Origin of the sequence: Oceaniglobus roseus (genome assembly GCF_002869745.1) — a bacterium.
In the GTDB taxonomy this organism is placed as follows: Bacteria; Pseudomonadota; Alphaproteobacteria; order Rhodobacterales; family Rhodobacteraceae; genus Oceaniglobus; species Oceaniglobus roseus.
Map to the genome: position 1 here is coordinate 1 of NZ_PNOS01000036.1, position 51,979 is coordinate 51,979.

The 51,979-nt window shown below is 70.0% G+C and carries 52 protein-coding genes; 17 read left to right on the plus strand and 35 right to left on the minus strand.

What is annotated here, in order from left to right; translation table 11 throughout:
* Positions 1-1,060 (plus strand): phytoene desaturase family protein (locus A7B20_RS16415; RefSeq protein ID WP_157937711.1); only part of this gene is annotated, 1,060 nt, incomplete at its 5' end.
* A complete protein-coding gene (crtC, locus tag A7B20_RS16420; protein WP_102109719.1) occupies positions 1,057-1,929 on the plus strand; it encodes a carotenoid 1,2-hydratase in 873 nt (290 codons plus the stop codon). The genes A7B20_RS16415 and crtC, both read left to right, overlap by 4 nt.
* Before the next feature lie 145 nt (positions 1,930-2,074).
* Here the strand turns inward: crtC and tspO are convergent, their stop codons facing one another.
* From tspO to A7B20_RS16435, 3 genes are all read right to left on the minus strand, one after another.
* Positions 2,075-2,536 carry a tryptophan-rich sensory protein TspO gene (tspO, locus tag A7B20_RS16425; RefSeq protein ID WP_102109670.1) on the minus strand — a complete coding sequence of 154 codons (462 nt, stop codon included), beginning with the start codon at positions 2,534-2,536 and terminating at the stop codon, positions 2,075-2,077.
* Positions 2,537-2,597: 61 nt separating this feature from the next.
* A complete protein-coding gene (gene crtB, locus A7B20_RS16430) occupies positions 2,598-3,620 on the minus strand; it encodes a 15-cis-phytoene synthase (RefSeq protein ID WP_102109671.1) in 1,023 nt (340 codons plus the stop codon).
* A gap of 5 nt (positions 3,621-3,625) precedes the next feature.
* Complete coding sequence (locus A7B20_RS16435; RefSeq protein WP_102109672.1) at positions 3,626-5,194, minus strand: phytoene desaturase; 1,569 nt, start codon at positions 5,192-5,194, stop codon at positions 3,626-3,628.
* Between the two features lie 135 nt (positions 5,195-5,329).
* Between A7B20_RS16435 and crtA the strand changes: the two genes are divergently transcribed.
* Genes crtA through bchO form a run of 4 tightly spaced genes read left to right on the plus strand, consistent with a single transcriptional unit; the run spans position 5,330 to position 9,599 of the window.
* Positions 5,330-6,049 (plus strand): spheroidene monooxygenase, encoded by a 720-nt coding sequence (gene crtA / locus A7B20_RS16440; RefSeq protein WP_102109673.1) that lies wholly within the window; start codon positions 5,330-5,332, stop codon positions 6,047-6,049.
* On the plus strand, positions 6,046-7,065 hold the full coding sequence (gene bchI / locus A7B20_RS16445) for a magnesium chelatase ATPase subunit I (RefSeq protein WP_102109674.1): 1,020 nt from the start codon (positions 6,046-6,048) through the stop codon (positions 7,063-7,065). Before crtA ends, bchI begins: the two co-directional genes overlap by 4 nt.
* Positions 7,062-8,729, plus strand: coding sequence for a magnesium chelatase subunit D (locus A7B20_RS16450; protein ID WP_102109675.1), 1,668 nt, complete (start codon positions 7,062-7,064; stop codon positions 8,727-8,729). The genes bchI and A7B20_RS16450 overlap by 4 nt, the downstream gene beginning before the upstream one ends.
* Before the next feature lie 3 nt (positions 8,730-8,732).
* Positions 8,733-9,599 (plus strand): alpha/beta fold hydrolase BchO, encoded by an 867-nt coding sequence (bchO, locus tag A7B20_RS16455; protein WP_102109676.1) that lies wholly within the window; start codon positions 8,733-8,735, stop codon positions 9,597-9,599.
* Positions 9,600-9,624: 25 nt separating this feature from the next.
* Here bchO and A7B20_RS16460 read toward each other — a convergent pair whose 3' ends face one another.
* Both A7B20_RS16460 and A7B20_RS16465 read right to left on the minus strand, forming a co-directional pair.
* A complete protein-coding gene (locus A7B20_RS16460) occupies positions 9,625-10,698 on the minus strand; it encodes a ParB N-terminal domain-containing protein (protein WP_102109677.1) in 1,074 nt (357 codons plus the stop codon).
* On the minus strand, positions 10,695-11,999 hold the full coding sequence (locus A7B20_RS16465) for an AAA family ATPase (RefSeq protein ID WP_102109678.1): 1,305 nt from the start codon (positions 11,997-11,999) through the stop codon (positions 10,695-10,697). Before A7B20_RS16465 ends, A7B20_RS16460 begins: the two co-directional genes overlap by 4 nt.
* Positions 12,000-12,479: 480 nt before the next feature.
* Between A7B20_RS16465 and A7B20_RS16470 the strand changes: the two genes are divergently transcribed.
* Positions 12,480-13,157, plus strand: a complete 678-nt coding sequence (locus A7B20_RS16470) for a hypothetical protein (protein ID WP_102109679.1) — start codon at positions 12,480-12,482, stop codon at positions 13,155-13,157.
* A 19-nt stretch (positions 13,158-13,176) separates the two neighbouring features.
* On the opposite strand, the gene A7B20_RS16475 is transcribed toward A7B20_RS16470, so the two are convergent.
* From A7B20_RS16475 to bchF, 16 genes are all read right to left on the minus strand, one after another.
* Positions 13,177-14,088 (minus strand): DMT family transporter, encoded by a 912-nt coding sequence (locus A7B20_RS16475; protein WP_102109680.1) that lies wholly within the window; start codon positions 14,086-14,088, stop codon positions 13,177-13,179.
* A gap of 69 nt (positions 14,089-14,157) precedes the next feature.
* Complete coding sequence (locus tag A7B20_RS16480; RefSeq protein WP_102109681.1) at positions 14,158-14,598, minus strand: c-type cytochrome; 441 nt, start codon at positions 14,596-14,598, stop codon at positions 14,158-14,160.
* 93 nt (positions 14,599-14,691) lie between these two features.
* Positions 14,692-15,906 (minus strand): 5-aminolevulinate synthase, encoded by a 1,215-nt coding sequence (gene hemA / locus A7B20_RS16485; RefSeq protein WP_102109682.1) that lies wholly within the window; start codon positions 15,904-15,906, stop codon positions 14,692-14,694.
* Positions 15,896-16,714, minus strand: coding sequence for a putative photosynthetic complex assembly protein PuhE (puhE, locus tag A7B20_RS16490; RefSeq protein ID WP_102109683.1), 819 nt, complete (start codon positions 16,712-16,714; stop codon positions 15,896-15,898). The genes hemA and puhE overlap by 11 nt, the downstream gene beginning before the upstream one ends.
* 82 nt (positions 16,715-16,796) lie before the next feature.
* Entirely contained in the window at positions 16,797-17,867 is a 1,071-nt protein-coding gene (gene acsF, locus A7B20_RS16495) for a magnesium-protoporphyrin IX monomethyl ester (oxidative) cyclase (RefSeq protein WP_245867034.1), read from the minus strand.
* 53 nt (positions 17,868-17,920) lie between these two features.
* Positions 17,921-18,217, minus strand: coding sequence for a hypothetical protein (locus A7B20_RS16500; RefSeq protein WP_102109685.1), 297 nt, complete (start codon positions 18,215-18,217; stop codon positions 17,921-17,923).
* Between the two features lie 12 nt (positions 18,218-18,229).
* Positions 18,230-18,715 (minus strand): photosynthetic complex assembly protein PuhC, encoded by a 486-nt coding sequence (gene puhC, locus A7B20_RS16505; protein WP_102109686.1) that lies wholly within the window; start codon positions 18,713-18,715, stop codon positions 18,230-18,232.
* A gap of 15 nt (positions 18,716-18,730) precedes the next feature.
* On the minus strand, positions 18,731-19,366 hold the full coding sequence (puhB, locus tag A7B20_RS16510) for a photosynthetic complex putative assembly protein PuhB (RefSeq protein WP_102109687.1): 636 nt from the start codon (positions 19,364-19,366) through the stop codon (positions 18,731-18,733).
* A 69-nt stretch (positions 19,367-19,435) separates the two neighbouring features.
* Complete coding sequence (puhA, locus tag A7B20_RS16515; protein WP_102109688.1) at positions 19,436-20,194, minus strand: photosynthetic reaction center subunit H; 759 nt, start codon at positions 20,192-20,194, stop codon at positions 19,436-19,438.
* A 32-nt stretch (positions 20,195-20,226) separates the two neighbouring features.
* Positions 20,227-21,633, minus strand: coding sequence for a PucC family protein (locus A7B20_RS16520; protein ID WP_245867037.1), 1,407 nt, complete (start codon positions 21,631-21,633; stop codon positions 20,227-20,229).
* 29 nt (positions 21,634-21,662) lie between these two features.
* The gene (gene bchM / locus A7B20_RS16525) at positions 21,663-22,376 is read right to left on the minus strand and encodes a magnesium protoporphyrin IX methyltransferase (RefSeq protein WP_102109690.1); all 714 of its coding nucleotides are present in this window, start codon (positions 22,374-22,376) and stop codon (positions 21,663-21,665) included.
* The gene (bchL, locus tag A7B20_RS16530) at positions 22,376-23,302 is read right to left on the minus strand and encodes a ferredoxin:protochlorophyllide reductase (ATP-dependent) iron-sulfur ATP-binding protein (protein WP_102109691.1); all 927 of its coding nucleotides are present in this window, start codon (positions 23,300-23,302) and stop codon (positions 22,376-22,378) included. Before bchL ends, bchM begins: the two co-directional genes overlap by 1 nt.
* A gap of 163 nt (positions 23,303-23,465) precedes the next feature.
* The gene (locus A7B20_RS16535; RefSeq protein ID WP_102109692.1) at positions 23,466-27,011 is read right to left on the minus strand and encodes a magnesium chelatase subunit H; all 3,546 of its coding nucleotides are present in this window, start codon (positions 27,009-27,011) and stop codon (positions 23,466-23,468) included.
* Positions 27,001-28,569, minus strand: coding sequence for a ferredoxin:protochlorophyllide reductase (ATP-dependent) subunit B (gene bchB / locus A7B20_RS16540; RefSeq protein ID WP_102109693.1), 1,569 nt, complete (start codon positions 28,567-28,569; stop codon positions 27,001-27,003). Before bchB ends, A7B20_RS16535 begins: the two co-directional genes overlap by 11 nt.
* Before the next feature lie 61 nt (positions 28,570-28,630).
* On the minus strand, positions 28,631-29,911 hold the full coding sequence (locus A7B20_RS16545) for a ferredoxin:protochlorophyllide reductase (ATP-dependent) subunit N (RefSeq protein ID WP_102109694.1): 1,281 nt from the start codon (positions 29,909-29,911) through the stop codon (positions 28,631-28,633).
* The gene (gene bchF / locus A7B20_RS16550) at positions 29,908-30,423 is read right to left on the minus strand and encodes a 2-vinyl bacteriochlorophyllide hydratase (protein WP_102109695.1); all 516 of its coding nucleotides are present in this window, start codon (positions 30,421-30,423) and stop codon (positions 29,908-29,910) included. Before bchF ends, A7B20_RS16545 begins: the two co-directional genes overlap by 4 nt.
* Positions 30,424-30,731: 308 nt before the next feature.
* On the opposite strand from bchF, the gene A7B20_RS16555 reads away from it, so the two are divergent.
* From A7B20_RS16555 to A7B20_RS16595, 9 genes are all read left to right on the plus strand, one after another.
* Positions 30,732-31,532 (plus strand): cobalamin B12-binding domain-containing protein, encoded by an 801-nt coding sequence (locus A7B20_RS16555; protein WP_157937712.1) that lies wholly within the window; start codon positions 30,732-30,734, stop codon positions 31,530-31,532.
* Positions 31,533-31,561: 29 nt separating this feature from the next.
* The gene (ppsR, locus tag A7B20_RS16560; protein WP_102109697.1) at positions 31,562-32,974 is read left to right on the plus strand and encodes a transcriptional regulator PpsR; all 1,413 of its coding nucleotides are present in this window, start codon (positions 31,562-31,564) and stop codon (positions 32,972-32,974) included.
* Between the two features lie 141 nt (positions 32,975-33,115).
* Entirely contained in the window at positions 33,116-34,024 is a 909-nt protein-coding gene (chlG, locus tag A7B20_RS16565; RefSeq protein WP_102109698.1) for a chlorophyll synthase ChlG, read from the plus strand.
* Positions 34,021-35,304 carry a BCD family MFS transporter gene (locus A7B20_RS16570; RefSeq protein ID WP_102109699.1) on the plus strand — a complete coding sequence of 428 codons (1,284 nt, stop codon included), beginning with the start codon at positions 34,021-34,023 and terminating at the stop codon, positions 35,302-35,304. The genes chlG and A7B20_RS16570 overlap by 4 nt, the downstream gene beginning before the upstream one ends.
* A 3-nt stretch (positions 35,305-35,307) precedes the next feature.
* Positions 35,308-36,504, plus strand: a complete 1,197-nt coding sequence (locus A7B20_RS16575; protein WP_102109700.1) for a geranylgeranyl diphosphate reductase — start codon at positions 35,308-35,310, stop codon at positions 36,502-36,504.
* Entirely contained in the window at positions 36,501-37,031 is a 531-nt protein-coding gene (idi, locus tag A7B20_RS16580) for an isopentenyl-diphosphate Delta-isomerase (RefSeq protein ID WP_102109701.1), read from the plus strand. Before A7B20_RS16575 ends, idi begins: the two co-directional genes overlap by 4 nt.
* Positions 37,032-37,161: 130 nt before the next feature.
* Positions 37,162-37,725, plus strand: a complete 564-nt coding sequence (locus A7B20_RS16585; protein ID WP_102109702.1) for a L,D-transpeptidase — start codon at positions 37,162-37,164, stop codon at positions 37,723-37,725.
* Positions 37,726-37,780: 55 nt separating this feature from the next.
* Positions 37,781-38,023 (plus strand): type II toxin-antitoxin system ParD family antitoxin, encoded by a 243-nt coding sequence (locus A7B20_RS16590; RefSeq protein WP_102109703.1) that lies wholly within the window; start codon positions 37,781-37,783, stop codon positions 38,021-38,023.
* A complete protein-coding gene (locus A7B20_RS16595; protein WP_102109704.1) occupies positions 38,013-38,315 on the plus strand; it encodes a type II toxin-antitoxin system RelE/ParE family toxin in 303 nt (100 codons plus the stop codon). The genes A7B20_RS16590 and A7B20_RS16595 overlap by 11 nt, the downstream gene beginning before the upstream one ends.
* A 68-nt stretch (positions 38,316-38,383) precedes the next feature.
* Here the strand turns inward: A7B20_RS16595 and dxs are convergent, their stop codons facing one another.
* The 14 genes from dxs to A7B20_RS16665 all read right to left on the minus strand — a co-directional run bounded on the left by dxs (position 38,384) and on the right by A7B20_RS16665 (position 51,349).
* Complete coding sequence (gene dxs / locus A7B20_RS16600; protein WP_102109705.1) at positions 38,384-40,294, minus strand: 1-deoxy-D-xylulose-5-phosphate synthase; 1,911 nt, start codon at positions 40,292-40,294, stop codon at positions 38,384-38,386.
* 191 nt (positions 40,295-40,485) lie between these two features.
* Positions 40,486-40,710, minus strand: a complete 225-nt coding sequence (gene pufX / locus A7B20_RS16605; protein ID WP_102109706.1) for an RC-LH1 core complex protein PufX — start codon at positions 40,708-40,710, stop codon at positions 40,486-40,488.
* Between the two features lie 6 nt (positions 40,711-40,716).
* Complete coding sequence (pufM, locus tag A7B20_RS16610) at positions 40,717-41,703, minus strand: photosynthetic reaction center subunit M (RefSeq protein ID WP_102109707.1); 987 nt, start codon at positions 41,701-41,703, stop codon at positions 40,717-40,719.
* 13 nt (positions 41,704-41,716) lie between these two features.
* Positions 41,717-42,547, minus strand: coding sequence for a photosynthetic reaction center subunit L (pufL, locus tag A7B20_RS16615; protein WP_102109708.1), 831 nt, complete (start codon positions 42,545-42,547; stop codon positions 41,717-41,719).
* 152 nt (positions 42,548-42,699) lie between these two features.
* Positions 42,700-42,873: a light-harvesting antenna LH1, alpha subunit gene (pufA, locus tag A7B20_RS16620; protein WP_102109709.1), complete on the minus strand. Its 174-nt coding sequence runs from the start codon at positions 42,871-42,873 to the stop codon at positions 42,700-42,702.
* A 14-nt stretch (positions 42,874-42,887) separates the two neighbouring features.
* Positions 42,888-43,037 (minus strand): light-harvesting antenna LH1, beta subunit, encoded by a 150-nt coding sequence (gene pufB, locus A7B20_RS16625; protein ID WP_102109710.1) that lies wholly within the window; start codon positions 43,035-43,037, stop codon positions 42,888-42,890.
* A gap of 122 nt (positions 43,038-43,159) precedes the next feature.
* The gene (gene pufQ, locus A7B20_RS16630; RefSeq protein ID WP_102109711.1) at positions 43,160-43,390 is read right to left on the minus strand and encodes a cytochrome PufQ; all 231 of its coding nucleotides are present in this window, start codon (positions 43,388-43,390) and stop codon (positions 43,160-43,162) included.
* A complete protein-coding gene (gene bchZ / locus A7B20_RS16635; protein WP_102109712.1) occupies positions 43,387-44,886 on the minus strand; it encodes a chlorophyllide a reductase subunit Z in 1,500 nt (499 codons plus the stop codon). Before bchZ ends, pufQ begins: the two co-directional genes overlap by 4 nt.
* Before the next feature lie 211 nt (positions 44,887-45,097).
* Positions 45,098-46,654 (minus strand): chlorophyllide a reductase subunit Y, encoded by a 1,557-nt coding sequence (gene bchY, locus A7B20_RS16640; protein ID WP_102109713.1) that lies wholly within the window; start codon positions 46,652-46,654, stop codon positions 45,098-45,100.
* Positions 46,655-46,792: 138 nt separating this feature from the next.
* The gene (locus tag A7B20_RS16645; RefSeq protein WP_102109714.1) at positions 46,793-47,806 is read right to left on the minus strand and encodes a chlorophyllide a reductase iron protein subunit X; all 1,014 of its coding nucleotides are present in this window, start codon (positions 47,804-47,806) and stop codon (positions 46,793-46,795) included.
* On the minus strand, positions 47,803-48,744 hold the full coding sequence (gene bchC, locus A7B20_RS16650) for a chlorophyll synthesis pathway protein BchC (RefSeq protein ID WP_102109715.1): 942 nt from the start codon (positions 48,742-48,744) through the stop codon (positions 47,803-47,805). The genes A7B20_RS16645 and bchC overlap by 4 nt, the downstream gene beginning before the upstream one ends.
* Before the next feature lie 123 nt (positions 48,745-48,867).
* Positions 48,868-50,019: a methyltransferase gene (locus A7B20_RS16655; RefSeq protein WP_102109716.1), complete on the minus strand. Its 1,152-nt coding sequence runs from the start codon at positions 50,017-50,019 to the stop codon at positions 48,868-48,870.
* Between the two features lie 84 nt (positions 50,020-50,103).
* The gene (locus A7B20_RS16660; protein ID WP_102109717.1) at positions 50,104-50,418 is read right to left on the minus strand and encodes a polyhydroxyalkanoic acid system family protein; all 315 of its coding nucleotides are present in this window, start codon (positions 50,416-50,418) and stop codon (positions 50,104-50,106) included.
* Between the two features lie 49 nt (positions 50,419-50,467).
* Positions 50,468-51,349, minus strand: a complete 882-nt coding sequence (locus tag A7B20_RS16665; RefSeq protein ID WP_102109718.1) for a polyprenyl synthetase family protein — start codon at positions 51,347-51,349, stop codon at positions 50,468-50,470.
* 101 nt (positions 51,350-51,450) lie between these two features.
* Between A7B20_RS16665 and A7B20_RS16670 the strand changes: the two genes are divergently transcribed.
* On the plus strand, positions 51,451-51,979 hold a 529-nt coding region (locus tag A7B20_RS16670), incomplete at its 3' end, for a phytoene desaturase family protein (RefSeq protein WP_157937713.1).

Consider the following 51,979-nt stretch of genomic DNA (forward strand, 5'->3'; position numbering starts at 1 on the left):
CGCCCCCCCCCCCCTCTCCCCCCCCCCCCCCCCCCGGGTCCCGCTGTGGGCCCCCCCCCCCCCCTGGCCCGGCGCCCCCCCCCGCCGCTTCTCGGACCCCCGCCTGCGCCAGCTCTCCGGCCGCTCCGCCACCTATGTCGGCGGCAATCCGCGTCTCTCCCCCGCCCTCCTGAACCTCGTGTCCCACGCCGAGGCGCGGGGCGTCTGGCGGGTCCGCGGCGGCATGCACCGCCTGGCCGAGGCGCTCGCCGCGCTCTTCACCGCGCGGGGCGGCACCCTCCGCCTCTCGACCCACGCACGGCGGATCGAACGGCAGTCCGGCCGCGTCCGCGCCGTCGTCACCGCCGACGGCACCCGCCTGCCCTGCCGCGCCGCGCTCTTCGCGGGCGACCCCCGCGCGCTCTCGCAGGGCCTGCTCGGCCAGGGCCTCGCCCTGCCCGACGCGGCGACCGAGCCGCGCAGCCTCTCCGCCCTCGTCTGGGCCTTCGCCGCGACGCCGCAGGGCCCCGGGCTCGCCCACCACAACGTCTTCTTCGGCGCCGACCCGGCGACCGAGTTCAAGCCCCTCGCGCAGGGCCACCTGCCCGGGGATCCCACCGTCTACCTCTGCGCCCAGGACCGCGGCACGCATCTCGCGCCCCCCGCCCTCGAGCGCTTCGAGACCATCGTCAACGCGCCGCCCCTCCGCGGCCCCGGCCCGGAGCCCGACACATGCCGACAGCTCACCTTCCAGTCCCTGGCGCGCCACGGCCTGACCTTCTCGCCCGCCCCGCCCGACAGCGCCCTGACGACGCCGCAGCACTTCGACGCGCTGTTCCCGGCGAGCCTCGGCTCCCTCTACGGGCGCTCCCCGCACGGGCTGACGGCGGCGCTGAAACGGCCCCAGGCGCGGACGGCGGTCCCGGGCCTCTACCTCGCGGGGGGCGGGGCCCATCCGGGGGCGGGGGTGCCGATGGCGACCCTCTCCGGAGCGCACGCGGCCGCGGCGATGCGGAAGGACCTTGCTTCCACCTCGACGTCCCCCCGGACGGCTACGCGTGGTGGTATGTCGACGGCATAAGCGACGACGGCACGCAGGCGGTCTCGGTCATCGCCTTCATCGGCTCGGTCTTCTCGCCCTGGTACCGCTGGAGCGGGCGCAGGAACCCCGCCAACCATTGCTGCATCAACGTCGCCACCTACGGCCGCGGCGGCCGCTTCACGATGACCGACCGCGGCGCCCCCGCCCTGCGCACCACGCGCGACAGCTTCACCGTCGGCCCCTCCTCCCTGCACTGGACCGGGGAGAAGCTGCTGATCGACATCGACGAGGTCTCGTCCCTCCCCCTCGTCTCCCGCGTGCGGGGCCGCATCGCCCTGACCCCTTCGGCCATCACCGACCGCGAACTCCTGCTCGACCCGAAGGGCACCCATGTCTGGCGCCCCTTCGCCCCCGTCTCGTCGATCGAGGTCGATCTCGGGGAAGGCTGGCAATGGACGGGCCACGGCTATTTCGACGCCAATTTCGGCACCCGCGCGCTCGAGGACGATTTCCGCTTCTGGACCTGGGGCCGCTTCCCGCTGAAGACCGGGGCCGCCTGCTTCTACGACGCGATCCGCCGCGACGGCTCCACGCTGGAAGCCGCCCTGCACTTCTCCCCCGACGGCCGGGTGACCGGGATCGCGCCGCCGCCGCTCACCCGCTTCCGCCGCTCGCTCTGGCAGGTGCGGCGGGAAACCCGGGCCGATCCGGGCTTCGCCCCGCACCAGGTCAAGGCGATGCTCGACGCGCCCTTCTACAGCCGTTCGGTGGTGCGCACGCGCATCGACGGCGAAACCACCGAGGGCGTGCACGAGGCGCTGGACCTCGACCGCTTCGCCTCGCCCCTGCTCAAGCCGATGCTCGCCCTGCGCGTCCCCCGCCGCCGCAACTGGCGCTTCGACGACTGAGCCACAGGACAGACGGCAGCCATCTCCCCCCGGACCCCCCTCATCTTTGCTTCAAAAATATCCCGGGGGAGTCGCTGAAGGCGACGGGGGCAGAGCCCCCGAAAAGGCCCGCAAGAGTCACCGACATCGCAGGGGCGAAGCCCCCTCAGCGCGCCTCGTCGGGGTTCATCCGCCAGACCGACCAGTTCAGCGCCCCCGCGATCGTCACCCAGACGAGGTAGGGAACGAAGAGGATCCCGGCCAGCGGATCCACCGACCAGAAGGCCAGCAGGGTCAGCGCCACGGCGATCCACAGGAACACGATCACCACGAAGGCCGCGCGCATCCGGTTCAGCCCGAAGAACACCGGCGTCCAGAGCGTGTTCAGCCCGATCTGCAACCCCCAGAGCGCCAGCGCCGTGTCGTTGCCATAGCCCATGGCGACCCGCGTCGCCGCCCAGGACATCAGGATGTAGAGCGTGGTCCAGGTGACGGGGAACACCCAGTCGGGCGGGGTCCAGCGGGGCTTGTTCAGGCTCTCGTACCAGGCCCCCGGCTGGAACATGGCGCCGGTCGCGGCGGCGGCGCCGCAGCTGGCGAAGAAGATGGCGAAGAGGGTCCAGTCCATGGGAAGCCTTTAGCGTAAGTCCTGCCCGGGGCAAAGGCGCGAGGGCGGCAATTGTTCCCGCTCAGCCCGCACGCATCCGGTCCTGTGCCTCCAGCGCCGCGAAGACCCCGACGAGAGATCCCGCCCGCCCCTCGCCCCAGGTGCCCGGCGCGCTCCCGGCGCGCGCCGCGGCGTCCACAAGGAACCCGGTCTCGGCCAGCGGCCGGGCATAAAGGACGGCCGAGCGCGGCATCATCACCGAGACCCCGGCCCGCAGCATCGACAGGCCCAGCCAGCCGGCCTTCTGCCGCCGGCTGGTGCGCCCCCGCCACGAGACGGAATCGAACCCGTTCCGCCGGACCGCCTGGCCGATCCCGGCATAGATGTGGCGCGCGGCATAGATGCCGGGCCGCGCCGCCATCGGCAGCGCGGGGATCCCCGCCTCGGCCCTGAGGTACAGCAGGTCCGCCTCGCGCAGCAGGCGGCGCACCATGGCGCGCACCGGATCGGTCGGCAGCGGCTCGGCGAAGAAGGCGTCGGGGTCGATCCCCGCGGCCGAGAGCCAGTCGAGCGGCAGGTACATCCGCCGCGCCCGCGCGTCCTCGCCCACGTCGCGGGCGATGTTGGTCAGCTGCATCGCCACGCCCAGGTCGCAGGCCCGCGCCAGCGCATGGGCGTCGCGCACCCCCATCAGCACGCACATCATCGCGCCCACCGCCGCAGCCACCCGCGCGGAATAGTCGTAGAGGCCCGAGAGGTCGGCATAGCGCCGCTCCATCGCGTCCCAGGCCAGCCCCTCCAGCAGCGCCTCGGGCAGGGTGCGCGGCATCTCGAACCCCTGCACCACCGCGGCGAAGGCGCGGTCGGCCGGCGCGTTGCGGGGGCGGCCGCAATAGACGAGGTCCAGCCGGTCCCTCAGCCGCAGCACCGCGCCGGCCTTGTCGTCCTGCAGGTCCACCGCGTCGTCCGCCAGCCGGCAGAAGGCATAGAGCGCCAGCGCCGGGTCGCGCACCCGCTCGGGCAGCAGCCGCGAGGCGGCATGGAAGGAGAGAGAGCCGTGGCGGATCGCCTCGCGGCAGTGTTCCATGTCCTTCGGGTCGATCATCGGCCTCACTCCGCCGCCAGTTTCCGGGGCTGTTCCAGCGGCCGCGCGGCATCGGGAACGAGCTGCGTCAGCACCTCCGACGAGGCCACGACCGAGGGGATCCCCGCCCCCGGATGGGTGCCAGCCCCGACCAGGTACAGCCCCGAAAGCTCCTCGCTCACGTTGTGCGGCCGGAAGAAGGCCGACTGGAAGATCCGCGGTTCGAGGGAGAAGCCGGCGCCGTGGGGGCTGAGATAGCGCGAGACGAAGGTCTCCGGCGTGAAGACCTCGGAGGCCGCCAGATGCGCCTCGAACCCCGGGATCAGCTTCCGGTCCAGCACCTCGGCCAGCCTGTGGCGATAGGGCTCGGCCTCCGCCGCCCAGTCCACCGGAGTGTCGCCGGTCAGGTTCGGCACCGGGGCGAGGGCATAGAAGGTGTCGTCGCCCTTCGGCGCCACGCTCGGGTCCGTGACCGAGGGGCGGTGGAGGTAGATCGACATGTCCCCGGCCAGGTGCTTCCGGATGAAGATGTCCTTCAGCAGCCCGCGATAGCGCGGCGCGTTCAGGATCGTGTGGTGGCCCACGTCGCCCCATTTTCCCGCCGTGCCCTTCGTGCCGAAATACCAGACGAACAGCCCCATGGACCAGCGCGCCCGCTTCAGCCTCGCATCGCTCCAGCGCCGCTTCGCCCGGCTGCGCAGCAGCCGCCCATAGGTGTGGCCCGGATCGGCGTTGCTCACCACCACGTCGGCCGCCAGCGTCTCGCCATCCGCCATCCGCACGCCGGTGGCGCGGTCGCCCCGGTGGGTGATCTCGTCCACCTCGACGCCGAGGCGCACCGCGCCCCCCTGGTCGCGGATGACGGCGACCATGGCATCGGCCATCGCCTGCACCCCGCCCATGGCGTAATGCACGCCGAACGCCTTCTCGAGGTGGCTGACGAGGATGTACATCGAGGTCACGTTCACCGGATCGCCGCCGATGAACAGCGGATGGAACGACAGCGCCATCCGAAGCCGCGGATCCTTCACCCTGCTCGCCACATGGGCATAGACCGACCGGTCCGCCCTCAGCCGCACGAAGCCCGGCAGCTCGCGCAACAGGTCCTTCAGCCGGTGCATCGGCTTGCGCCCCAGCCCCTCGAACCCGAAGCGATAGCGCGCCTCGCTGTCCGCGAGGAACCGCTCGTATCCCGCCACGTCGCCAGGGCTGAGCCGCGCCACCTCGGCCAGCATCGCGGCCTCGTCCTGCCGCACGGTATAGGTCGAGCCGTCGTCCCAGCGGATCTCGTAGTAGGGATCGACCGGGCGCAGGTCCACGTCCTTGCGGAAGTCGCGCCCGCACTCCTCCCACAGCCGCTCGAACACCTGCGGCACGGTCACGATGGTCGGCCCCAGGTCGAACCGGTGCCCCGCCTTCGTGATCGACGACCCGCGCCCCCCGGCCCGGTCCAGCCGGTCCAGAACCGTGACGCGATAGCCCTTGGCGCCCAGCCGCATCGCCGCCGAAAGCCCCCCGAGTCCCGCCCCGATCACGATGGCCTCCGAGGGCCCGGATCCGGTCTTCTGCCGCAGGGGATCGACTCTTGTCACCATGGACTTACGCTAGATGTGTCTAGTCAGGTTGACAACTCCTATCTGCCGGCTGCGGCGTTTTTGCGGACACCCTTCACAGGGGCGAAAAACGGTGTCAAACTAACTTGACACTTCGACAAGAACGGGAGTCGCGCCATCCAAACCGTCACCCTCTCCGTGCACCGCTTCGACAGCGCCGCCGCGCGCCTCTGGGTCCTCTCCCAGATGGCACTCGCACGGCTGTCCTTCCGCGCGATGCCGGACTGCGGGTTCTGGAAGCTCTGCGGCTCGGGCACCGGCGAAGGCTTCACGCCGCGCCCGAACACCGCGGTCTGGGCGATCCTCGCCGCCTGGCCCGACGCCGCGACCGCAGAGCGCCGCCTCGACACCGCCCCGGTGTTCCGCCGCTGGCGCGCGAAGGCGTCCGAGGCCTACACCCTGTTCCTCGCCCCCACCGCCGCCCGCGGGGCATGGTCGGCGCAAGCGCCGTTCCGGCCCACCGGCACCATCACCGGCACCACTACCGGCCCCGTCGCCGCCCTCACCCGCGCGACGATCCGCCCCCGCTTCCTGCGCGACTTCTGGCGGCACGAACCGAAGATTTCGGCCGCCATCGGCAGCGATCCGAACGTCGCCTTCAAGATCGGCATCGGCGAACTGCCCTGGCTGCACCAGGTCACCTTCTCGGTCTGGCCCGACACCGCGTCGATGGCCCATTTCGCCCGGGCCGACGGCCCCCACGCCCGCGCCATCAGGGCGGTGCGCGAGGGCGGCTGGTTCGCCGAGGAACTCTATGCCCGTTTCCGCGTCACCGGCACGCGGGGCACCTGGGGCGGCTCCGACCCGCTCGCCAAACTCGAAAGGCTGGCCGCATGACCTTCCCCTTCTCCGCCATCGTCGGTCAGGACGAGATGAAACTGGCCATGGTGCTGACCGCCATCGACCCCGCTATCGGCGGCGTGCTGGTCTTCGGCGACCGCGGCACCGGCAAGTCCACCGCCGTCCGGGCACTGGCCGGTCTCCTGCCGCCGATCACCCAGGTCGAAGGCTGCCCGGTGAACTCGGCCGACGTCAAGGATTGCCCCGATTGGGCCGAGATCGGGTCGAAAAGGACGGTCAAGCGGCCGACGCCCGTCGTCGACCTGCCCCTCGGCGTGTCGGAGGACCGCGTGACCGGCGCGCTTGACATCGAACGCGCGCTGACGCGCGGCGAGAAGGCGTTCCAGCCGGGGCTGCTGGCCCGGGCGAACCGCGGCTATCTCTACATCGACGAGGTGAACCTGCTGGAGGACCACATCGTCGACCTCTTGCTCGACGTCGCCCAGTCCGGCGAGAATGTCGTGGAAAGAGAAGGGCTTAGCATCCGCCACCCGGCGCGCTTCGTCCTCGTCGGCTCGGGCAACCCGGAAGAGGGAGAGCTGCGGCCGCAGCTTCTGGACCGCTTCGGGCTGTCGGTCGAGGTCGCCTCGCCCACCGACATCGGCCAACGGGTCGAGGTCATCCGCCGCCGCGACGCATATGAAAGCGACCGCGCCGCCTTCCTGAAGACCTGGGGCGCCGAGGATGCCGCCCTGAGGAAGCGCATCCTCGCGGCGCGCAAGGCGGTGAAGGCGCTGGAGACGCCGGAACAGACCCTGCACGACTGTGCCGAACTCTGCGTCGCGCTCGGCTCGGACGGGCTCCGGGGGGAGCTGACGCTGCTGAAGGCCGCCCGCGCGCTGGCCGCTTTCGAGGGCGATACCGAGGTCGCGCGGCGCCATGTCCGCAAGATCGCCCCCATGGCGCTCCGTCACCGCCTGCGCCGCGATCCGCTGGACGAGGCGGGCTCGTCCTCGCGCGTCAACCGCGCCCTGTCCGAGCTGTTCGGAGCCTTCCAGACCGCCGCGGAATGACCGGGCCCCTCGCCCCCTGGCCCCGTGCCCTGCTGGCGCTGCGGCTCTTGGCCGTCGATCCCGTGGGCCTCGGCGGACTCTGGCTGCGCGCCCGCCCCTCCCCGGCCCGCGACGCGCTGCTGGCCGGGCTTGGCGCGCTGCACCTGCCGGTGCGGCGGATCCATCCGGGGATCGGCGCGGGCGAACTCCACGGCGGGCTCGACCTGACGGCGGCGCTGGCCGAAGGGCGCATGGTACGGCGCGAGGGGCTGCTGTACCGCCCCGCTGCCCTGCTTCTCGCCATGGCCGAACGCTGCCCGCCCTCCCTTGCCGTGCAGCTTGGCCAGGCGCTCGACGCCCGAAGCGCCGCGCTCGTCGCGCTCGAGGGGGGGGGGGGGGAGGACGAGGCGCTGCCTCCCGCCCTCGCCGACCGCCTCGCCCTGTTCCTCGACCTCTCCGAGGTGCCGCTTTCCGCCGTGACAGAGCCTGTGGCAGAGGATTTTACCGCCGCCCGCGCACGCCTGCCGAAGGTCCGCGTCCCGGCCCCGGCCATCGCCGACCTCGCCCACACCGCGGCGGCGCTCGGCATCGCGTCCCTGCGCGCGCCGCTGCACGCGCTCGCCGCCGCCCGCGCACTGGCGGCGCTCGGCGGTCACGACGAGGTCACCCAAGACGACCTGCAACGGGCGGTCGAGCTGGTCTATCCCCACCGCGCCACCGTCCTTCCCGCCCCGGAAGAGCCGGATCAGGCCGAAACAGAGCCTGAATCGCAACAGGATCCGGCCCCGCAGGGACAGACCGAACAGGCCGAGATCCCGCAGGACGTCCTGCTGGAAGCGGCCCTGACCGCCCTGCCCCGCGACCTGCTGGCCCGCCTCGCCGCCGGGCACGCCGCCCGTTCGGCCTCCGGCGCGCCCGGCAGCGGCGCGGGGAGGAGGGGCAACCGCCGCGGCCGCCCCCTGCCCTCGCGCCCCGGCCGGCTGGACGGGCGCAGCCGGATCGACCTCGTCGCGACCCTCACCTCCGCGGCCCCTTGGCAGGCCATGCGCCGCGCCCAGGTGCCGGGCAAGCCGGGGCTGCACATCCGGCCCGGCGACATCCGCGTGAAGCGCTATCAGGAGACCTCGGACCGGCTGCTGATCTTCGCCGTCGACGCCTCGGGCTCCGCCGCCATGGCGCGGCTGGCCGAGGCCAAGGGCGCGGTCGAGATCCTGCTGGGCGAGGCCTATGCCCGCCGCGATCACGTCGCCCTCATCGCCTTCCGCGGCGAGACCGCCGAGCTGCTGCTGCCGCCCACCCGCAGCCTCGTGCAGACCAAGCGCCGCCTCGCCGCCCTGCCCGGCGGCGGCGGCACACCCCTCGCCGCGGCGTTGAAGGCCGCGCTGGACGTCGCGCAGCAGGCCCGCGGCAAGGGGATGACCCCCAGCATCGCGCTGCTGACCGATGGCCGCGCCAACATCGCGCTCGACGGCACCGCCAACCGCGCGCAGGCGGCCGAAGATGCCACCCGGATGGCGCGGGCGCTGCGCCGTCTCGGCACGCCGTCGCTGGTGATCGACACCGCGCGCCGCCCTCAGGACTCCTTGAAAGATCTGGCGCGGATCCTGGATGCCCCCTGTATCGCCCTGCCCCGCGCCGACGCCCGCGCGCTCTCCGCCACCCTCGGCGCCGCGCTGGACGGCTGAGCGGTGGACTGGACACGCCACGGGCGGGAGTGGCCGAACCGCGGCGCTTCGCGCTTCATCCCCTGTCGTCCCCACCGCTGGCACGTGCAGGAGGCGGGCGAAGGTCCGACGATCCTCCTCCTCCACGGCGCGGGCGGCGCGACGCAAAGCTGGCGCGGGGTGTTCCCCATCCTCGCGCGGGATCACCACGTCATCGCCCCCGACCTCCCCGGCCAGGGCTTCACCCGCCTCGGCACCCGCAGCCGGTCGGGGCTGGCGGCGACGGCCGAGGATCTCTGGACGCTCTGCGACGACCAGGGCTGGCGCCCCGACCTGATCGCCGGCCACTCCGCCGGCGGAGCGGTGGCCCTGCAGATGGCGTTGGAGCGGCCGGTCAGCGGCGTCATGGGGATCAACGCCGCGCTCGGCACCTTCGACGGGCTGGCCGGGTTCCTGTTCCCCGCGATGGCCAAGCTCTTGGCAGCGACCCCGTTCGTCCCCTCGCTCTTCGCCCGCATGTCCGGCAACGAGGCGCGGGTGAAGGAGCTGCTCGCCTCCACCGGCTCGGACATCGGCCCCGAGGGCGTGCACCTCTACCGCCTGCTGACGGGCGACCCGGGCCATGTCGACGGCACGCTCCTGATGATGTCGCAGTGGCGGATCGAGCCCCTGCTGGACGCCCTGCCCCGCATCGCCTGCCCGGTCCGCCTGCTGGCCACCGGCAACGACCGCACCGTCCCGCCCCGCGTCTCGCGCGAGGCTGCGGCGCGGCTGCCGCGGGGGGAATACGTCGAGCTGCCGGGCCTCGGCCACCTCGCGCACGAGGAACAGCCCGCACGCCTTGCCGGGATGATCGCGGATTTCCTGAAGGATGTCCCCGCGGGGACGTGAGGAATATCAGAAGGTTAAGATGACGTTACCCGTCCGCACGGTCATCGAGCGCGGCGAAGAACGCGGCCATGGCGCGCTCCAGCCGGGGCCGGTCGATCGCGGCGAAGTCGCGGTCCTGGCGCAGTTCCACCTTGCCGTCCGCCACCGTGCAGCGCGCCAGCCCCTCGGGACGCGACAGCCGCAGCGTGGTCTTCGCCGTGCTGGGACGCAGCCCCTTCACCGGCTTCAGCCGCGGCTTCGGCGCGGTGGCGGCGTGGCGCAGGATCTCGAGCTCCTGCTCGGCCGTGCGCAGCGGATGCATCTTCAGCGCCTCCGTCACCCGGTCCAGCACCTCGGGATCCTCGTCGATCCGCCGCATCAGGTCCGAGCCGAGCGAGCGCGGAATCGCCTCGGGGTGGTCGAGGTCATCCCCAAGCGCCATCATCAGCTGCACGAAGACGCGGATGTGCCCGCGCTTCTGGCGGCTGGCGCTGCGGTACAGGCTTTCGACCGCCTCCATGGGCGATTCCAGATCCTCGGCCCGCTCGTCGAAATAGCCAATGGCGAGCAGCCCCATCTCGGCGAAGGAGATGTCCTTTCGCACCAGGTTCTCGTCCACCATCCGCCGGTAGAGACCCTCCAGCGTCTCGCCGGGCGCGATCAGACCGGCGGGGATGCGGGCGAAGCTGCCGTCGGGATGCTCGGCGTCCAGTTCCATATAGGCGGCAAGGCGGCGGAAGCCTTGGACCAGCTGGTAGCCGCTTTCGGTCTTCTCGACCCGGATCGGGTTCGACAGGCCCACCGCCTTGATCGAGGCCTTGAGCTCGGCCAGTTCGGGATCGTCCCGCAGCCAGCGGTCGCGCACCAGCTTCGTCGCCTCGATCTCGGAAAGCGGGATCAGGTCGGTGATCAGGCCCAGCTTCTTCAGCCGGACGTGTTCGTGGGCCAGCGCATCGTTCTCGGCCCGGATCGCGGCCTCGGCCGACTGCCGTTCGCCGAGGGCCGAGGCATTCTCGGTGATCGCGGCGGCCATCGGGCTGCGCCGCGCCTCGGAAGCCGGGGCAGCGGATTCCTCGGGGCCGGAGGGAAAGTCGATGTCGAAGACGCGCCGCTTGCTCATTGCTCTTTCTCCATCTCGGCCCAGGCCCGGGTGACGTGGGTCTTGAATTCGCCATAGGCCCGGTCGAAGGACGCGCGCGCCCGCCGCCAGGTCTCCCGCGTCATGTCGCGGTAATCCATCTCGTAGATCGAGGACAGGAACCGCCCCGACTGCTCGACCGCGCGGGTCATCTCGATCGGGTGCTCCGTCACCCTGTCCTCGAACACCTTGCCGAAAGCCGTGCGCATCGCGCGGTGCAGGTCGTTGCCGTGCTCGTAGCGGGTCAGCAGGAAGCGGATGTCGCGGAAGGCCTTCGGCAGCTGCATCGTCCCGGCCGGGACGACGTTGGAGAAGCGGCCCAGATCCTCCAGCGCCTCGGCCAGCTGGCCGATGAAGGAGGTGGTGGAGTCGTACTCCCAGTAGCCGGGGCCGGACGGGATGTAGAGCATGTCGGCGGCGAACACCGCGTTCATCGACTGGTAACCGATGGCCGGCGGACAGTCGAAGATGACGAGGTCGTAGGCGTCGTCGGCGAGGCTGTCGAGATAGCGCGAGACGGCGGCGAAGAAGGACCACTCGGGGTTCAGGTGGCGGTACTGGGCCGAGGCGAACTCGACGAAGGCGGCGTTGGCGCAGCTTGGGACGATGTCGATGGTGGGCCAGGAGGTCGGCTTGATGAAGTCGTTCACGCGGAGCTCGGACAGGCCCATGTCGGTGATCGAGGAGGGCAGCTTGCGATGGGGAAGGGCGGCCCCCGATTCGGCGCCGGTGGCCGCCGAGTTCATGCGCGCCGTCTCGCGGATCAGGTCGCGCGCCATGACGCCCCAGACGGTGTATTCCTCGGCCACGTCGGAAAGGCCCATGGAGTGGGAGAGCGTCGCCTGCGGGTCGAAGTCGATGCAGAGCACCCGGTAGCCGTCCAGCGCCGCGGCATGGGCGAAGTGGAGCGCGGTCGTCGACTTGCCCGCGCCGCCCTTGAAGTTGGCGATGGCGATGCGGATCGCCCGCGTGTTGGCGGGGCGGTAAGGCATCAGCGACTTGCGGTTGACCTTCAGCTTGCGGCGGATCTGGTTGATCTCCTCGAGGCTGTACCAGCGCTGCCGCCCGTCCTCCTCGACCAGACCTTGGGGCAGGGAGGGGTCGGCGGCGAGACGGCCGCGCAGAGTCGACTGGTTCACCTGGAAGATCAGCTCGGCCACCTCCCAGGACGAGAACCGGCGCAGCGTCTTCTCCATCTCCGGGGAAAAGGTCTGCTGGCGGATCCAGCCCTGCATCTTCAGCGACTGCGCCTGCAGCCGGGCCAGGTCGGTATGGGTGAACATCTTGCCTCCTGCCCGGTTCCGGGACGTTAATTCCTGCCTCATACAGATTTACGCCGGATTTGCGTTGAAGGCAAAACCCATTATCATCGGTTCGGCATTTTCCTGTCCCCGCAGGGACATGAGGGTTTTCAAACCCTTACCGATTCGCACGCTGGCTTTCGGACCGGCGGTCAGGCAGCACGGGACAGGGGGACAGTGACCGTCGCCGCGCCGGCCCAATGGGGGACAAATACTGCCGATAGGGGGACACGTAGACTGGCCCCCAATACCTGTACATACCGGATTCATCCTTCGGATTGTGGTGGGCATCCCTGCCTGGGGGCGTCGACGCTTGACAGAATCGGGAAACCGGACGCTAATTGCGCAACGGTGGTAAAGAACGCTGAGTTAAGGAACTGTTAACCAGCGCCATCGAAACCGGACCGCGAGAGTTCGGCAACCGAGGCGGGCACCGCAGGTGCACCAGAAACGAGGGCAGGCATGCTTTCCGTGAAACCCGTGGGGCGCGGGGCGGCGTCGCGCAAGTACGACCTGCTGACCGCGATGGGCAGCTTCGCCCTGGCGCAGCCGAAGGGCGTGCAGCGGCTGATCCTGCGGCTGATGACCCTGATCGTCGCCCGCTACAACTGGTCCCGCGACGAACTGGCCGTGGGCCAGCGCGAGATCGCGCGTCTCTGGCACTGCGACGAGCGCACCGTGAAGCGCGAGATGGCGCGGCTGCGCGCCATGGGCTGGCTTGTCGTGCGGCGGCAGGGGGCGCGGGGGCGGGTGACGGAATACGCTCTCGACATCGACCGGATGCTCGAGGCGACGCGCGAGGTCTGGGCGGATGTCGGGCCGGACTTCGCCCTGCGCCTCGAAGGGGCGCCCGAGGCGACGGTCGTGCCGATGCCGGTGCGCGGCACGGTGACGCCGCCGGACCTGACCGGCGGGACGGAATGGGACCTGGCGAAGGGGCTGCTGCACGGCGAGGATCAGGGCAGCTACGGCGCCTGGCTCGCCGCGCTGGCGCGGGCGGGCAGGGCAGGGGGGCGGCTGACCCTGAAGGCGCCGAGCCGCTTCCACGGCGCCTATGTGCAGACGCACCTGATCGGGCGGATCACCGCCGCCGTCCGCTCGGTCGACGACAGCGTGAGCGAGGTCGTGGTGGTCGCCTGACCGCTGGTTCCTGCTCGCCTCACATACGCCCGCCGGAGGCCTCCGCCGCCGGCCGGTCGCGCGGGGTGGGCCGGATCGCCAGGAGATAGGCCGCGAGGCTGACGATCACCACCGCGCCGCCGAGGAACATCGCGGGCGTCGGCGCCTCGCCCACCCCGGCCCAGACCAGGAGCGGGCCGAGGATGGTCTCGAGCAGCAGCATCAGGCTCACGTTGGCGGCATGGGTGTGGCGCGAGGCGGTGGTGAAGCAGAAGAACGACAGCGGCAGCAGCAGTGCGCCCGAGACGGCGATGGGCCAGAGCGTGCCGTCGATGGCGGCGCCGGGCGCGACCAGCAGCAGGCCCGCGCCGCCGCTGAGCGCGCTGCCCGCCCCCATCACCGGCAGGATCGGCAGGGCAGGGTGGGCGCGCAGCAGCACGAAGGTCAGCGACAGGGTGCAGGCCACGACCAGCCCGCCGAGGGCGCCCAGCACGGCGGCGAGGTTCAGCGTCACCTCGCCCCTCTCGCCGCCGAAGACGGCGATGGCGATGCCGGCCAGCACCGCGGCGATCGTGATCCAGGTGGCGCGGCGGGTGCGCTCGCCCAGCAGCAGGCGGGCGAAGAGGGCGGCGGTGACGGGCACCGTGGCGACGCCGAAGAGCACGACGGAGACGGGGGCATGGGCGACGGCCAGGCTGAACACCATGGCGTTCAGCGCCTGCGCGACGATCACGGCGATCCCCGCGCCGGTCGCGAGGCGGGCGAGGTCGCGCCGCCGCTCCGCGGAGGTGACCAGCCAGAACCCCAGGAACACCGCCGCCGTCAGCCCGCCCCGCCAGGCCATCATCGCCACGCCGTCAAGCCCCGAGAGCCGCATCATCAGCGTGTCGGGCGCGATCACCAGCGCGCCGGTGGCCGCCAGCAGCGGCCCGAAGAGGGGAGAGCGGGTCATCGGGGAGCGGTCCAAGAAAAAGGCCGCCGGTGCGATACCGGCGGCCCGTTCACGAAGTGGTCGCGTCGATCAGTTCGACGGCGCGGGAGAGAGCGAGGCGATATAGGCCCAGACGTTGGTCGCGTCCTCTTCCTTGCGCAGCTTGAAGGCCATCTTGCCGCGGGCCGAGCTGTCGTCGAGGTATTCGCGCAGAAAGCCGGTGGGATCCTGCACGTACTTGACGAAGTGCTCCTCGTCCCAGTTCAGGCCCTTCTCGCCGGCGGCGACCATGCTGTCGCCATAGCGGAAGCCCTCGACGCTGCCGGCCTTGCGGCCCGGCAGGCCATAGAGGTTCGGGCCGACCTTGCCGTTGCGCCCGGCAAGCACTTCGCCCGCGTCGTTCTGGACGACGTGGCAGGCCTGGCACTGGTTGAACACCTTTTCGCCCGCTGCGGCATCGCCGGTTGCATCCTGGGCGAAGGCGGGGGCGCTGAGCAGCATCGCGGCTGCGGCAATCGTGAATTTATTCATAGTTCTCTCCCTTTGAACCAGTCGTACACCTAGATCGCGCGGGTCACGGGTAAAGATTGCGCGACAATTTATTCGCGCGCCCCGGGATTTTTTTCAAGCCACCTGTCGCGCCAGCGCGCATTGCTGCCAGAGCGAGTTCAGCGCGCGGCACATGTGGTCGATGTCGGCATCGGTGTGCAGCGGCCCCGGCGTGAAGCGCAGCCGCTCGGTCCCCTTCGGCACGGTGGGATAGTTGATCGGCTGCACGTAGACGCCGAAATCGCGCATCAGGATGTCCGAGATCATGCGGCACTTGACCGGGTCCTTGATCATCACCGGCACGATGTGGCTGGGGTTGTCGAGGTGCGGGATGCCGTAGGCGTCGAGACGGGCGCGCAGCTTTTCCACCTGTTCGCGCTGCTTCCTGCGCTCGGCGTCCGAGGTCTTGAGATGGGCGATCGACACCTTCGCGGCCGCGGCCACGGCCGGGGGCAGGGCGGTGGTGAAGATGAAGCCCGAGCTGAACGACCGGATGAAATCGCAGAGCGCGGCCGAGCCGGTGATGTAGCCGCCGAAGCAGCCGAAGGCCTTGCCGAGCGTCCCCTCGATCAGGGTGATGCGGTCCATCAGCCCTTCCTGTTCGGCCACGCCGCCGCCGCGGGGGCCGTACATGCCGACCGCGTGCACCTCGTCGATGTAGGTCATCGCGCCGTACTTGTCGGCGACGTCGCAGATCTCCCGGATCGGGGCGATGTCGCCGTCCATCGAGTAGACCGATTCGAAGGCGACGATCTTCGGCGCGTCGGCGGGCAGGGCGGCCAGCTTGCGGTCCAGGTCCTCGGGGTCGTTGTGCTTCCAGATCACCTTCTGGGCGCGGGAATGGCGGATCCCCTCGATCATCGAGGCATGGTTCAGCGCGTCCGACAGGATCACCGCGCCGGGCAGGCGCGACCCCAGCGTGCCGAGCGCGGCCCAGTTCGAGACATAGCCCGAGGTGAACAGCAGCGCGGCTTCCTTGCCGTGGAGGTCGGCCAGCTCCTTCTCGAGCGCGATGTGGTGGCTGTTGGTGCCGCTGATGTTGCGGGTGCCGCCGGCGCCGGTGCCGCAGCTGCGCGCGGCCTCGACCATCGCCTCGACCACCTTGGGGTGCTGGCCCATGCCGAGGTAGTCGTTCGAGCACCAGACCGTCACGTCCCGCGCGCCGCCGGGTCCGTGGTTCACGGCCTTGGGGTGGGTGCCGCAGGTCCGTTCCATCTCGGCGAAGACGCGGTAGTTCCCCTCGGCCTTCAGGTCGTCCAGCTGGCGCTGGAAGAGAGCATCAAAATCCATGGGGTTCCTCTCGCAACAGGGTCTTGTCGTTGGTCTTGGGCATCAGCTTGGGCGCGGGAAGCATCCAGCGCCAGAGTTTCTCGTCCGGCAGGGGCAGAACCATAAGCCAGTGCTCCAGCAGGGCCAGTGCCGTCAATGCCGCAAGCAGTGAAAATTCCGTGCGCCCGGTGGTGAAGGCGCGTTCCAGCCAGCAGAAGGTCGCGAAGGTGAGCAGGGAGACCGAGATCGGAAACACCCAGTTCATCGCCCGGCGGCGGAAGTGGCTTGCCAGGTGCGAAAGCGGGCTTGGCAGGAATTCGGTGTGGATGTGGGGCACGCCGAAGAACAGGTTCAGCTTGGCCGAGACGCGGGCGAAGAACATCACCGCGAAGGTCCAGAGCGCGGTCGAGTTCTCCATTCCCCGCGTGAGGAACACCAGCAGGAACAGCCCCGCGACCAGCAGCATCTCGTGCCAGGCGATGGTGCCCCAGGCCCTGAGGAACCTCTCCCACCCCTCGACGCCCGGGGGCAGGGGACGGGTGTTCGGGCCGGTGACGACGCCGCAGAGGAAGGCGAGTTCGATCCAGCCCCAGACGGCGAGCGCCGACAGGAAGCTGACGTAGGCGCCGCGGGGCGAGGTGTCGTCGACCGAATCGAGCACGCCGTAGATGCCGAGGAACAGGAGCGGCAGGCCGAGGATCACGGTCGCCACGTGCCCGCCCGGCCCGCCGGTGTCCGCCCGCTTGACCGCGTACAGGATCGCGCCGGTGGAGAACCACCACACGAACAGCGCGCTGAGGGCCGCGATCCAGGGGTTTGACAGAAGCATCCGGTCCCTTTTGCCAGAGGCGGGTTTCGAGGTCGTGAAGCAGACCGGGGGCGCCGCGGGGCGCCTCCGGCCCATTGTGTCGTCAGTAGGCCGGTTGCAGCCTTACGTTCTCGGGCGGGACATTGGCCTTGATCGGGATCAAGTAAAGCGCGGCAAAGGCGCGCGCCGCCCCGGCCCCCGCGGCCATCCGTCCCAACCATCCCGAGACGCCACCCTTCTGCTTCGCCCGGTCCATCGCCTGAAAGGCGCGGTTCATGCGGTCGAGGTTCTTCCGCCAGGCGGGATGCTGGATGTCGAGTTCCACCGGGAACACCTGCCGCGCGATTTCCGAGGTGATGCGGAACACCTCCTGGTCGTACCAGTCGATGTCGACGCCAAGCGCCTCGTGGAAGCGGGGCCGCGCATGGTCGCGCACCCACATCGTGGAATAGACGGCGGTCAGGAAGAACCGGATCCAGAGCTTCGAGGTGAAGCTTTCGGTGATCCTCGGGTCGGTGCGCATCAGCAGGGCGAAGGCCTCGCCATGGGAATGCTCGTCGTTGCACCACTCCTTGAACCACTTGAAGATCGGGTGGAACCGCTTTTCCGGGTGCCGTTCGAGATGGCGGTAGATGGTGATGTAGCGGGCGTAGCCGATCTTTTCCGACAGGTAGGTGGCGTAGTAGATGAACTTGGGCCGGAAATAGGTGTATTTCTTCTCGCGCGTCAGGAAGCCGAGGTTCACCGCGACGCCCGCCTCGCGCAGCGCGTCGTTGATGAAGCCGGCATGGCGCGCCTCGTCGCGGGACATGTAGCTGAACAGCTCGCAGATATCCTTGTTGTTGCCGCGCCGCTTCATCTCCTTGTAGAGGACGCAGCCCGAGAACTCGGCGGTGCAGGAGGAGACGAGGAAGTCGAGGAACTCCTTCTTCAGCTCGGGCTCCATCCCCTCCCAGTCGATCTGGTCCCACTCGGCCGTCTTGCGGAAATGGCCCTTGTTCGGGTCGCGGCGCATCTGGTCCAGCAGGTTGTCCCAGTCGGCGCGCACCGGGGTCACGTCGATCGCGTCGAGCTCGTCGAAATCGGTGGTGTAGAAGCGCGGCGTCAGGATGGTGTTCTGCATCGCGAGGTCGGTCGCGGCCTTGCTGTCGAACTTCGCCTGGGCCTGCTGGATGGCGAGACCCTCTTCGGCGGTGGTGGCGTCTGCGGTGTGTTTGGCGTGGGCGTTCACAGCGTGGCCTCCTCGGAGAAGGAGAACTCGCAGAGCTCCATGAACTCCATGTCGCCGGTGAGGCGGGTCCAGAACCGCTCGAGCGTCGAGGCGCGGGTGATGAAGGCGGTGCGCTGTTCGCTCACCGCCTCGCCATAGCCGGCCAGAACGGGCGGGCCCTGCACCTTCACGGTGTCGCCCGGGTTGATCACGGCGCCGTTGTCCAGCCGGACATGGGCCGAAAGCTCCTCGAATTTGTGGACGACCTCGACCGTGCAGGGCGCGGTCTCCGTCGTGCGAGTCAGAAGTCCCATCCTGGTTCCCTTTCAGCTTGGCAGGATCCAGTTCCAGTAGGCGGTGTTTCCCGCACCGAAACTGGTCAGTTCGACGTGCCAGCCCGATGCCGGGTCAAGCAGCGTCAGCCTCCCGTTGGCGAGACGGGAGATCGTGACCGGGGGATTGCCTTCCACCCGGGAAACCTTGCGGGCGCGGTTCAGCCCTTCGACGACGACCGAGATGAAGGCACCGTTGTCCTGCCGCGTGACCAGCGTGCCGTCGGGGTCGGTCACGACCAGCGACTTGCCGTCGGCGACGAGGATAACCGAGCGTTCGGCGATCACCGCGGCGGCCTGGGGCACCCCGGACTTCGGCAGCTTGAATACGACCTGCACGGTCGCCAGCGCCAGCGCCGAGAGGGCCAGCGCGGCCATGGCGATCACCAGCTTCTTCGGGATCATCTCGCGGTCGCGCCGCTCCATCTCGCGGCGCTCGGCGTCGTAGTAGAGACCGCCCTGGATTCGTTTCGTGCTCATGGCGTCCTCCCTTGCCTACTCTGCGGCCACGGCGCCGGATGTGTCAACTCTGCGTGACACTTCGGGACGGCTGATGCGCGTTTCCGCCGCATCGGCCAGGATCCGTGCCACCCGCGCGGCATCGGGGATGGCCCGCAGCGCCGGCTGGGTGTGCTTCAGGTGCCAGGGGCGCACATGGGGCCAGAGCATCATGTGGGAAAGGCGGACTTCTCCTGCGGTTTCAATGGCGATGGTGCCGCTGCCGTCCTTGCGGACCGACAGCGCGGCCCCCGCGATGCGGTTGAACGGCAGGTTCAGGGTCAGCGTCAGGGCGGCGCCGATGCGCATGGCGACGCGGGCGGTGGTGATGGTGTAAAGTGTCGCGCGCGCCTGACAGAAGGCGATCAGCAGCAGGATCGCGCAGGCCACGAGGCCGACGGCAAGGAAGGGAATCGCAAGGGGCAGGGCGGCCGCGAAACCGAGTTCGGTCGAGGAGACGCCGACGCGCCAGACCGCAAGGACGGCGAAGTAGAGCGCGACCCAGTGCACCTTCAGCGCCTGGCAGGCCAGCCCCAGGACCGAGGGGCGCCCCTGCCAGAGGATCAGCTCGCCCTTCGGCAGGGTCTCGGGCAGGCCCGGCACGGGCTCGATAGCGAAATCATCGTGGGACATCGGTCGTCCTCCCTCTCGGTTCCCGTGATGGTGGGCGTGCCCGGGTGGCTGGCCCGGGCACGGATCGTCCTATTTCCGGTAGAGCAGGCCGCCGGCGAACCAGGCCATGATCTTCTCTTCCTCCAGCAGGGTGATCCGCGTGCTGGACTGGATGCCCGGGATCCCCGCCACCTGGTTCGAGTCGAGCGAGGTGATGTCGACCCAGCGGGACGTGACCTTGACCATGGTCATCGGCGCCAGCCGCTTGCCGGTGCCGTGACCGTCCTGAAGCTCGAACTCGACATAGCGCACCATGTGCTCGGGCTCGTCGATCCAGAGATCGGTGACGGTGCCCACCACCTGGTCGTCGCGGCAGACCACGGGCAGGCCGCGCGGATCGCGCCCGGCGGTGACCATGAAGCCGTCGGTCATCGACATCGGCCGGATCTTCGGCTGGCCGTGGCCGCCCAGTTCCGGCACGTCGCGGCGCGGCGCCCAGGAGGCCGGGCCGACGCCGTCGACCATCGGATCGCCGGTCGGGGCATGGGGGAAGCCCTCGCCGGTGGCGGTACGGGCCAGCGCCAGGTCGGCGCGGCGGTGCTTCGCCTCGTTCTCGGCGCTCGGCACCGTCACGTCGCCCCGGTTGAAGGGCAGGTGGAAGGTCTTGGGCGCGGGCAGGGGGAACAGGCCCTGGTTCGGCGCAGTGGCGCCGTCCTCGGTCTCGAGAGGATAGCCCTCGCGCATGTTCTCGGTCTGGAGGTAATAGACGAGCAGGGCGAAGAAGATCCAGAACAGCCAGATCGCCAGGCTGGCCAGATCGAAGTTTCCGAAAAATGTGACGCCGACCATAGCAGGGTCCTCCGCTGTTTATGTCCGTTGGGTCAGGTGGGGAAGTCGGCAAGACCGATCTTGCCGCCCTCCGGGTTCGCGTGGCTTGGATTGAGGAACGAGATCTTCACGAGCGGCCCCAGCACGATCAGGGTCGCAAAGAGAAGCGCGATTTCAAGGTGATAGACGGTGATGTATCCCATGGCCGGCACGTTCAGCACATCGCCGAGCCGCCCCGTCTCGGCCAGCACCGACACGCCGTCACGCAGGCTGCCGCCAAGCGCGGTGGACAGCCCCGCCGCCGTCGCCTGCGCCGCGCCCCAGGCGCCGAGCGCGAGGCCCCGCCCCGCCAGGCCGCGCGTCTTCATCGCCATGGCGGCGGTGAGGGTCGAGACCGAGAACAGCCCGCCGCCAAGCCCGATGCCGCAGGCGCCGATGTAGAACAGCGCGTTGGACTGCATCGGCGCGGCGAAGATCACGCAGGAGAAGGCGGCGATCCCGATCAGGATCCCGCGCGAGGCCATGCGATAGGTCGAAAGGCCCCCCTTCAGCCACTTCGCGGCCAGCCCGAAGCCGGTCAGCGCGCCGACCGACCAGAGCGCCGTCAGCACCGTGGTGGCCGAGACCGACAGCCCCATGATCTGCCCGCCGTAGGGCTCCAGCAGCACGTCCTGCATGTTGAAGGCCATGGTGCCGACGAAGACGACCGCCAGCAGCCGCCCCGCATCGCCGCCGGAGGCGAAATCGGCCCAGGCCTCCGAGAACTTCGGCCGCGGCTCCTCGCGCTCTTCCTTGCTCATGGGGCGGACCTGTTCCTGCTTCCAGAGCGCGACGAGGTTCAGAAGCAGCGTGACCAGCGCCGTGCCCTGCACCACGCGGATCAGCTTCAGCGGCGTGAAGTCCGACAAGAGCCAGCCGATCACCAGCGAGGAGATCCCCATGCCGATCAGGAACATGACGTAGAGCAGCGCCACCACCCGCGGCCGCGTCTCGTCATCCGCCCGGTCGGAGGCGAGCGCGAGGCCCGCGGTCTGGGTCATGTGGAGGCCGAGCCCCGTCATCAGGAAGGCGAGCGCCGCCAGCACCTCGCCCGCCCAGGGCGGCCCCAGCGTCTGGTCGCCCGAGAGCACGATCAGCGCGAAGGGCATCACCGCAAGGCCCCCCATCTGCCAGAGCGAGCCGAACCAGAGGTATGGCACCCGCTTCCAGCCGATCGCCGACCTGTGGGTGTCCGACCGGAACCCCAGCAGCGCGCGGAACGGCGCGATCAGCACCGGCAGCGCGATCATGAAGGCGACGACCATCGCCGGCACGGACAGCTCGACGATCATCACGCGGTTCAGCGTGCCAAGCAGCATGACCGAGGCCATGCCGACCGACAGCTGGAACAGCGACAGGCGCAGAAGCTGGCCCAGCGGCAGGCCGGTGGAGCCCGCATCGGCGAAGGGCAGCACGCTCATCGTCAGGGATTTCAGGTGTTTGGCACGGATCAGCACGGCCGGTACTCCAGGCATTCCGAGATGTAGAACCCGCTCGTCACCCGCTCGACCTTCTCGAGCCGCCCCGCGACGCGGCGGGCGAGGGTGCGGTGGGCGTGGGGGACCATGACGGGCGAGCGGTCGGCGCGCGGGAACAGCTTGCCCATGGTGAAGAAGGCCATGAGGAACGGCGTCTTCGGCGCGACGGTGAAGACGACGCTGCGCGCGGTCCTTTCCCCGAGCCTGTCGAGCGCGGCGGTGATGTCTGGGACCGCGTAGTAGATCAGGCTGTCCATGGCGACGACGTAGTCGAACCGCCCGAGCGTGTCGGACAGCATGTCGCCGCTGGCGAAGGTCACGCGGTGGCGCTGCGCCTCCGGCAGCCGCCGCTCGGCAATGGCGACGAGGGCGGGGGAGATGTCCACCGCCACCACGTCGGCGCCGCGTCCGGCGAGGATCGCCGTCACCTGCCCCGCGCCGCAGCCGGCATCGAGGATCCGCGCGCCCGACAGGTCCGCGGGCAGCCGCGACAGCATCAGATCGCGCATCCGGTCGCGCCCCGCGCGCACGGTCTGGCGGATCCGGCTCACCGGGGCGTCCGAGGTCAGCCGCGCCCAGGTCTCCGTCGCCGTGCGGTCGAAGTAATCCTCGACCCGCGCCCGCGTCGCGTCGTAGCCGGGCGAACCCGGCCGCGCCGCCACGGGATATGCCCCCCCGTCCGCCATCAGTCGAACCCCAGAAGCTCGAAGATCTCCCGGTCGGGCAGGGAGGTCGGCGCCAGAGGCTCGGTCCCGGCGTAAAGCGCCTGGGCGAGGCGGATGTATTCCGCGCGGGCGAGCAGGATATCGTCCTCGTCCGGCATCTCGAACAGGGTCTTCTTCTTCAGCCGCGACCGGCGGATCGCGTCGATGTCGGGCATGTGGGCGATCCGGTTGAACCCCACCACGTCGCAGTAGCGGTCCACCTCGTCCGTCGACTTCGACCGGTTGGCGATGCAGCCCGCGAGCCGCACGTTGTAGTTCTTCGACTTCGCCTGCACCGCGGCGATGATCCGGTTCATCGCGTAGATGCTGTCGAAATCGTTCGCCGTGACGATCACCGCCCGGTCGGCATGCTGGAGCGGCGCCGCGAAGCCGCCGCAGACCACGTCGCCGAGCACGTCGAAGATCACCACGTCGGTGTCCTCCAGCATGTGGTGCTGCTTCAGAAGCTTCACCGTCTGCCCCACGACATAGCCGCCGCAGCCCGTGCCCGCGGGCGGCCCCCCCGCCTCGACGCATTTCACGCCGTTGAAGCCTTCGGTCACGAAATCCTCGGGGCGCAGCTCCTCGGCGTGGAAATCGACCTCCTTCAGGATGTCGATCACCGTCGGCTGCAGCTGCCCGGTCAGGGTGAAGGTCGAATCGTGCTTCGGATCGCAGCCGATCTGGAGCACCCGCTTTCCGAGCGTGGAAAACGCCGCCGACAGGTTCGACGAGGTCGTCGACTTCCCGATCCCGCCCTTGCCGTAGACGGCGAAGACCTGCGCCCCCTCGATCCTCATCGAGGCGTCCTGGTGCACCTGCACCGATCCCTCGCCATCCTCGCCACGTCCCAGATCGGGCACGCCCGCCGCGCGGCGCAGGGTGGAAACTTCGTCTCTCGGGCTCATGCGATCCCTTTCCGGCAGGGCACCAACGCCCTGCACATCGTTGCTTTCCAAATATCCCGGGGGGTGGCCGTCGGATGCGCCATCGGGTCAGGCACCGATGGCGACGGGGCCGGCCCCCCGGCGGATCGCGCCGCAGGCCCGAAACCATATTCCCCCGAACCGATCATTCCGCCGCCACCCCTTCCAGCCGGTCTTCCAACTCGTCCGCCGCCCCCTGCAGCGCGGCGAGCGTCGCCGCGTCGGGGCTCCAGTACTGCCGGTCGCTCGCCTCCAGCAGCCGCCCCGCCATCCGGGCCGAGGCTTCGGGGTTCAGCGCCGCCAGCCGGTCGCGCATCTCGGTGTCCAGCACGAAGGTCTCGGACAGCCGCTGGTAGACCCAGGGCTCCACCTGCCCCGTCGTCGCCGACCAGCCGAGCGTGTTGGTCACGTGCGCCTCGATCTGCCGCACGCCCTCGTGGCCGTGCTTCAGCAGGCTCTCGTAGAACTTCGGGTTCAGGCTGCGCGAGCGCGTCTCGAGCGCGATCTGGTCCTTCAGGGTCCGGACCTTGCCCGCCCCCCGCGTCTGGTCGCCGATGTAGACGGCGGCGTCCGAGCCCTTCGCCCGCTTCACCGCCCGCGAGATCCCGCCGAGCGTGTCGAAGTAGTGATCGACCGAGGTCACCCCCAGCTCGACCGATTCGAGGTTCTGGTAGGCCACGTCGACATCCCGCAGCGCCGTCTGCAGCAGACCCGCGTTCTTCGTCGCCTTGCCGCTGCGGCCGTAGGCGAAGCTCTTCCGCGCCTCGTAGGCATCGGCCAGCTCGTCCTCGTCGCCGAAGGCCGAGGAGTCGACCAGCGTGTTGACGTTCGAGCCATAGGCGCCCTCGGCATTCGAGAAGACGCGCAGCGCCGCCGTCTCCATGTCGCAGCCCATCTTTTCGGCATAGGCCAGGGCATGGGCGCGGACGAAGTTCATCCCGACCGGCTCCTCCGCCGTGGCGCATTTCCACGCGGCCTCGGCCAGCATCCGGGTCTGGAGCGGCAGGAGGTCACGGAAGATCCCCGACAGCGTCATCACCACGTCGATCCGCGGCCGCCCGAGCGTCTCCAGCGGCACCAGGTCGGCGCCGCAGAGCCGCCCGTAGCCGTCGAACCGCGGCACCGCCCCCATCAGCGCCAGCGCCTGGGCGATCGGTCCGCCGTCGGACTTGATGTTGTCCGACCCCCAGAGCACCAGCGCAACGCTGCGTGGCAGCACCCTGTGCGTCTCCAGCAGCAGCTGCGCCTGCTTCGCGCCTTCCGCCATGGCGAAGGCCGTGGGCATCCGGAACGGGTCGAAGGCGTGGATGTTGCGCCCGGTCGGCAGCACCTCGGGCGACCGGATCAGGTCGCCCCCCGCCACCGGCGGCGTGAAGCGGCCAGCCAGCGCGCGCATCAGCGCCGGCAGCTCGTGGTCCTGCGCCAGCAGCCCGTCGATCCGCGCCCGCGTCTCGTCGTCGCAATCGGCCATCAGCGCGATCTGCGCCGCCCGCTCGCCCGCGCCCATGGGCCGGCCGACGATGTGGAGCCCGTCGGGCATCAGCGCATCCTCGGTCTCCAGCAGCTTCAGCCAGAGCTTCGCGGGCGGCGTGCCGCCCATGTCCACCGCCGCCGCCTGGTCGGCGATCAGCGCCTCCAGCTCCGCCCGGTCGGCGCTCTCGGGGGACAGGCCGCGCCAGCGCGCAAGGCTCTCCTTCAGCTCCAGCAGCCCCTTGTAGAGCCCGGCCGCGGCCAGGGGCGGCGTCAGGTGCGTCACGCAGACCGCGCCCGACCGCCGCTTCGCCAGCGTCGCTTCCGACGGGTTGTTCGAGGCATAGAGATAGACGTTCGGCATGTCGCCGATCAGCCGGTCCGGCCAGTCCGAAGCGCCCATCCCGGCCTGCCGTCCCGGCATGAACTCCAGCGCGCCGTGCATCCCGAAATGCAGCACCGCGTCGGCGCCGAAATCCTCGCGGATCCAGCGGTAGAAGGCGCTGAACGCATGTGTCGGCGCGAAGCCCTTCTCGAACAAGAGCCGCATCGGGTCGCCCTCGTAGCCGAAGGCGGGCTGCACGCCGACGAAGACGTTGCCGAAATGCTGGCCCAGCACGAAGACGCCGCGCCCGTCGCTCTGCACCCGGCCCGGGGCGGGGCCCCAGACCTGCTCGATCTCCGAGAGCCAGGGCGTGCCGTCCACCAGCCGGTCCGCCGGGATCCGCGCCGCGACGTTCGCCTGCTGGCCGTAGGTCGCGGCGTTGCCCTTCAGGATCACCTCGCGCAGCTCGTCCACCGTCTCGGGCGGGTCGAGGTCATAGCCCTCCGCCTTCATCCGGTGCAGCGTGTTGAACAGGCTCTCGAACACCGAAAGATAGGCCGCGGTCCCGACGGCCCCGGCATTGGGCGGGAAGCCGAAGAGCACGATCGCCACCTTGCGGTCCGGCGTGACCGAGCGGCGCAGCTTCGCCAGCCGCAGCACCCGCTCGCCCAGCCGCTCGATCCGCTCGGGGCAGGGGGCCATGGCGCGGTGCTGGGTGCCGCCGGTGCACATGCGCGGACAGCCCTGGCAGCCCGCGCCGCCGTGCCGCCCGGCAAAGACCGTGGGATTGGTCGCGCCGTCGATCTCGGGCAGGGCGATCAGCATCGTGGTCTCGACCGGCCCGAGCCCCGCGCCGCTCTCGGCCCACTGCCCCAGGGTCTGGAACTCCAGCGGATGGGCGGCGACGTAAGGAACGTCGAGACGCGACAGCACCTCCACGGCCGCGGCGCTGTCGTTGTAGGCGGGACCGCCCACCAGCGAGAAGCCGGTCAGCGACACCAGCGCGTCGACCCTGCCCTGGAAATAGGCCTCGATCGCGGGCCGCCCGTCGAGCCCCCCGGCGAAGGCCGGGATGCAGCGGATCCCCCGCGCCTCGAAGGCCCGGATCACCGCGTCGTAATGCGCCGAATCCGAGGCCAGGACGTAGGAGCGCAGCATCAGGAGCCCCACCGTCGCCACCGGGCGCCTCGGCGCGGGCAGCGCCGCCGCGTCGGTCACGATATGGGTGCCCGGCAGGTCGGGGTGATAGAGCCCGACCTCGGGGTACTCCACCGGCGCCTTCACCGCGCCGCCCCGCCAGGACGGCTCGCGGCAATAGCGCGAGATCAGCATCCGGATCATCTGCTCGACGTTGTCGTCCGAGCCGCCCAGCCAGTACTGCATCGCCAGGAAATAGGCGCGCAGGTCCTGCGCCTTGCCGGGCAGATAGCGCAGGATCGCCGGGATCCGGCGCAGGATCTTCATCTGGCTCTCGCCCGAGGTGCGCCCCTTCGCCTTCGGCTTCAGCTTCTTCAGCATCGCCATCAGCCCGCTCGCGGGCTTCAGCATGTCGACCGAGCCCATTCGGGTCAGCTTCACGATCTTCTCGTCGGCGATCACCCCCAGCATGGCGTCGCAGCGGTCCCGCCGCGCCTCAAGCTCGGGCAGGATGGCAAGGATGTGCTCCTCCAGGAACAGGAGGTTGCAGATCACGATGTCGGCGTGGCGCACCGCGTCCTTCGCCAGCGCCAGGGCGCGCGGATCCTCGGCCCAGCCGGCCGCGGCATGGACGCTCAGGCTCAGCCCCGGGAAATCCCGCTCCAGCCGCGGCAGCGCCCGCGCCGCGGGGCCCGCGGAATGGGCGTCCAGCGTCACGATCACGACGCGGTAGCCGGTGATCTCGCCGCTATCGCGCATAATGGGCCTTCGCCTCGTACAGGGTTTCGACCGAGACCTGCGACAGCCCCTTCCGCGCCGCGAAGGCCTCGGTGTTGCGCTTCGCCTTGCCGCGGACGAAGAACGGGATCTTCTTCAGCTCCCGCTCCGCCTCGGCCTGCCAGACAACGACCTCCCCGGCCCCCGCCATCTTTGCTTCACAAATATCCTGGGGGGAGGCCGCAGGCCGGGGGGCAACGCCCCCCTCGACCTCGGCCAGGGGCGCCACCGCCTTGCCGCCGTGGTGCGAGGGTCCGGCCGCGTCGTGGAACTCGAAATCCTCGCGGAACATGTGCAGCAGGTGCTCCTCCAGCCCCATGACAAGCGGATGCACCCAGGTGTCGAAGATCACGTTCGCGCCCTCGAACCCCATCTGCGGCGAATAGCGCGCGGGGAAGTCCTGGACATGGACCGGGGCCGAGATCACGGCGCAGGGGATGCCGAGCCGCTTGCCGATGTGGCGCTCCATCTGGGTGCCGAGGATCATCTCGGGCGCCAGCGCCTCGATCGCCGCCTCGACCTCGAGATAGTCGTCGGTGATCAGCGCCTCGAGCCCGTATTCCTTCGCAAGCTTCCGGATCGGGCGGGCGAACTCGCGGTTGTAGCAGCCCATGCCGCAGACCTCGAAGCCGATCTCGTCCCGCGCGATCCGGGCGGCGGCGGCGACGTGGGTGGCGTCGCCGAACAGGAACACCCGCTTGCCGGTCAGGTAGGTCGAATCGACGCTTGCCGCGTACCAGGGCTGGCGCAGGCGCGACTCGTCGGCCTTCGCTTCGATCCCGGCCAGGGCGCAGACCTCGGCGATGAAGTCGCGCGTCGCGTGGGCGCCGATCGGCACCGTCTTCGTGAAGGGCTGACCCAGGGTCTTCTCGCACCAGCGCGCGGCGGTCTCGCCGGTTTCGGGGTAGAGCAGGACGTTGAACCGCGCGGCGCCCAGCCGGGCGATGTCCGAGGGGGTGGCGTTCAGCGGCGCGACGACGTTGACCGCGATGCCGAGGCTTTCGAGCAGCCCGGCGATCTCGGCCACGTCGTCGCGGTGGCGGAAGCCGAGCCCGGTGGGCCCGAGGATGTTGCAGGAGGGTCCTTCGTCGCGTTCCATCGGCCGCGCGAGGTGGCGGACGATCTGGAAGAAGGTCTCGTCGGCGCCGAAGTTCTCCTTCCGCTGGTAGGAGGGCAGCTCCAGCGGGATCACCGGCACCGGCAGGCCCATGGTCTCGGCGAGGCCCCCGGGGTCGTCCTGGATCAGCTCGGCGGTGCAGGAGGCGCCGACGATGATCGCCTCCGGGCGGAACCGCTCGTAGGCGTCGCGGCAGGCGTCCTTGAACAGGTGCGCCGTGTCCGAGCCGAGGTCGCGGGCCTGGAAGGTGGTGTAGGTGACGGGCGGGCGGTGGTTCCGCCGCTCGATCATCGTGAACAGCAGGTCGGCATAGGTGTCGCCCTGGGGGGCGTGGAGCACGTAGTGCAGCCCCTTCATCCCCGTCGCCACGCGCATGGCGCCGACGTGGGGCGGGCCCTCGTATGTCCAGACGGTGAGCTTCATGGCCGGCCCCCGGGGCTCTGCCCCGGACCCCGGAGTATTTGGGCAAAGAAGAAACACGTGGTCATGCGTGGGTCCCCCGCGTCAGGGCCGCGCGGCGGCGGAGCGGGCGGGCGAAGAGGGCGGCGAGGTCGCCGGCCTGTTCGTAGAAGTGGACCGGGGTGAAGACGAGCTCGATCGCCCACTTGGTCGCCATCCCCTCCGCCTCCAGCGGGTTGGCGAGGCCGAGACCGCAGACCGTCAGGTCGGCCCGCGCGGCGCGGGCGCGGTCGAGCTGCCTGTCGACGTCCTGGCCTTCGGAGAGGGTGAAGTCCGGCGTCATCAGGTCGAGGTCGGGGCCGGTCAGGGCGCGGTGCAGGAAGGGGGTGCCGACCTCGACCGCGCGCATGCCGCATTCGCGGGTCAGGAACCGGGCAAGCGGGATTTCCAGCTGGCTGTCGGGGAAGAAGAACAGCGACTTGTCCCTCAGCGTCTCCGTCGCCGCGGCGATGGCCTTCCGCGCGCGGGCGCGGGGGGCTTCGGTGACGTTGCGGAAGGTCTCGGCGCTGACGCCGAATTCCCCCGCGATGGCGGAGAGCCAGGCGGTGGTGCCCTCCTCGCCGAAGGGGAAGGGGGCGGGGATGTGGGTTGCGCCGCGCCGCTCCAGCGCCGCGTGGGTATCGCCGAGGAAGGGCTGGGTCAGGGCGTAGACGGTGTTCGCCCCGATCGCGGGCGTGTCGGCGCTGCGCCGGGCGGGCAGGCAGCGGACGCGGTCGATCCCCATGGCCGAGAGCAGGGCCAGCGCCTGGTCCTCGACCACGTCGGGCAGCGCGCCGACCAGCAGCAGCTCCCGCGCGTCGGTTTCCGGCAGGGTCGGGACCATCGAGGCGAGGCAGGCATCCTCCCCTTGCGTGAAGGTCGTCTCGATCCCCGAGCCCGAGTAGTTCAGCACCCGCACGTGCGGGCTGTGCTTCACCGTCAGCCGCTCGGCCGCGCGGTGCAGGTCCAGCTTGATGACCTCGGAGGGGCAGGAGCCGACGAGGAACAGCTGGCGGATGTCGGGGCGGCGGGCGAGCAGGCGGTCCACCTCGCGGTCGAGCTCCTCCTGCGCGTCGGCGAGGCCGGCGAGGTCCTTCTCTTCCAGGATCGCGGTGGCGAAGCGGGGTTCGGCGAAGATCATCACGCCCGCCGCGGATTGCAGCAGGTGGGCGCAGGTGCGGCTGCCCACGACGAGGAAGAAGGCGTCCTGCATCTTGCGGTGCAGCCAGATGATGCCGGTGAGGCCGCAGAACACCTCGCGCTGGCCGCGTTCCTTCAGGACGGGCAGGTCGCGGCAGCCGCCGGTCGGGGGCGTGAGGTCGTTCATGCGGTCACCCCGCCATAGCCGGCGCCCGAGGCCGCTTCCTCCAGCCGCGCCGCGCGCAGCTTCAGCACGAACTGCGCCGCGTTCAGCACGTAGGCGGCATAGGCCAGCAGCGTCACCGCCATCAGCGCGACGGGCGCCATGGCGCCGGCGACGAGCCCCCAGAGATAGAGGGTGTGCAGCGCGATCACCCCGAAGCTCACCACGTCCTCCCAGAAGAAGGCGGGGGCGAAGAGCCACTGGCCGAACACCCGCTTCTCCCAGATCGCGCCGGTGACCATGATCGTGTAGAGGCAGAGCGTCTTCGCCAGGATCGACAGGGTGGCCGCGCCATAGCCCTCGCCGGTCAGAAGGAAGCGCAGCACGAGGCCGAGCGAGACCGCGAAGACCAGGAACTGCACCGGCGCGAGGATCCCCTGCACCGTGGTCCAGGCGGTCGCGTCCCGGCGTGCCCGCTGTTCCGGGGTGTAGAGCCGGGCGATGGCGGGCGCGGGGATGTCGGAGGAGGGGCGCATGGCAGCTTTCCGGACAGGGTTCCAGGCGGGCTCGAGTCCTGTCGAGTTAGACACCCGCCGGTCAGAGTGTCAATTAAAACTTACACTCCGAACCTGACACCTTCCGGCCACCGACCCCTGTTCCTTGCGCCGCGCCGCCCTATCTGTAAGGGAGCCGCGACACTTTGCCGGGGTCGATGAGCGAGGGGAAAGCCGTGTCAATAGCCTTTGACATTGCGGGGGGAAAGGCGGAGACTTGCGGCCGTGCGCCCGGCATCCGGCCGGCCGCACGACACCGCTGCAAACCCCGCTGGAGGGGACATCCCGTCATGCCGAACAATTCGGACAAGAAACGAGGACTGCGGCGGGGCGCACCGGACGAATCGGTGGGCTCTCTGGCGTCCCAGGCGCTGTCCGTCCTGGCCTCGCGGCGGGCGGGCAAGCCACCGGGCATGTCGGAACGCTTTCTCCAGGCGCTGGAACAGGCCGTCTGCAAGGGCGGGCAGCACGACCGCGATCTCGTCATCCGGGAAATGGCCTCGGCCGGCATCGCGCGCGAGGACATCGCGGACCTCTACGTGCCGATGGTCGCGCGCCGCATGGGCCGCGCCTGGTGCGAGGACACGATGAGCTTTGCCGAGGTCACCATCGGCGCCGCCCGGCTCCAGGGCGTGGTGCGCGAGCTGACGGAAGACTGGTCGGTCGGGGCGCGGATCTATGACGACGGGCCGAACGTGGTGGTCATCGTCATCGCCGACGAATACCACACCCTCGGCCCGATGCTCATCACCTCGCAGCTGCGCCGCCTCGGCGTCTCGGTGCGCCTGCTTCTCGGGCGGCCGCTGGCCGAAGTGCAGGCGATCCTGCGCGAACAGGCCTTCGACGCGGTGTTCATTTCCGTCGCGCACGTGGAAAGGCTTGCCCAGATCAGCGCAATCGTCAAAATGTTGCGCAGCCAGATGGCCGAACCCGTCCCGATCGTGGTCGGTGGGCCCGCGGCGGAGGAAGAGCCAGCGACGAAGACCCTGACAGGTGCCGACCATGTATCGAGTGACATCCGCGAGGCGCTCCGGCTGTGCGGACTGAAGGACCGTATGCCCGCCGTGCCACCGTCCAGGACGGGGGGCTGAGCCGTGACACCACTTCCCGGACCTCGGCCATGACGTCGCGCGGCACACAGTACTGGTCCAGCGGTGCGATTCCGCTGATCGGGCCCGATATCCTGGGCGACATCATCGCGAATGCCTCGGACATCGCCGTGGTGATCTCGGACATGGGCCGGGTGCTGTCGGTGCTGATCAACCCGAACCACGCCAGCTTCGGCCAGCTCGACCACTGGCAGGGCCGCGACATCCGCGATTTCCTGACCATCGAGAGCGTCGCCAAGCTCGACACCCAGCTCGAGGTGTTCAACACCGGCAAGAGCTCGACCAAGGCGATCGAGCTGAACCACACCGACGGGACGGTGTGGGAGTTCCCGGTGCGCTATTCCTTCCACCGGGTCGGCCCCGACGGCGGGCTGCTGCTGCTCGGCCGCGACCTTCGGCCCATCGCGGAGATGCAGCAGCAGCTGGTCAAGGCGCAGCTGGCGCTGGAGCGGGATTACGAGGCGCAGCGCGATTCGGAGACGCGGCTGCGCGTGGTGATGGACGAGACGCGCGAGGCGCTGGCCTTCGTCTCGCTCGGCACCGGGCGGATCGTCGACCTGAACGCCGCCGCGGCCATGGTGCTGGGCGAGAACCTGTCGGACCTGAAGGACACGCCCCTCGCCAACGAGTTCGAGAACCGCAAGCGGGGCGAGCTTCTGGATGCCCTCGTCGCCGCCGCCCTGGCCGAGGACCATCCGCCGGTGCCGCTGACCTCGCGGCGGACGGGGCGGGCGCTGCGGGTCAGCCCGCGGATCTTCCGCGCCTCGGGCGACCGGATGCTGCTCTGCCGGTTCGAGAACGCAGAGAGCGCCCAGAACGGCGCCGATCCGCTGCGCGAGAACCTCGGCGCCTTCTACCGCGACGGGGTCGACGCGATCCTGTTCACCGACCGCAACGGCGTCATCCAGTCCGGCAACGAGGCGTTCCTGAAGCTGATCGGCGCCGCCCACCTGAGCATCGTGAAGGGCAAGCCGCTGTCCGATTTCCTGGCGCGCGGCTCGGTCGACATGAAGCTTCTGGTGGAGAATGCCGCGCGGGCGGGGCAGATGCGCCTGTTCGCCAGCCGCCTCATCAACGATTTCGGCGTCGAGGTGCCGGTCGAGATCTCGGCCACCTGGCTCCAGAGCAGCACCCATCCCGCCGTGGTCCTGGTGATGCGCGACGCGGGCCACGCCGAGGCCCTGCGCGGCCCCGGCGTCGCCATCGGCGACCAGACGGCGCGGCCGGTGATGGATCTGGTGGGCACCGCGACGCTGAAGGACATCGTCTCGGAGACGACCGACGTGGTCGAGAAGATGTGCATCGAGACGGCGGTGGAGCTGACCCGCAACAACCGCGTCGCCGCGGCCGAGATGCTGGGGCTGTCGCGCCAGTCGCTTTACGTCAAGCTGCGGAAGTACGGGCTGCTCAGCCGCGACTCCTGATCCTTCGGGCCGCGGCGCCTGCGCGGCGCGCAGTCCCTGGCGGCAGGGAGCGGGGTCCGCGCCCGGCGGCGCCTGCGTAAAAGTGTCAACCTGACGAGACTCTTCTTGCCAAATTGACGGCGCGGGTGTGTAGTTTACACCATGACTGTCAGCTTGGGTTTACATACGCGGCGGATTCCGGACCCGGCTTCGATGCTGGAGCTGATCAAGCCGATCACCTGGTTCCCGCCGATGTGGGCCTATCTCTGCGGCATCGTCTCTGCCGGGGTGGCGCCGTGGTCGGCCTGGCCGATGGTGCTGCTGGGCGTCGTGCTGGCCGGCCCCGTGGTCTGCGGGATGAGCCAGGCGGCGAACGACTGGTGCGACCGCCACGTCGACGCGATCAACGAACCGGGCCGCCCGATCCCGTCGGGCCGCATCCCCGGCCGCTGGGGTCTGGGCATCGCGCTGGTGATGACGGTGCTGTCGCTGGCCCTCGGCTGGCAGCTCGGGCCCTGGGGCTTCGGCGCGACGGTCTTCGGCGTGCTCGGCGCCTGGGCCTACTCGGCCGAGCCGGTGCGGCTCAAGCGCTCCGGCCTTTGGGGGCCGGGGCTGGTGGGGCTCTGTTACGAGGGGCTGCCGTGGTTCACTGGCGCCGCGGTGCTGTCGGCGGGCGCGCCCGCCGCGCCGGTGGTGATCGTCGCTCTGCTCTATGCGATCGGCGCCCATGGCATCATGACGCTGAACGACTTCAAGGCGATCGAGGGCGACCGGCAGACCGGCATCCGTTCGCTGCCCGTGGTGAAGGGGCCCGAGGTGGCGGCGAAGATCGCTTGCACCGTCATGGCCCTGCCGCAGACGCTGGTGGTCGCCCTGCTGCTGATCTGGGGGCGGCCGTGGCACGCCCTTGCCATCGCCGTGCTGCTGGTGGCCCAGTGCGCGGCCATGCGGGTGATGCTGAAGGATCCCGAGGCGAAGGCGCCCTGGTACAACGCGACCGGCGTCTCGCTCTATGTCACCGGCATGATGATCGCGGCCTTCGCGATCCGCTCCGTGGGAGGTGCCGGATGACGCTCGGCTGGCTCTCCATCGTCAGGCTCGGTCTTGTGCAGATGGCGCTTGGCGCCGTCGTGGTGCTGACGACATCGACCCTGAACCGGCTGATGGTGGTTGAACTGGCGCTTCCCGCCGTTCTGCCGGGGCTGCTGGTGGCGCTGCACTACGGCATCCAGATCACCCGCCCGAACTGGGGCTTCCTGTCCGACACCGGCGGCAACCGCACCCGCTGGATGATCGGCGGCATGGGCGCGCTGGCCACGGGCGGCTTCCTTGCCGCCTATGCGGTGACGCTGCTGGCCGACAGCTTCGCGCTCGGCATGGCGCTCTCGGTGCTGGCCTATGCGCTGATCGGCCTCGGGGTCGGCGCCTCGGGCACCTCGCTTCTGGCGCTGCTCGCCACGGCCACGGCGCCGCGGCGGCGGGCGGCGGCGGCGACGATCACCTGGCTGATGATGATCTTCGGCATCGCCGTGACCGCGGGCGTGGTCGGATCCTTCCTGCACCCGTACTCGCCCGAACTGCTGCTGGAAATCGTCGGCATCGTCACCGGCGGCGCCTTCCTGCTGACGATCCTCGCCACCTGGGGGGTCGAGCGCGGCGTGCAGGCGGTGCGCGAACCCGATCCGATGCCCTTCCGCCAGGGCCTGGCCGAGGTCTGGGCCGAACCGCGCGCCCGCGCCTTCACCATCTTCGTCTTCCTGTCGATGACCGCCTATTTCATGCAGGAGCTGATCCTCGAACCCTACGCGGGCCTCGTCTTCGCCTTCACGCCGGGCCAGTCCACCAGCCTCTCGGGGGCGCAGAACGGCGGCGTCTTCGTCGGCATGCTGCTGGTCGGCATCGCGGCGACGGGGCTGAAGCTTGGCGCGCTGCGGACCTGGGTGATCGCGGGCTGCCTCGGCTCGGCAGCCTCGCTTATCATAATTACGGTTATCGGACAGACCGGCACGCCGCTGCTGCTGCCCGCCACCGTCGCCCTCGGGCTGTTCAACGGGGTCTTCGCGGTGGCCGCCATCGGCTCGATGATGGCGCTGGCGGGCGAAGGGCGCGGCGAACGCGAAGGCACGCGGATGGGCCTCTGGGGTGCGGCGCAGGCCGTCGCCGCGGGGTTCGGCGGGCTGGTCGGGGCTGCCGCCGTCGACGTGCTCCGGCTTTTCACCGGCACCGCCACGGCCTTCGGCGCGGTCTTCCTGGTCGAGGCCGCCCTCTTCGCCGCGTCCGCCCTGATGGCGGCCCGCATCATGGAGCGCGCCCCGCGGGGCCCCTCGCCAACCCTCGTTCCCGGAGAATGACCCATGACCTATGACGTGGTGGTGATCGGCGGCGGCCCCTCGGGGGCGACCGCGGCGCAGGACCTTGCCGAAGCGGGCCGCAAGGTGGCGATGCTGGACCGCGCGGGCCGGATCAAGCCCTGCGGCGGCGCCATCCCGCCGCGGCTGATCGCCGACTTCGCGATCCCCGACAGCCAGATCGTCGCCCGCATCTCGACCGCGCGGATGATCTCGCCCACCTCCCGCGCCGTCGACATCCCGATCGAGAACGGCTTCGTCGGCATGGTCGACCGCGAGCATTTCGACGAGTTCCTGCGCGACCGCGCCGCCCGGGCCGGGGCCACCCGCCTGGCCGGCACCTTCCAGCGGATCGAGCGCGACGACACCGGCACCCATGTCGTCTACCGCGACAAGGCAAGCGGTGAATCCCGCCGCCTGGCGACGCGGCTGGTCATCGGGGCGGACGGCGCGCGGTCGAACGTCGCCAAGGCCGAGGTGCCGGGGGGCGACAGGATTCCCTACGTCATCGCCTACCACGAGATCCTGAAGGCGCCGGAGCGGTCGGAACACTGCATCAACGGCGCCTACGATCCGAAGCGCTGCGACGTGATCTACGACGGACGCATCAGCCCCGACTTCTACGGCTGGGTCTTCCCCCACGGCGACCAGCTGTCGGTGGGCATGGGCACCGGGATCGACGGGATCGACCTGAAGAAGGCCACCGCCGACCTGCGCGTCTCGGCCGGGCTGACGGGCTGCGAGACGATCCGCCGCGAGGGCGCGCCGATCCCGCTGCGCCCGATGGACAGGTGGGACAACGGGCGCGACGTGGTGCTGGCCGGCGATGCCGCGGGCGTCGTCGCGCCCAGCAGCGGCGAGGGCATCTATTATGCAATGGTCGGCGGCCGGGTCGCCGCCACCGCGGCCATCGCCGCGCTCGCCTCGGGGCGGGCGCGCGACCTCGCGCTGGCGCGCAAGCTGTTCATGAAGGAGCACAAGATGGTGTTCAAGGTCCTGCGCTCGATGCAGGACGCCTATTACAGGTCGGACGAGCGGCGCGAGCGCTTCGTCTCCCTGTGTCACGATGTCGACGTGCAAAGGTTGACCTTCGAGGCCTACATGAACAAGAAGCTGGTCGCGGCGCGTCCCATGGCGCACATCCGCATCGGCCTGAAGAACCTGGCCCACCTGACGCGACTCGTCCCGGAAACCTACGCATGACCGATCCGATCCCCGCCTATGTCGACGGCACCCTGACCCCCGTGGACAAGCTCGAGGTGCACCGCCGCGGGCTGCGCCATCCGGCGGTCTCGGTCTTCGTCATGGACGGGGCGCGGGCGCTGCTGCAACGCCGCGCACTGACGAAGTACCACACGCCGGGGCTCTGGGCGAACACCTGCTGCACCCACCCCGCCTGGGGCGAGGATCCCGCCGACTGCGCCATGCGGCGGCTCGAGGAAGAGCTGGGGATCACCGGCCTTGCCCCCGTCCACCGCGACCGGATCGAGTATCGCGCCGACGTCGGCAACGGGCTGACCGAGCACGAGGTGGTGGACCTCTATGTGGCCGAGGCGCCGAAGGGCCTGAGGATCGCCCCGAACCCCGAAGAGGTGGCCGAGACGCGCTGGACCGGCCTGGCCGAGCTGGTGGCCGAGACGCAGCGCAGGCCCGAACGCTTCACCCCTTGGCTCCGGATCTACCTGGCCGAGCATCGCGAAAGCCTGTTCGCGGGGCTGGTCCCGGTCTGAGGTGACGAAACTGTGATCGTGTCGGCGTTACCGCATTTGGCATAAATCCGCCACGCTGCACGTTGATACCCGGACAACCCGGTGTCATGCCGGTTGCAAGACCCCTCTGAACGACTGTTGAAGGACTGCCATGCTTACACGTCGTCATTTCATCCAGACGGGGACGGCGCTGGTCGCGCTCGCCCCCCTGGGTGTCAAGGCCCACGTCGGGCCCCCCCACACCACCCCCGAAAGCTTCGAACCCGTCGTCAAGCGCATCCGCGACGACGTGCCGCCGGGCAGCATCCACATCTTCCCGAACTACTTTGTGCTCTATTTCGTGACCCAGCCCGGGGTGGCCACGGAATACCACGTCGCGGTCGGCGAGCAGGGGCGCAACTACAAGGGCCGCGCCACGATCCGGCGCAAGGTCGAGTGGCCCAGCTGGACGCCCACGAAGAACATGATCCGCCGCGAGCCCGAGAAGTACGGCAAGTATGCGGGCGGGATGCCGGGCGGCCCGGACAATCCGCTGGGGGCGCGGGCGATGTACCTCTACAGCGGCGGGCGCGACACGCACTACCGCATCCACGGCACGCCCCAGCCCTGGACCATCGGCACCGCCGTCTCCTCGGGCTGCATCCGGCTGAAGAACGAGCATGTGATCGGCCTTTACGAGATGGTCGACATCGGCGCGCCGGTCCGCGTCTATTGACCGGCGGCGGCGGGTTTGGCAGGCTTTGCCAAACCCGCCGCTCCGGAGTCGCGCCATGGCCACGATGAACGTCTCGCTTCCCGAACCGATGAAGGCCTTCGCCGAGGCGCAGGCGAAGGGCGGACGCTATGCCAACGTGTCCGACTACGTCCGCGACCTGATCCGCCGCGATCTCGAGCGGCAGGAAGCCACCGCCGGATTGCGCGCGCTGGTCGAGGAAGGACTGGCGAGCGGCGCGGCCGAACCCTTCGACATCGACGACTTCCGCGCCGAGATGCACCGCCTGCATGAGGGCTGAGCCCCTTCGCCTGGTCTTCCGCCCCGCCGCCCTGTCCGACCTGACCGCGATCTGGCGCTTCGGCGCGGGCCGCTGGGGGGTCGCGCAGGCCGACCGCTATGCCGGCTCCGTCGACCGCCTCTGCCGCCTGCTCTGCACCGATCCGCTTCTCGGCCGCGCCGAGCCGGAGCTGGGCGAGGGCCTCCGCCTTGCCGTCCACGCGCCGCACCTGGTCCTGTACCGCGTCGCGGGCGGGCGGCTGGAGGTGGTTCGGATCCTGCACGAACGGCTGGACCGGCGGCGGGGGATCTGAGGGGCGTCACTGCCGAAGGCGTCCGGGGAGGGGCGCGGCACCGCCGACCTCCCCGCTTGCAACCGCGCTCAGGCGCGCCGCACCCCGAACTCCGGCATCGCCACCCCGAGCGCGTCAAGCGCCCCGGCAACGATGTCCTGCGCCGTCAGCCCCGCGTCGGCGTACATCTCGGCCGGGCTCGCCTGCTCGATGAAGCGGTCGGGCAGGGTCAGGGTGCGGATGCGTAGCCCCCGGTCCAAGAGCCCCCGCGCAGCGAGGTGGTGCAGCACCATGGCGCCGAAACCGCCCCGCGCCCCCTGCTCCACCGTGACCACCGCCGCATGTTCGCGCGCCAGACGCTCGATCAGGTCGGTGTCCAGCGGCTTGGCGAAACGCGCGTCGGCCACCGTCACCGAGATCCCGCGCGCCTCCAGCGCCTCGGCCGCCAGACGGCACTCCGACAGGTGCGCGCCATAGGACAGCAGCGCGACCTGCGTGCCCTCGGCCACGATCCGGCCGCGCCCGATCTCCAGCACCTCGCCCCGCTCGGGCAGCTCGACCCCCACCCCCTCGCCGCGGGGATAGCGGAAGGCGATCGGCCCCTCGTCGAAGGCGGCGGCGGTGGCGACCATGTGCACCAGTTCCGCCTCGTCCCCCGCGGCCATCACGGTGAAGCCCGGCAGATTCGCCAGGTAGGCAATGTCGAAGGCGCCCGCATGGGTCGCCCCGTCGGCGCCCACCAGCCCGGCGCGGTCGATGGCGAAGCGCACCGGCAGCTTCTGGAGCGCCACGTCATGCACGATCTGGTCGTAGCCGCGTTGCAGGAAGGTCGAGTAGATGGCGCAGAACGGCTTCAGCCCGCTGGCCGCCAGGCCGGCCGCGAAGGTGACGCCGTGCTGTTCCGCGATGCCGACGTCGAACACCCGGCCCGGAAACCGCTTCGCCATGATCGCGGTGCCGGTGCCCGTGGGCATCGCCGCCGTCACCGCGACGATGGCGGGATCGCGCGACGCCTCGGCCGTCAGCGCCTCGCCGAAGACCTTGGTATAGGCCGGGGCGTTGGAGCTGCCCTTGGCCTGCGCGCCCGAGACCACGTCGAACTTCGCGACGCCGTGGTACTTGTCCGCCGCCGCCTCGGCAAAGCTGTAGCCCTTGCCCTTCACCGTGCAGCAGTGGATCAGTACCGGCCCCCTGGCCCGCGCCTTCGCCGCCCGCAGCACCGCCAGGAGCTGCCCCATGTCATGTCCGTCCACGGGTCCGACATAGGTGAAGCCCAGCTGCTCGAACAGCGTCCCCTGCCCCGGCGCGCCGGTCATCAGCTGGCGCGCGCGCCGCGCGTGGTCGCGGAGGGGGCCGGGCAGCGCCGCCTCGAACCCCTCGGCCATCTGGTGCAGCGGCGTCTTCGCCCAGAGCCCAGAGAGATAGGCCGACATCGCGCCGACGGGGGTGTCGATGCTCATCTCGTTGTCGTTCAGGATCACGAACAGCCGCCGCCCCTCGGACCCGGCATTGTTCAGCGCCTCGTAGGCCATCCCGGCCGAGATCGAGCCGTCGCCGATCACCGCGATCGCGTCGCCGGTCGACTGCCCCATGTCGCGCCCCACCGCAAAGCCGAGCGCGGCCGAGATCGAGGTCGAGGAATGGGCGGCGCCGAACGGGTCGTGGCGGGACTCGCTGCGCTTGGTGAAGCCCGACAGACCGTCCTTCTGGCGCAGGGTGCGGATGCGGTCGCGCCGCCCGGTCAGGATCTTGTGGGGATAGCACTGGTGCCCGACGTCCCAGATCAGCTTGTCGTGGGGCGTGTTGAACACCGCGTGCAGCGCCACCGTCAGCTCGACCACCCCGAGGGAGGATCCGAGATGGCCGCCGGTGACGGAGACGGCCGATATGACCTCCTCGCGCAGCTCCCGCGCCAGGGTGGCGAGGGTGGCGTCGGGCAGCCCCTTCAGGTCGGCGGGCCCGGCGATGCGGTCGAGGGTCGGTGTGGCGGGACGGGTCATGGCAGCCTCCGGTCTGGAGATTGGCCCTCCCGCGGCCCCGGGAAGATGCGCCGCAGAGACGTTACGCTCTGCGGCGCAGTTCCTGTAGCCAACAGGAGGGAACCGGGGTCAGGAACCCCGAGGTACCGCACCCCGGGAAAAGGGTGCGATCCGTGAAGCCCGGGCCGCGGCGGACCACGGCCCGGGCGAACTCATGCGAACGCGCCCAGGACGGCCTTGCCCGTGTCGAGCGCGGCATAGGGATCCTCGGGCAGCCAGCCGCTGATCGCGCGGAGGATGAGGATCAGGGCGATGACGCCGAAGAACACGCAGGCGGCATAGATCGCGCCAAGGGACATCTGGGTGAAGATCCACATCTTCAGGCTGGGTTCGTTGCCTTCCAGGTACCACTTCGCATTGGGGGACTTGTCAGCCATGGTCCGTCACTCCTTCGCCGGGGGCAGATAGTACTTGAAGTCTTCTGCGGTCTGCGCCGGGACATAGTTCTCGGCCGCGCCGTATCCGTGCTCCTGCGCCCAGATGAACCAGTTGTCGACCACGGTGCCGGTCAGCAGGATCCCGATGCCGCCCGTGAGCGTGGTCAGGACCGCGAACCACCAGGCCCAGCGGTGGATGCCCTCCATCGTGGCGTTGAAGCCCATGGTCCAGCGCCAGAACAGGCCCGCCCGTTCCGAAGCCGTGCCGCGGTCGGCGATCTGCTCAAGCTCGCGGTCGCCGCCGAAGCGGGAGACGGCGAGGATCGTCGCCCCGTGCATGGCGAACAGCAGGGCCGAGCCGTAGAGGAAGGCGATGCTGAGACCGTGGAACGGGTTGTAGAACAGGTTGCCGTAGCTGAGCGAGAACAGGTTCGTCCAGTCGAGGTGCGGGAAGATGCCGTAGGGCACCGCCTCGGACCAGGATCCCATGAGGATCGGCCGGATCAGGCCGAGCACCAGGAACAGCCAGATCGCGCTGGCGAAGGCGTAGCAGACGTGCTTGCCCATCCCCAGCTGCTGCGCCAGCACATAGGAGCGGATCCACCAGCTGATCACGGCGACGAGCAGGAAGAAGCTCGCGATCAGCCACAGCCCGCCCTCGAACAGCGGCGCGTTCAGCGACAGGCCGTATTCCGGCGATGGCGGCTCGAGCGCCATGTAGAACAGGTCGCGCAGGAAGCGGGCGGGGTTGAAATCGGCCTGGACCCAGAACGAGATGCCGACGATGAAGAACCACAGCCCCCCCGCGGCGAGCGAGACCACGCCGAACGGCCCGAGGTAGACGGGGCCGAGCTGCGCGTTGCCGAACCACCCCATGAGCGAGGAGAAGCCGGCGGTCGTGGTGCGGTCCCGAAGGTCCGCATCCTCGACCATTCCCATCTCGGGCGGGCCCTGGACCTGAACCTGTGTAAAGATGTTCTGATAGCTTGCCATTTGCATAGCCTCCTTACAGGTCAGCCCACCAGGGCAGGTTGAGGTACCAGTCCCACCAGACGACCCACTGGTCGAACCAGACGGTGCCCGAGATCACGATGCAGACCGCGCTCCAGAACCCCGCGTTCAGCGCCAGGAGCAGGCCCAGGCGGTGGATGCCGAGGGGCCCGATCGAGTAGCCGATGAAGTCGCGGAAGAACGTGTCTTCATGGTCCGGCTGGCGCATGGTCTTGCCCTTCTCCGGGTTGGCCGCCGACAGGATCAGTGACCCGTGCAGCGCCAGCGCGAAGCAGGTGGTGAAGAAGAACGTCACCGCCACCATGTGGGCCGGGTTGTAGTGGAAGTTGCCGTAGAGATAGCCGGTGTAGCTGACCCAATCGAGGTGGCTCCAGATCCCGTAGGGAAAGCCGTGCCCCCAGGCGCCCAGCAGGACAGGGCGGATCACCGTCAGCGTCGTGTAGGCGAGGATCGCGAAGGCGAAGGCGACCGGCACGTGGTAGCCGATGCCGAGCTTGCGGCAGATCTCGACCTCCCTCAGCGCCCAGCTGATGAAGGCGCCGTGGGCGCAGATGGTGATGATCTGCCAGAGCCCCCCCTCGGCCAGCGGCGCCGCGCCGAGTCCGTAGGAGATCGCGGGCGGGTTGACCGAGATCAGCCAGGGGTTCCAGGTGCCCTGCAGCGTGGCGCTGTAGAACACCAGGATGGTGCCGAGACCGGCAAAGAAGACGGTCGTGACGCCGAAGAAGCCGACGAAGAAAGGACCGACCCAGAAGTCGAACAGATCGCCGCCGACAAGCGTGCCGCCGGGCACGCGATATTTACGTTCGAAGCTGAGCAGTGCCATACTTCCCTCTCCGCTCTGCGGCCGTGGCCCGCGGTGCCCCGCGCGTCATGCGGCCTTCGCATGTGTTGATTTGCCGGGGCGACACGCTGGGCGCGCCGCCCGCAGCTGCTGGTCCGCGACCGTCCGATGCGCCGCGCGAAGGCGGCGCCCCGTCACTCGCCCGCGGCCGTTTCCTGCTTGACCATCTCGAACCAGTTGTAGCCGTCCGCCCCGGTGCTGAGCAGGACGAGGTGGATCATCGCCGCCAGCAGGAACAGGAAGACGCCCTGGGCCACGAACACGCGGCGGGGGTCGAAGATGAGCCAGATCTTGTAGAATTTTGCCATTTCTCAGATCTCCTTCAGAGCCACGGTTTCCAGATGAAAACCGCCAGGTGAGCGACGACGGCAACGGCTGAGAACAGCCAGAGCCCGCTCATGTAGACGGAGTGCAATTCCTGCGCCTGCTCGTCGGTAAGACCTGTGAACGACAGGTCGGTTCTATCAGCCATTGTTACTCTCCTCTGGATCGTAAAGCTGACGCCGCGGATCCCCGCGGCCGGGTCCCGGCAGGAGCGCCCTGCCGGACTTCACCCCCCGCCTTGGAGGGGCAAAATGGTGGTCCGGCCCGAAGTCAGGCCGAGAAGATCATCGGGGTGATGATCCGCGCCTGGCTCCAGGCGCGGGCGATCGGCCCCTTCCTCGGGATCGTCATCTGGCGCAGCGCCGACAGCGCCCAGGTCAGGCACGAGAGCGGCAGCGTCGCCAGGAAGATGATCGCGAAATAGGCGTAGAACTCGGCCCGGGGCGCGCGCTGGTGCTTCGCCTGCGCGTGCATCGGGCTGTCGGAGGTGAAATCGCTCATCGTCTCTCTCCCTGTTGGTCGCGCCTCGGCGCGGTCGTCTTCTGTGCCGCGGGCGCCTTCGACAGCGCCTCTACGGTTTCGCGCACCACCCGCTCGGCCCCCTGCGCCAGCGCCGACCGTTCGGCGGCGTCGCGCAGGGACTTCGCGGCGGAAATGCGGGTCAGCACGGGATGCTCGGCGACGATCCGGTCCAGCGCCGCCTGCGCGTCGGCATCCCAGGGGAAGTCGCGGCGCAGCGTCGTCGGCGTCGCCTCGGCCGCGTCCATCTCCGAGCCGAGCGGCAGGATGTGGAACAGCGCGTCGAACAGCCCGTTGCACACCTCCTGCACCAGGTAGGTCGCCCCGGCGAAGCCCATGAAGGGGGTGCCGGTGGCGCGCCGGATCGCGGCGCCGGGGAAGGAGGCGGGCAGGAAGGCCGGGCTCGGCCCGTGGCCGCCCTTCAGCTCGGCGAGGTACATCTTCTCGTTGATCGACCCCATCACGATCAGCGGCCGCTTCGCCGCCATCAGCGAGCGCACCTCCTCGTTGTTGGTCTTCTTCCCGGCCACCCGCGCCACCGCGAAGGCGCAGGGCAGGCCCAGGTCGTCCTCCAGGAACTTGCGCACGCCGCGGGCATAGGTCTCGTTCGCGACGATGGCGAAGCTCGCGGTGCAGAAGAAATCCTGCGTGACCGAGCGCCACAGGTCCCAGACCGGCTTGATCGTCGAATGCTTTTCGCGCTCGATGAAGGGCTCGACATCCAGCTCCAGCAGCACGCCCAGCTTCCGCAGGAAGGCCACCGTGCTCTCGATCCCGATCGGCGCCTGCAGGTAGGGCTTGCCGAGGCATTCGCAGAGGCCCCGGCCGAACTCGCGGTACATGCAGATGTTGACGTCGGCGTTCACGAGGTTGCGCATCTCGGCCAGATGCGCCCCGAGCGGCATCACCATGTTGACCTCGGCGCCGATCCCCTCGACCAGGCGGCGGATCTCGTGCAGGTCGCTGGCCGAGTTGAACGTGCCGTACATCGGCCCGAGGATGTTGACCCGGGGCTTCGCCCCCGCCTCGCGCGTCTTCTCCGGCGGCATCCGCCCCTTGGTCATGCCGAACTCGGTGAAGATCCAGGTCATCGCCCGGTCGGCGGCCTCCCACTGGTCCTCGTCGATGGTGCGAGGCAGGAAGCGCTGGATGTTGGTGCCCTGGGGCGTCACCCCGCCGCCGATCATCTCGGCGATCGAGCCGGTGACGACCACCGCCGGAAGCGCCGGATCCAGCACCTCCCAGGCGCGCTTCATCGCCTCCTCGGTGCCCGAGCCCATCTCGCCCTCGCCCAGGCCCGTCACCACGATCGGCAACTCGTGCGGCGGCAGCGCGTCGGTGTAATGCAGCACGGATGTCACCGGCAGGTTCTCGCAGCCCACGGGCCCGTCGATCACCACCTGCAACCCCTTCACGGCGCAGAAGGCATAGACCGCGCCCCAGTAACCGCCCGCCCGGTCGTGGTCCTGGATCAGCACGGGGACACCTCCCCTGCTTCTTCTTTGCCCAAATACTCACGGCGGAATGCCAGATCACCCGGAGCCGACGACACCGCGGCGCACAGTCTCCCTCCCCCTGCAGGGGGGAGGGCCGGGGTGGGGGCCGCCCGGACATGCAACCGGGTGCGCACGCAGGTTTCTTGCGAAACCCGCTTTCGCGCAAACGGCGAAAATCTGCGATCTTCGCCGGTCATATCATCTGCTCCGCCTTGGCGGCGCGGGCGGCCTTGTCCAGCTTCTTCTGGTGCTGCGCGCGGAAGTCGGGGCGCAGGTTCGGCGCGCCCTCCCAGACACCGGCGGTGTCGCCCGCGCCCACGCCCTCGAAGAAGGCCTTCATCCGGTCCATCCGCCCCTTGTTGGCGATGGCCGCGTTGATCACCTCGGCCAGCGATCCCGCCCCCGCCGGTCCCATCAGGGGCCGCGCCGAGATCAGGTTGGTGAAGTAAAGCCCGGGAATGCCCAGCTGCTTCGCCTTCTGCACCACCGGCGTCGTGCCGATGGCAAGGTCGGGCTGCATCGCCTCCATCGCCGCGCAATCGTCTTCCAGCGAGGCGCGGTACTTCACCGTCACGCCGCGCGCCTCCAGCCAGTCACGATCCCAGGCCGAGGCCTCGGTCCTCGGGCAGGCCGTGCCGACGTAAGGCACCTCCGCCCCGCTCTCGATCAGCAGCCGGGCGACCAGCAGCTCCGAGCCCTCGTAGCCCGACAGCGTGATCCGCCCCTTGATGGGGGTGGCCGCCAGCGCGCCGGAGATCGCGGGGAGAAACGCGTTCTGGGCGGCGGCCACCTTGTCGGCGGCGATCCCGAAGGCGGCCCCGACATTCGCCAGCCACGCGGCCGTGCCGTCGCGCCCGACGGGGGCAGAGCCGACGATGGGCCGGCCGGCTGCGGTAAACTCCCGCATGCTGGCGGTGTAGAACGGATGGATCGCCGCGGCCGCGCCGCAGTCGAGCGCGGCGTAAAGCTCGCGCCACTCGCGGCAGGGCACCACGGGACCGGCGGCCAGGCCCATGGGGGCCAGCATCGCGCCGATCATCATCGGGTCTGCCGGGAACATCTCGCCCAACAGCGCCAGCTGCGGCCGGTCGGACCGTCCGCCCGAAGGCCGCTGCACGGGGCCCGCCATCGCCTCCTTGCGGGCATAGGCCAGCATCGCGCCCGCCAGCACGTCCTTCGCCTCGGCATGGGTCGGGATGCCGAAGCCCGGCACGTCGATCCCGACGATCCGGACGCCGTTGATCTCTTCGGGCAGCAGGCGCAGCGGCACCCCGCTCGCCGTCGGCACGCAGAGGTTCGTCACCACGATCGCGTCGTAGCGGTCGGGATCGGCCATGTCGTGGACCGCGGCGCGGATGTCCTCGAACAGCTTGCCGGTCACCAGCGTCTCCGAGTTGAACGGCACGTATCCGACCGACCGCCGCGCCCCGTAGAAATGCGACACGAAGGTCAGCCCGTAGACGCAGCAGGCCGAGCCCGACAGCACCGTCGCCACCCGCCGCATCCGCAGACCCACGCGCAGCGACCCGAAGGCCGGGCACATCGACTGCGGCTTGTCGTGGGGCCCCTGCGGATAGTCCCGCGCATAGCGGTCGAGGATCTCGGACTGGCCCGCCCTGCGCGCCGCCGCCTCCATCTCGGCCGCGCCCGCGTGGCAGCCCATGCCGTCCTGCGGCAGGTCCGACGCGCGGCCCTCGCCCTCGATCACCGGGACCTGGCCCGTGGCGTCATATGTGGTCTCGCCACTCATGCGGCCGCACCCTCGGGCGCTTCGAGTTGACGGGGCGCCCTTTGGCCAGTGTCGGGCCGTGAGTATTTGGACAAAGAAGAAACAGGGGTCTGCGCGAGCCGGGCGAGGCCGGTTTCGAATTCCGAAAGGCGGTCGAGGTCAAACATCGTCGTAGATCACTTCCAGGCTCTGCTTCGGGGCCGCGTTCTTGCCGCGCATGTCGGTGTCGGTCGCGGGGACCAGTTGGTAATCTCCGCCGGTGTCCTTGGCGTCGAACAGGCCCAGAAGCCCGTCCTGGTCCAGCGGCTTCGGGCGGACCGGCGGCGCACTCGCCACCGCCTCGGCCAGCCCCGCGAACAACTCGCCCCACTGCGATTTCGCCGTGCCGACAATCTGGTAGTTCGCGGACTTCTTCCTCAGGTCGTCGTCCTGCGGGATCGCCGCCAGCACGGGGATCTTCACCGCCTCGGCAAAGGCCTGCGCCTCGCCCGAACCGTCGTCCTTGTTGATGACCAGCCCCGCGACGCCGACGTTGCCGCCAAGCTTGCGGAAGTATTCCACCGCCGAGCAGACGTTGTTCGCCACGTAGAGCGACTGCAGGTCGTTCGACCCGACCAGGATCACCTTCTGCGCCATGTCCCGCGCGATCGGCAGGCCGAAGCCGCCGCAGACCACGTCGCCGAGGAAGTCGAGCAGGACATAGTCGAAGTCCCAGTCGTGGAACCCCAGCTTCTCCAGCAGTTCGAAGCCGTGGATGATCCCGCGCCCGCCGCAGCCACGGCCCACCTCGGGCCCGCCCAGTTCCATCGCGAAGACGCCGCCGCGCTTGAAGCAGACGTCGCCGATCTTCACCTCCTCGCCGGCGAGCTTCTTCCGGGTCGAGGTCTCGATGATCGTCGGGCAGGCCTTGCCGCCGAACAGCAGCGAGGTCGTGTCGGATTTCGGATCGCAGCCGATCAGCAGCACCCGCTTGCCCTGCTCGGCCATCATGTGGCTGAGGTTGGCCAGCGTGAAGGACTTGCCGATGCCGCCCTTGCCGTAGATCGCGATGATCTGGGTCTTCGACGTCGGCGCGCCCTGGGGCACCTCCAGCGTCGGCTCGGCGGCCTCCGCCTTCAGCGCGGCGTCGTAGCTCCGCAGGTCGGGAACGGTTTTCGGGTCGTCGAGGCTCATGGCTGGCCTTTCCAGTCGAGGATCATTTTCAGGCAGGCGGAGTCGTCGAACGCCGTCGCATAGGCGGCAGGCGCCTGCCCCGCCGGCGCGGTGTGCGAGATCAGCCCGTCGAGCGAGAGCGCGCCCGACTCGACGAGGTCGCGGGTGCGCTCGAGGTCGGCGCGGGTCCATTCCGCCGCCACGCGCAGCCGCGCCTCCTTCATGAAGGCGGGCGGGAAGGCGAAGGAGATCGGGTCGGCGTAGAAGCCGGCCAGCACGATCTCGCCGCCCTTCGTCAGGCGCCCGATCAGCTCGGGGATGACCGAGGCCTGCCCCGAGGCATCGTAGATCGCGCCGTAGCCGCGCCGCGACTCCGCCTCGGGCGAGATCACGTCGTACCCGGTGGCGCCGTGGCGGCGGGCCGGGTCGATCTCCCAGACCACCGGCGCGGGCGCGCCAAGCGCCATGGTCAGCCGCGCCAGCAGCCGCCCGACGACGCCGTGGCCGACGATCAGCTCGGGCAGGGTGTCAACCTTGCCTGACATCGCGTGCAGCGCCGTGGCCGCCAGCGCCAGCAGCGCGCCCTCCGCCTTGTGCGCCGGGTCGATTCGCACGACGCGCTCGGCCGGGGTGACGAGGCGGCGCGAGGCGCCGCCGAACAGCCCGCGCACCCCGCCGAAGCAGTCGGCGCCGGGCACGAAGACCCGCTGGCCGAGGCGGAAGGCCGATCCGGCCGGGGCCTCCACGACCTCGCCCGTGGCCTCGTAACCCGGCACAAGGGGATAACCCATGCCCGGAAACCGCGGCATCCGGCCGTTCCAGAACAGCTTTTCCGTGCCGGTGGAGATTCCCGAGTGGCTGACCTCGATCACCAGGTCGCCCGGCCCCGGCGGGTTCAGCGCCACGTCGGCCAGACCGATATCTCCGGGGGCGGTCATGATCACGGCAGTGGTGTGCACGTTGAGCCCTCCCTGGATCTTCGGTGCGAGTCGGTGCGCTGTTTCGCGTCTCCGCATGTGTCACTTTAATCTGACACATCAAACTGTCAATCCATTTAGACAGTCGGAGACTTGCCCGCCCGATCAGTCCTTGCGGCCGGGCTTTCGCGCCAGGACGACGGAGGTGACGAAGGCCCGGTCGGTCGAGGGCGACTCGATGCTCTCGAATCCCGCCGCCTCGACCATGTCGCAGATCTCGTCGGCCGAGCGCACGCGCCCGGTCCGCATCGCAAGGCAGTAGAGCGCGAAATAGACGTCGCCCACCCGGTCCGGCGCGGCCCCGCCCGACATCGGCTCCGAGACGATCAGCCGCCCGCCGGGGGGCAGCGCGGCGAAGACCGCGGCCAGCAGCGCCTCGACCGTCGCGTCGGAATGATCGTAGAGCACGCGCACCAGGCTCACCGCATCCGCGCCCGCGGGCAGCGGATCGTCCCGGAACGAACCGCCGACGACGCGCACCCGCTCCGCCATCCCCGCCGCGTCGAAGGCCGCCTCGGCCACCGGCACCACGGCGGGCAGGTCGAACAGCGTCATCTCCAGCCCCGGATAGAGCCGCCCGGCATGGCGCAGGAAGGCGCCGGTGCCACCGCCGATGTCCAGCAGGTGGTCGACGTCGCGCAGCGGCACATGGCGCAGCGTCTCCTCCGCCACCAGCGCCTGGCTCTCGGTCATCAGCCCCGAGTATCGCGCGGCCAGCTCCGGATCCTCCGCCGCCGCCGCCCCGAAGACATAGGGCCAGAACCCCGCCAGCTCGGTCTCGGTCTCGCCCCGGAAGAAGGCCACCGGATCGGCGAGGTCGCGGTAAAGCACGTCGTGATGCCGGATCATGGCCTCCAGCCCGGGCACCCCCAGCAGCGCCGCGCCGCGCAGAGCGGTGCGATAGGCGCCGTGGCGCACCTCCAGCAGCTTCAGCGCCGCGCCGGCCTGGAGCAGCACCCGCAGCCGCTCGACCGGCACCGCCACCTCCCCCGCGATATCCTCGGGCGTCGCCTGCCGCTCCAAGAGCCGGTGCAGCACCCGCAGCTCGACCAGCGCCATCAGGACCTGCGACTGCGCGAAGCCCGCGACGATGTCGAACAGCGCCTGCCCCTCGCGCCGGGCCCGGCCCCGCGTCAGCAGGAAGCCCGAACTCGCGCTCTGGAACCGCCGCGACGCCGCCAGCCGGTTGCGCCAGGCGAACAGCCGCCGCGCCCGCCGCGGGGCGGATGGCCCGTCCTTGGCGGCCTCATCCGCCATCTTTGCTTTCCAAATATCCCGGGGGGCCCGAAGGGCGGGGGCAGAGCCCCCTCCACGCCCGCCACCCCGCGACGCGCCCGCCGGTCACGCCACCGGCTTCGCCAGCATCCGCCCGACCGAGCGCTCGACCTCCTCGGCGATCTGCATCCGCATCATCGACAGCATCATCGGCACCTCGACCGTGCCACTCACGGCCTCTTCCGTCAGCACCGACCGCACCACGATCTTCTGGCCCATGACGCCGATGGTCAGGTGCATCCCGTCCGCACCGACTCGCTCGGCCGCGACCTGCCCGCCCCCGGGGATCGAGCGTTCGAGCTTCGGCAGACCGGCCAGCAGCCGCGCCGCCGCCTCCTCGACGTCCAGGTCGTGGGGAACGTGGAAATTCACACCGGCCATCGGGGCCTCCCTGCCTCGTGCCCCGCCGCGCTGCGCCGCCGCCGGCCACTCACTCGCCCGCGCGCACCGGCGCCACGGGGGTCAGCCGCTCGGCATACTTGCGGACCATGGCGGCCAGCATCGCCTCTCCCGCGCAGGAGGGGATCGAGGCGATGGCGCCGCCCAGGATGTCCTTCAGCCGCCGGATCGCGCCCTGCACGCCCAGTTCGGCCACCGCGTTCGGCCGCCCGTGCAGCCCGTCCTGGCCCACCGGCTTGCCCAGCGTCTCGGCATCGTAAAGCGCGTCGCGCAGGTCGTCGGCCACCTGGAAGGCCTCGCCGATCCGCGCGCCGAGTTCCTCCCAGGGTTCGGGATCCTGCCCCGCCGCCGCCGCGCCCATCTGCGTCGCGGCGATGAACAGCGCCCCGGTCTTCGCCCGGTGATAGGCCGACAGGTCGATCTGCGGCTCGCTCTCCCAGCCCTGCCCGGCGCAGATGCCGCCCGGCATCCCCGTGCGCGCGCCGAGGATGCGGATCAGCTCCACCGCGCGCCCGGCGTCCTTTCCGGCATCCCTGCCGGCGGCGCGGGCCAGCACCTCGAAGGCCATGACGATCAGGCTGTCCCCGGTCAGCACCGCCAGCGGCTGCGAGAAGGCGCGGTGCACCGCGGGCTTGCCGCGCCGCATGTCGGCATCGTCGAAGCAGGGCAGGTCGTCATGCACCAGCGAGGCGCAGTGGATCAGCTCCAGCGCCGTGGCCGCCGCATCGGTCAGCGCCGGGCGGTCGTCGCCGCAGGCCAGCGCCACGCTCATGCAGATGGTCGGGCGGATCCGCGCCCCGCCCGGCGTCACCGCGTAGTCCAGCGCCTGGGCCAGGCGCGGCGGCGCGGCGCCCCCCTGTCCGGCGCGGATCGCCTGGGAAATCGCGGCCTCGATCCGGGCATTCAGGGACATGGGGTCTCTCCTGCGGCACATGACGGGAGTGTGTCAGGTCAGACTGACACATCTGTAAATTACAGTGGACACGTTCGGGATCCGAGTCAACACTCCCCTCCATGACACACAGCGACTCCCTTGTCGTCATCGGGGCGGGCCTCGGCGGGCTTTCGGCGGCCCTTCGCCTCGCCCACGGCGGCTTCGATGTCACACTGCTCGACAGCCACGCCCATGTCGGCGGCAAGATGCGCACCCTGCCCTCCGCCGCCGGCCCGGTCGATGCGGGGCCGACGGTGCTGACCCTGCGCCCGGTGTTGGACCGCCTCTTCGCCGACGTGGGCGAGCGGCTGGAGGACCACGTCACGCTCGACCCCGAGCCGCTCCTCGCCCGCCACTTCTGGAGGGACGGCAGCAGGCTCGACCTCTTCGCCGACCCGGGCGACAGCGCCGCGGCCATCGCGGCCTTCGCCGGGGCGAAGGCGGCGCGGCAGTACCGGGCCTTCGCCGCCGACATGGCCCGGCTGTTCGACGCCTTCGAGGCGCCGATGATGCTGGCCCCGGCGCCGAACCGGCGCGCCCTCACCGCCCATGTCCTGCGCCACCCCTCCCTGGTCCCGCTGATGGCGCCCCACCGCACCATGGCCGGCG

Coding starts and splice junctions, on each gene's coding strand:
- pufM (WP_102109707.1), bottom strand. CDS start 41,703: ATGGCAAGCTATCAGAACATCTTTACACAGGTTCAGGTCCAGGGCCCG.
- bchL (WP_102109691.1), bottom strand. CDS start 23,302: ATGAGCCCGAGAGACGAAGTTTCCACCCTGCGCCGCGCGGCGGGCGTG.
- hemA (WP_102109682.1), bottom strand. CDS start 15,906: ATGGATTTTGATGCTCTCTTCCAGCGCCAGCTGGACGACCTGAAGGCC.
- puhE (WP_102109683.1), bottom strand. CDS start 16,714: ATGCTTCTGTCAAACCCCTGGATCGCGGCCCTCAGCGCGCTGTTCGTG.
- A7B20_RS16555 (WP_157937712.1), top strand. CDS start 30,732: ATGCCGAACAATTCGGACAAGAAACGAGGACTGCGGCGGGGCGCACCG.
- A7B20_RS16475 (WP_102109680.1), bottom strand. CDS start 14,088: ATGACCCGCTCTCCCCTCTTCGGGCCGCTGCTGGCGGCCACCGGCGCG.
- pufX (WP_102109706.1), bottom strand. CDS start 40,710: ATGGCTGACAAGTCCCCCAATGCGAAGTGGTACCTGGAAGGCAACGAA.
- pufA (WP_102109709.1), bottom strand. CDS start 42,873: ATGGCAAAATTCTACAAGATCTGGCTCATCTTCGACCCCCGCCGCGTG.
- A7B20_RS16595 (WP_102109704.1), top strand. CDS start 38,013: ATGAGGGCTGAGCCCCTTCGCCTGGTCTTCCGCCCCGCCGCCCTGTCC.
- bchI (WP_102109674.1), top strand. CDS start 6,046: ATGACCTTCCCCTTCTCCGCCATCGTCGGTCAGGACGAGATGAAACTG.
- bchB (WP_102109693.1), bottom strand. CDS start 28,569: ATGAAGCTCACCGTCTGGACATACGAGGGCCCGCCCCACGTCGGCGCC.
- tspO (WP_102109670.1), bottom strand. CDS start 2,536: ATGGACTGGACCCTCTTCGCCATCTTCTTCGCCAGCTGCGGCGCCGCC.
- A7B20_RS16520 (WP_245867037.1), bottom strand. CDS start 21,633: ATGAGCGTGCTGCCCTTCGCCGATGCGGGCTCCACCGGCCTGCCGCTG.
- pufB (WP_102109710.1), bottom strand. CDS start 43,037: ATGGCTGATAGAACCGACCTGTCGTTCACAGGTCTTACCGACGAGCAG.
- dxs (WP_102109705.1), bottom strand. CDS start 40,294: ATGACCCGTCCCGCCACACCGACCCTCGACCGCATCGCCGGGCCCGCC.
- crtB (WP_102109671.1), bottom strand. CDS start 3,620: ATGATCGACCCGAAGGACATGGAACACTGCCGCGAGGCGATCCGCCAC.
- A7B20_RS16655 (WP_102109716.1), bottom strand. CDS start 50,019: ATGGCGGATGAGGCCGCCAAGGACGGGCCATCCGCCCCGCGGCGGGCG.
- ppsR (WP_102109697.1), top strand. CDS start 31,562: ATGACGTCGCGCGGCACACAGTACTGGTCCAGCGGTGCGATTCCGCTG.
- A7B20_RS16535 (WP_102109692.1), bottom strand. CDS start 27,011: ATGCGCGATAGCGGCGAGATCACCGGCTACCGCGTCGTGATCGTGACG.
- puhC (WP_102109686.1), bottom strand. CDS start 18,715: ATGAGCACGAAACGAATCCAGGGCGGTCTCTACTACGACGCCGAGCGC.
- A7B20_RS16435 (WP_102109672.1), bottom strand. CDS start 5,194: ATGGTGACAAGAGTCGATCCCCTGCGGCAGAAGACCGGATCCGGGCCC.
- A7B20_RS16660 (WP_102109717.1), bottom strand. CDS start 50,418: ATGGCCGGTGTGAATTTCCACGTTCCCCACGACCTGGACGTCGAGGAG.
- pufL (WP_102109708.1), bottom strand. CDS start 42,547: ATGGCACTGCTCAGCTTCGAACGTAAATATCGCGTGCCCGGCGGCACG.
- bchM (WP_102109690.1), bottom strand. CDS start 22,376: ATGGCGGACGGGGGGGCATATCCCGTGGCGGCGCGGCCGGGTTCGCCC.
- A7B20_RS16545 (WP_102109694.1), bottom strand. CDS start 29,911: ATGAACGACCTCACGCCCCCGACCGGCGGCTGCCGCGACCTGCCCGTC.
- A7B20_RS16665 (WP_102109718.1), bottom strand. CDS start 51,349: ATGTCCCTGAATGCCCGGATCGAGGCCGCGATTTCCCAGGCGATCCGC.
- A7B20_RS16470 (WP_102109679.1), top strand. CDS start 12,480: ATGCTTTCCGTGAAACCCGTGGGGCGCGGGGCGGCGTCGCGCAAGTAC.
- A7B20_RS16590 (WP_102109703.1), top strand. CDS start 37,781: ATGGCCACGATGAACGTCTCGCTTCCCGAACCGATGAAGGCCTTCGCC.
- bchF (WP_102109695.1), bottom strand. CDS start 30,423: ATGCGCCCCTCCTCCGACATCCCCGCGCCCGCCATCGCCCGGCTCTAC.
- A7B20_RS16465 (WP_102109678.1), bottom strand. CDS start 11,999: ATGTTCACCCATACCGACCTGGCCCGGCTGCAGGCGCAGTCGCTGAAG.
- A7B20_RS16585 (WP_102109702.1), top strand. CDS start 37,162: ATGCTTACACGTCGTCATTTCATCCAGACGGGGACGGCGCTGGTCGCG.
- chlG (WP_102109698.1), top strand. CDS start 33,116: ATGACTGTCAGCTTGGGTTTACATACGCGGCGGATTCCGGACCCGGCT.
- A7B20_RS16480 (WP_102109681.1), bottom strand. CDS start 14,598: ATGAATAAATTCACGATTGCCGCAGCCGCGATGCTGCTCAGCGCCCCC.
- idi (WP_102109701.1), top strand. CDS start 36,501: ATGACCGATCCGATCCCCGCCTATGTCGACGGCACCCTGACCCCCGTG.
- A7B20_RS16645 (WP_102109714.1), bottom strand. CDS start 47,806: ATGAGCCTCGACGACCCGAAAACCGTTCCCGACCTGCGGAGCTACGAC.
- puhA (WP_102109688.1), bottom strand. CDS start 20,194: ATGGTCGGCGTCACATTTTTCGGAAACTTCGATCTGGCCAGCCTGGCG.
- pufQ (WP_102109711.1), bottom strand. CDS start 43,390: ATGAGCGATTTCACCTCCGACAGCCCGATGCACGCGCAGGCGAAGCAC.
- A7B20_RS16575 (WP_102109700.1), top strand. CDS start 35,308: ATGACCTATGACGTGGTGGTGATCGGCGGCGGCCCCTCGGGGGCGACC.
- bchY (WP_102109713.1), bottom strand. CDS start 46,654: ATGAGTGGCGAGACCACATATGACGCCACGGGCCAGGTCCCGGTGATC.
- A7B20_RS16570 (WP_102109699.1), top strand. CDS start 34,021: ATGACGCTCGGCTGGCTCTCCATCGTCAGGCTCGGTCTTGTGCAGATG.
- A7B20_RS16460 (WP_102109677.1), bottom strand. CDS start 10,698: ATGAGCAAGCGGCGCGTCTTCGACATCGACTTTCCCTCCGGCCCCGAG.
- puhB (WP_102109687.1), bottom strand. CDS start 19,366: ATGTCCCACGATGATTTCGCTATCGAGCCCGTGCCGGGCCTGCCCGAG.
- A7B20_RS16450 (WP_102109675.1), top strand. CDS start 7,062: ATGACCGGGCCCCTCGCCCCCTGGCCCCGTGCCCTGCTGGCGCTGCGG.
- A7B20_RS16500 (WP_102109685.1), bottom strand. CDS start 18,217: ATGGGACTTCTGACTCGCACGACGGAGACCGCGCCCTGCACGGTCGAG.